Here is a 57,671-nt window from a genome sequence, read left to right as displayed (position 1 = left end):
CATCCATTCCCCACAGTGTTAACGTATCCCATTGTACATAGGCAATTTCGCCGAACAATACACAATCCAGATCCAGATCGATATGCTGTGCATTCAGACTGATCAGGATCACCCCCACAGCAAAGAGCGCCGTAAATACAATACCGATGGATGCATCCGAAGACAATCCTCCCGCTTGGAAAGTCTGAATGAAAAATACCGTCAACAACCCGAACACGGTTGCACCCAGCAACATCCACAGGGAGTCTCTGGAGCCGCTCCACAGAAACGCAATCGCAATCCCCGGAAGCACGGCGTGACTGATTGCATCTCCGACCAGAGCCATACGTCGCAGAATCAGGAAGCAACCGAGAATGGCGCAAGCGGAGGAGACGAGTATTGCGGTTAGAATAATCCAAAATGTAGCCATCTACATCTCCCCCTGCTTCTGTGTTTGAGGCTGTGCAACATGTACCTGCAGCGCGGCCTGCTCTTCACGCATATAAGTCGATTTCGCCTGGATGCTCCGTAACTTGCGGGCAAGCAACCCTCGCCTTGGTGCGAACAGCGCAGATCCAACAAACAGCACCGTAGCCGCAAGCACAGTTACCGGTCCGGTAGGCAGATTAGGGACAAGCGTGCTGAAGAGTGTTCCTACGGCACCGCTTAATGCGCCGAACAATCCAGCCAGCAACACCATCAGTGCAAGCGAATTGGTCCAGCACCTCGCCGCTGCTGCTGGAGTCACCAGCAGTGCCGCTACAAGCACTACACCTACCGCCTGGATTCCGGCGACAACAGCTATAACCGTCAGTAGCAGAATGAATTGCTCCAGTACTCCGACCGGCAATCCCATACCTCTTGCAAAACCCGGATCAAAGCTCACGAGCTTGAATTCCTTGAACCAGACAAGGCAAGCGATGAGTAATACAAGACTTACCCCACCCATCACATAGACATCCGTAAGCACCATCGATGCCGCTTGCCCGAACAGGTACTTGTCAAGCCCGCTTTGGCTTCCACTTGCACTGTGCTGAATACGTGTCAGCATCACGACACCAATACCGAAAAATACCGTCAGTACGATGCCCATTGCCGCATCCTGCTTAATCCGTGAAAACCGGGTTATCCATGAAATACCGAAAGTGGCTACTATTCCTGCAATGAGTGCGCCAAACAGAAACAATCCAATCGACTTCGTTTCCGTCAACATAAACGCAATACAGATTCCAGGCAATGCCGCGTGTGCCAATGTATCGCCCATCAGACTTTGACGACGAAGAAAGGTAAATGAGCCGATAATGCCACTGCTGAATCCGAGGAGCAGACAACCGAGCAAAATCCAGCGTGTGTTCGGGTCTGACAATATAGAAACAACCCAATTCCACATCACTACACCTGGCCTTTCTCCGCTCGGCTGCCGATCATCGCAATGCGACCTCCGTAGGTTTCCTGTAATAAATCCGGTACAAATACTTCTCTTGTTGGCCCGGCGGCAACCAAACGTCCGTTGAGCAACAATACATGATCGAAGTACTCTTCTACCGTTGCCAGGTCATGGTGAACAACTAGAACGGTCTTGCCCTGCTTTTTTAATTGCTCTAGCAGGGAGATGATCGCTTTCTCTGTCGTTGCGTCCACTCCTGCAAAAGGTTCATCCATGAAATACAAGTCCGCATCCTGTACCAGTGCTCTGGCCAGGAATACGCGCTGTTGCTGTCCGCCGGACAACTGGCTGATCTGCCGATACATGTAATCCCCCATACCGACTTGCTCCAGGCAATGAGCAGCCAGATCCTTTTCCTTTTTCCCCGGGCGGCGGAACCAGCCCAGATGTCCGTATCGTCCCATCATAACCACATCCAGCGCATGTGTCGGAAAGTCCCAATCTACGGACTCTCGCTGTGGCACATAACCGATACGCCGCCTTGTTTCACGATAAGATCGTCCAAAGATCTCAATGTCACCGTGCATTTTCGGAACAAGCCCCAGAACCGCTTTGATCAACGTTGACTTGCCTGCACCGTTCGGTCCAAGAATGCCGATGAGCTGCCCCTCAGGTACATCAAAAGAAACATTGCTGAGCACCGGCTTTTTGTGATAAGCCACGGCCAGGTTTCTTACACGAAGAGGCGAAGAGACCGTTGCTTCTCCTTGTCCGAGCTGGCTATTATCTATAGTTTCTAATGCTTGTTTTGTTGTATTGGTATTTTTCATCATCATAGCTCTCCTCTCTTCAGATGATCTATTACTTCAAAGCCGCCGCGATCGTTTCGACATTGTGCCGCACCATTCCAATGTAGGTGCCTTCAGCCGTTCCTTCGGCTCCCATCGCATCAGAGAAAAGTTCACCGCCAATACTCACCGTATGTCCCTTCTCAGCTGCTCCGGCTATGATGGCCTCCATCGCTTTCGCAGGTACACTCGATTCGATAAATACGGCTTTGATTTGATTCTCCACAAGGAAATCTCTTAGTTCACTTACATCTTTGGCGCCATATTCTGCGGCCGTGCTGATACCTTGGAGACCCATCACTTTAATGCCATAGGCTTGGCCAAAGTAACCAAATGCATCATGTGCTGTGACCAGCACTCGGCTTTCCTCAGGGATCTGCCCGATTTTCTCCCGGACTTCCGCATCCAACGCTTCCAGCTTCTCCAGATATGCTGTTGCCTGCGTCTTATACTGTTCCGCATGATCCGGATCTGCTTCCACCAGCGTGTCACGAACGGCTTCGGTTGCACGCATCCAGTGCTTGACGTTAAACCATACATGCGGATCATACTCCGTTCCACCTGTTGCTTGACCGGAATGCAGTTCCTCTACCGGGATTTTTTCGGCAACTGCGGTAACAAGTTTGCTTTTGGACATTTTCTCCAGAATACTGGTCATTTTTCCTTCCAAATGCAAGCCGTTATAGAAGATAACCTTGGCTTGCTCCAGTTTGCGAATATCGCCTTGGGATGCCTTATACAGATGTGGGTCTACTCCCGGTCCCATCAATCCGGTAACCTCAACATATGCCCCGCCCACCTCTCGTGCTACATCCGCAATCATGCCTGTGGTTGCCGTAACCTGCACTTTGCCGTTGGCGTCTGTTCCCGGAGTACCAGAGCAAGCGGTAAGCACAATAATAAGTACAACACAAGCCATCGTCATGACTCCACGTTGAATACTCCTCATCTTCACCATTAACAAACCAACCTTCCCCTTTCCCTGTCCTAAAATATTTGTCCATAACTAATTAAGTTGTACAAGGTACCAAATTTTAAACTCGTCTAATAATGTTTCCCTTGTGCAAATTTTATCCGATGGAAAAACAAAAGGCAAGGGATATTTTCCCTTGCCTGTCCTATTACTTATGAAGTTCAATATAAAGCCGTTTATCCAACATTTTTACGAGCATGCCGTTATTCTCTGAATTTTATGCCCTTAATCATCAATCTTGTTCTTTATTCTGGTCCTTCTTCCCCTTGGGGATGCCATCCAGGCCATACACTTCATCGTATGCATCAAAAATTTTGCGTGCGATCGGGGAAGCACTGACCGATCCAAAACCGCCTTCCGGCACGATAACCGCTACAGCCAGTTTCGGTTTGTCTCTTGGCGCAAAGGCGATAAAGACACCGTTCTCCTTTTTATTCGGTCCGGTTCCTTGCTCGGATGTTCCTGTCTTTCTGGCAAAATCATAAGGGAACCCGTCGAAGGAGCTTACTTTGGTGACCATTCCTTTATGCACTTCGTTCCAGTGTGCATCCGCAAACTGCACCTCATTAAGAACCTTTGGCTCAAACTTCTTCACCACATTGCCATCCGCATCACGGATTTCCTTCACCAGGTGTGGCTCCATTCGTTTGCCCTTATTCGCAAGCATAGTGGTGTATTGTGCCAGCTGCATCGTCGTATATTTGGCTTGCTGACCGAATGACGCAAACGCAAGACGTGTCAGTGCAGACTCATCATTGTCTGCTTTATACTCCAACTGACCAAGAAATTCTTTGGGCAAATCAATCCCTGTCGATACACCTAAACCAAAATCCTTCATGTATTCGTCCCACTTATCAATGGCCTTGTCTCCACCATATTTACTCAGCAAACGTTTGCCCACCATATCAATCATGAATGCATTGGACGACTTTTCAATGGCTCTGCGTGCCGTAATGTTCCCGTTATACGCCGAATGTGAGTTTCTCACTTGCCGACCATCTTTACCTAATACAGCGTAACCTTTATCAGGATAAGTACTCCCCGCAGTGAACAGTCCCTCTTTCAAACCGATGAGCACACTCAGCGGTTTAATGACCGACCCAAGCAGCACAACGGACTCTGCCCGTTTTCTAGAATCATCAGGAGGAAAAGATTCCGTCGTCCCGTTTCGGAAAACATACTTGATTTTGTCGTAATCCCAATCATTTGGGTCATAGTCCGGCATACTCGCCATGGCTACCACATTACCTGTGTCCACTTCCATAGCTACGGCGTATCCCGTAATAGCCTTCGGCAGCTTTCGTAATTCATCCGTAATGGCCTTTTGCGCGGCAAGCTGGACCTCCTTGTTGATGGTGGAGATCAGACTGTATCCCTTCTCTGGTGGAGTCAACTCCATTGCGCCTGTAGGCAAATTCCGAGAGTCAATATCAATGGATTGATATCCACTTCGTCCGCGAAGTTCCTGCTGATACTGCAACTCCAACCCATCGAATCCAACCCGCTCATCCTGAGTGTAGACCAGTCCAGGATCACGCTGAGAAGTGGATTGCTCTATGATCGATTTGTACTGCTTGAGTGTTGTGGGTACTCGCTTGAATTCCCGTGTATAACCAATAACCTGGACAGCAACACGATCAGGGTCATATCTCCGTACATTCTCTTCCAGCACCATAACGCCGGGATACTCCGTTTTTTTCTCCAGAAAAAAAGCAATTTCCTGAGTCGTCAGATCGGACTTGACCAGTCTCGGCACATAACCGAATGTCTTCTGATGATCCAGATCCAGCCGTTTAATAATCTCCTCTGCATCTGGTTGCTTCTCGTCTCCTGGGTTAAATCGTTTGAATATATCCGCAAGTTCACGAGCCAATCCTTCGGCTTCCTGCCTGCGATCATCATTACGATAATCTTCATACAACAGCACATACAGTGACTGTACTGGCTCCGAATAAGCAAGCGCCACTTTCCCGGTAGCATCATAGATCGGGCCGCGCACCGGGGCTAAAGGAATATCTTTTGTATTACGCGTAGATTCCATATACGTCAGTTCAGGCCCTTCGACAAACTGCACAAATGCCAGTCGGAAGATCAGAATGCTGAATATGACAAATGCCACGAAAAAAAACACATTCAGCCTCGCGCTGGAAGGTTTATTTACCGCTCTCTCATCTTCATTCGGCGGTTTATTTTTAAGTCGATTAAACATATGCTCCCCTCTCCGTTCTATGTACAAGTGTAAAAATTACGCTATCTATTCATACCAAAACTTCATAACAGACCCAAACAGACAACAGAGCCAAATGGAATGGCAAACACTCACCTCTTAAGTGTAGCAAATGCCGACTGTAACGTCTTTCTATTTTTGGTTACATTTCCGTAATACGAATCATTCATAAAATAATACAACAGTGCGTCCTACTCTAGATTTTGGCTAACGCCCTGCCCTATGTATATAACGTAAGAAGACTGTCTGGGTTCCATAAAAATAGAAACAAAAAAAGGCCCCGTTCTGGGGGCCTTTTAACCTATGGAGAACACGACCTCCATCACCGCATCACTGCGTACTCGTTTCTGTTTCTTTATCTTTATTTTTTTTCGGAACACCATCCAGGCCGAATTCCTGGTCGTAAGCATCGAAAATCGCACGTGCAACCGGAGCCGCACTGTTGGAACCGAAGCCCCCTTCAGGGATCATGACAGCAACAGCCAGTTTTGGATTGTTACGGGGTGCATAAGCGATAAATACCCCGTTATCCACCAGCTTCCCTCCGATATTCTGTGTCGACGTACCTGTTTTTCTGGCAAAATCATAAGGGAAGCCGCCAAAGGCAGAAACCTCGGTGGCCATACCACGCTGTACCTCATTCCAATATGCATCACTGAAGTCTGCTGTGCTGAGTACCTTCGGTTTCACCTTCTCCACCACATTGCCTTCGGAATCCCGGAACTCTTTAACAAGCTGTGGTTCCATGCGTTTTCCTTTGTTGGCAAGCATCACAGTATACTGCGCGAGCTGCATGGTTGTGTATTTTCCTTGTTGTCCAAAAGATGCATATGCTAGTTTGGTCAAGGAACTTTCCGTTTCATTTTCATATTCTTTACGCCCAGCCCATTCATTCGGCAAGTCCACTCCTGTTTTTACACCAAGACCAAACTGCTCCATGTACTTGTCCCAGACGCCAACGCCATTAGCACCATATCGTGAGTACAGCTTCTTACCAATCTCGTCAATCATAAATACGTTAGAGGAATGACGAATGGCGTCACGAGGGTACATGGCACCGTAAACGTGGCCTGATGAGTTCTGTACGCGGCGGTTATCTCCACCAAATGTGGTCGAACCTCGGTCGATATACACCGAGTTCGTGGTAAAGAAACCTTCCTTCAAACCGATCAACACACTCAGTGGCTTAATTGTTGAGCCGAGCAACACGACAGATTCAGCCCTTTTTCTGGACTCACCAGGCAGGAATCCCCTAATTGTACCGTTCTGGTAAATATATTTGATTTTATCGTACTCTTCTGTGCTAATGCTGCCTGTTCTCCACACATTCGTATCATAATCAGGCATACTGGCAACCGCTACAACCTTCCCTGTATCCACTTCCATTGCTACAGCAAAGCCTGTTTTGGCATTGGGATGCAGTCTGCCGGATACCGGATTACGGTGCAGCCAGCTTAGCTGATCCATGATCGCTTGCTCAGTTTTCACCTGCACATTTTTGTTAATGCTGGAGATCAGATCATACCCTTTTTGCGGCGGGGTTGTACCCGCTACCCCTTCAGGCAAGTTACGCAGGTCAATGTCTACCGATGTATATCCACTTTTCCCCCGCAGCTTATCCTGATACTGTAACTCCAGTCCATCGAATCCGACAAACTCATTCTCCGTGTAGACCAGACCTGGATCAGTCTGCGTTTTGTTCGCTTCATCTACCTCTTGATACTTCTTCAATGATTTCGAGCTTTTGAATTTTTTCAAATAACCAATGGATTGAACGGCCACCGTATCCGGATCGTAGTAACGTACACTTTCCTCTACGATCTGAATGCCTTTGAATTCATCCTTATGCTGGAGGAAATAAGCAACCTCTCCTTCAGACAAATCACTCTTGATCAGACGTGGCATAAACCCGTTGGCCTTGCGAGAATTCAGATCCATTTCCTCCATGATCTGATCCACGGTCAAGGATTCGGAATTCGGGGTTTTATATTTCTCAAAGACATCATGCAGACGCGTAGCCATCTCTTGCACTTCACCAATTTTCGGATTCGGCTGTCCATCCACATCCCCGTAGTTTTTGTACAATGTAAGATACAGTGACTGAATCGGCTTGGAATACGCCAGTTTTACCGTACCCGTGGAGTCGTAGATGGTTCCTCTCACCGGCGCAAGCGGCACATCTTTCGTAATGTTACTTGCTTCTTCCTGACTGAGCTCAGGTCCTTCGACAAACTGTAAAAAGGCCAAACGTACAATAATTACACTAAAAATAACAAAGGAAGCGAAGAAAAATACGTTCATCCGGTAGCTGAAACGCCGTTTGTCCGCAAGTTCATCCTTCTCATTGGAATGCTTTTTCATTCATCCTACCTCTTTCATGACTTGATGCATACCGCAGAACCCTAACTTCCCGGCATGATAACCTGGCAACGTCGTCATATTCCGAACCTTATCCGTGTCCGGTGTACTATCAGGCTGACTGATCTTTCAGATGCGTGTCGGCAAAGTTAGGCGGGTTAAACCAATCTCCGCTGATGGCCCACGTTGGATCAAGCGGAACCCAGCGATGAGAATCACTCAAATAGACTTCATTCCATGCATGAGGGCCGTAGCCTCCCTGACCGTTATATCCCAGACCTGTAACAACCTTCACATCAAGCCCTTGGGAACGAGCCATCACCGCATATAAGCGGGCATAATCGATACATACCCCTTTGCGTGTATCAAAGGTATTCTGAGGGGTCTGTTCATGCCATATTCCCCTCTGCTCATAATCGTCCACTTTCCCGTAGTCGTATTGAACCCGGGTGCCAACCCAGTCATACAGAGCCCTGGCTTTTGCCTCATCCGTAGATTTTCCTTTGACAATCTCCTGTGCAGCTTGCTCAATATCGGCCGGAATATTGTGGTCAATCACTTCATACTTTCGTTGTAAAATGCCCCCAAGTTCCTTCTGCACAGCCTGCGTGAATACCGGAAGCTTGTCCTTGATAAACGTACCCGACAAAGGCTCAATCACCGATTTAGCACCCTGCATATAGATTGGAGATGCCTCCACATAACGGCTGAACATACTACCCGGATAGAGACTTACAATCATAAACAATACGGCAATCACCATGATCCCTCGGACCGAACCGATGACTGTTCCAATCACTGCGCCTGTCAGTCGGCTAATAATCCCTTTTGGTGCAGCTTGCTCATCTCCTGCATGTCTTCTGCGAAATATGAAGGAAGTTAAAAATCCAAGAATCATGCGAATCAAGCCGTAACTTAGGACAAATAATACGGCAAATCTCATTAGCGGGAAATCTGCGATCGCTGTAACCAACGTATAATACAACTGCTCCCACCGGTTCAACTCACGATTAGGCATATCCGCGGCATGTACAGACAACCATTGCTGTACATAAGGCGCAAGCCATAACGTCAGACCGATGGATAACAAAATACCAATGACCGCCATAATACCGTCCATCAGGAAACCAAAGAGTCTCCCCGCAGAACGTGAAGCCCCTCTGGACCATCCCTGTAATAAGGATGCTGCTACGATTAGTACCAGCAAAATGGTAATCCCATTAAACTCCTTCAGGCTGTCCAGCCAAGTTTGCAACACGTCTTCATTCCTCCTTTAATAACTATGAAGCAGGTGCTGTTTTGTTGTTTTGTGCCTGTTCGACAAATGTACGGATCGTTTCGTTGTCCATCTTCCATTCTCCAAGCGAAATGCCGCGGAACGTCACATCGACTGTATCCGACTTCGTGCTACCCTTAATTTCAACATTAGGACTGGTAATCGTAAATTCACCATTTTGCCCCGCCGTATAAGTTGCCTTGGAAGCTTCCTTCAGCATGATGCTTGTTGCTTCTTTCTTGAGTGTGTCCATCGTGCTGGATTGCACGTCTGTGACGGTTTGTTTGATCTGTTCAATGGAGATGCCGCTGTATATCAGCAGAGCCGCAATAATGATGATGGCAATCGCCCATTTCAACATCGTTTTGACCACATTCAGAACAAAGAACAAAATGATCAGCGCAACGACGATCACCAGCCAGTTCTGCATCACAAACTCTTTGATTACTTCTATGTTCATGATTACACCTTCCGAATTAGAATTGATTCATGACTACCCGAATATTATACATGATTTCCGAACCCGCTGTCAGCTAAGCCCTCTCCGGCAAAAATAAACGGTCTAAGTTCGTCCTGCGGGGCGTACAAGTAGTACCATGAGGATTCGTTCCGACGAACGTGGACACGTTCAAGACCTGTGTACAAACAGGCATCGCCTAACAAGGAGGGGCTCTAGTGAAAACGGCTATCTGGCTATACCTGTTTTTGTTTCTAGCTGTGTTTGATCTGCATGCCCAGTATCCCATTCTTACACCGTTTGCGATATCGCTCGGTGCGGCTCCAACCTTTATCGGCTGGATGATGGGCATCTATTCCTTAACCCACCTGCCTGGCAATCTGATTGCTGGAACACAGATTGATAAACACGGGAGCCGTCGATATATTGTGTTCAGTCTGGTAGGTGCGGGTATTATCCTACTTCTGCAGGCTCATATTCATACCCCTTGGCAACTGCTCGCGCTACGTTCTATCAGCGGCTTTGTATTAGCCTTTCTGTCTCCGGCATGTCTGGCCCTGCTCGCTCAGCTCTCCAATGACCCGGTGAAACAAGGAAAATACATGTCGGGTCACGGTGTCGTACACACCCTGGCTTCTGTGGTGTCACCAGCCGCAGGTGCCGTGATCGTCGGTGCCATGGGCTTCTCTGCCACCTTCTCCAGTCTAGGCTATCTGCTCATCCTGACAGGTGCCATCGCACTGTTCACGATGCCGCGTAGCCTTGTACGCCAGCCGCAACCATTGACGGAACCCGCAAAACCTGGTCTTGCGTCTTCCGGCTCGGCTAAAGCTAACTCTGATCATACGCCAGCAGAAGCGCCAAAAGCATTCCTGCCTGTTTCCTGGCGTTATTTCATGCTTCCCTTGGTCATTGCCTGCGCTCAAGGTATTCTATTTTTCGAATTACCGCTACGAGGAGGTGGGCATTCTTCCATGATGTCGACGGGTTTACTGTTTTCAATCATTAGCATCGGTGCGCTATTTACACTCAGCATGCTGTTTCTTAACCGTTATTCGCCCAAACTGCGCTTAGTTGCTGGTGTGCTACTGATGTCATTGAGCTTTTTTGTGATGGCAGCCGTTCCGCAAATTTCGTTATCTATCGTGTTATTTGTGCTTGGGATGTCCAAAGGCATCATTTTCCCCGCAATGGCTACACTTTTTATTCACTTAAGCGGTGGTAGCAAGCTTGGGCGTATTTTCTCTCTGCAATCGATTGCCACCTCTATTGGTTCGTTTATTGGTCCGATTACGGCTGGCCAGCTGAGGCTGGGAGTATCTCCTTATTTTATTGCTTTTATTTTGTTGATGGTCGGCATCTTGCTACTCCCCTATTATACGTCAAGACATACTGCCCCGCTCTCATCTTCCGATGCGAAAAGCATCCTGGGGTGAAGTATCTAAGCTTGTTCTGACCAACTTATGCGTTAGAGCCTTCTGCAGAACAATTTAAACTTTGCATCATTCCCCCATTTCCAGATACACTATAAGTACATTCAGTCGATTTTCGCTGTAACATTTCCCGGGGAATGTCGACAACAGCTCTCGAATCAGGGGTGAATAAGATGCCTATTCATGTCATTGTGGAAGGTAAGAATGATCGCAGTAAACTCAAACGTTTAGTGGGTCCAGAGATCAATATTTTGTGCACATTCGGAACGCTGAACTCCCTTAAGCTGGAGACGCTGCGCAAGCAAGTCGGATATGATGAAGTTTATTTATTCATGGACAATGACAGCTCAGGCAAAAAAATAAGAGGTGTACTGCGCGATGCTTTTCCCGATGCGGTACAAATGTATACAAGACGTGGGTACGCAGGGGTTGAAGGCACACCTGATGAATACATCATCTCGCAATTAGAGAAGGCAGGACTGGAGGAATATATCCAGTATCCTGACGAACCTTCGTATTGAAAGAACAACGACAAAAAGGCTGTTTCTGGTTATAGCAACCAGAGACGGCCTTTTCTAAAGACTTCGTGCTTAACGTTCTACGTTGTTATTTTTTAATCAGCCTGCGAATATCCTCTGCGATGGCTTCTGGCTGCACGTCTTCCGTATTAAAAGCGTTATACACCTTGCGAAGCTGGTTATTCTCATCCACCAGACCAATCATGTTCATATGGGCAAAATCATCCTTATTCTCGCCTTCGATCAGAATCTGGAACGATTCTTTGGCGAACTGCTTGGTTTTATCCATATCCCCACGCAGGAAATACCAGCCAGAATAATCCGCGTGGAAACGGTCGGCAAAGGTTTTGATCTTCTCTCTCGTATCCACTTTTGGGTCGAAGGAAATCGATACAAAGGATGCCTTATCTCCGAAAGTTCCATCTTCTTTCAACAAGTCCTGCACCTGAGACAGTGTAAATGTCGTAATCGGGCAAACATCAGGGCAACTGGTGAAATAAAAGTAGAACAATCGCACTTTGCCTTGCGTATCCGCCAGCGATACGTTACGACCATCCACATTTTCCATGGAAAACGATTGGATCTCCCGAATCTCGGGTAATTTCTCCTGGCTGGCAAATGCCGTATTCCACATTAAATACACCGCCATAATCAATGCAATACCGAGCAAAATCCATGTCCATTTGTATTTCTTAATGACCTGCATCCTCTTCTCTTCCCCCTGACAATGTACTAGTGAATGCGCATACATATTTGATCCATAAAAACCCTCTGTTAAGCTTCCCTGGCTTTCTGATACAAAATGATTTCGGTTAACTCGCTCAATTAAATTCTACGTTATCATTTCGGCCAAGGGATACATATGTATAATACAGTGCCTTCATTACGGGACATATCTTGGTTTATGACAAGGTCGTTGTTCACAAAATATGTCTCATCGCGACATGTTTATTAATCCACGCGACTTCCGATATAAATTTTATCACAAGAATCCAGAAAATAGTTTGACAATGTTCGTACATTTGTTGGGAAATGGACAGAATGTTCCCAGCGCTCCGCATGTTTTGCATACAGGCAGGTGGATAATATACACTAGAATTGGGTATCACCTAGATAGAGAAGGTTAATTTTGATGAGCATACACTGACGATACACCTTATAAAGGAGAGATTTATGGATACCTCTACACATTTTGTTATGGGCATTGGTCTGGCGGGTCTCGCCTATGTTGATCCTGTCGTTGCAACCGACCCCATGCTGGCAGCTGCCGTCATGGTAGGCACGATCGCTGGCTCCCAAGCCCCTGACATTGATACTGCACTGCGTTTTAAAAGCAATTCGCTCTATATTCGAAATCATCGGGGACTGTCCCACTCGTTGCCGTTTCTATTGTTATGGGTGCTGCTACTTACGGGTGTGATCGGATTGATTTTTTCAGGAGTTTCACTTGGTCATGTCGCCCTCTGGACTGCTGTAGCTGTAGGTGTACATGTCTTTACCGACTTGTTCAATACGTATGGAACACAGGCAGCCCGTCCTTTTACAGAACGCTGGATTGCCTGGAACATCATTCATATCTTTGATCCGTTCCTGTTTACTACACATGTGATTGCGATTCTGTTATGGGCTTTCGACCTTATTGCACCTGCTCCACTCTTTACCACACTGTATATCCTGATTGGAATATATTATGTATGGCGTACAATCGCGCGGGCATTGGTGGTTCGAAAAGTGAGACGTATGGATAACAGTCCGGAACCAGCCAAATATATTGTCATTCCAACGATTTCCTGGAGCCGCTGGCATGTTGTCAAAACGAATACGGATGGGAGTTATGAGCTTGGTAAGATCGATGGTTCCGAGCTGACCTGGAGCCTGCATGCCACCTCGTCCACTCATGCGGCCGTTGTAGCCTCACGCAAGGCACCAGAGGTTAGTGCATTCCTCTATTTCACTTCTTATGCTGTAGCCGAGGTGGAGGAACTCCCTGCCGGATATAAAGTTCGCTGGGCTGATGTTCGGTATCGACACCGGAAACAGTATCCCTTTGTCGCCGTAGTGGTCATGGATCGCAACTTCAAAACAATCGATACCTACGTAGGCTGGCTAAGTGATGAAAAAATGGATAAAAAACTTTTATCTGCCCGCCCTTGACGCAGACCTTGGTTGCAGGGCACAATCGTTATAGGAACGATTGCGCGGGAAAAGCCCGGAGCGCTTATCCGCTCCGGGCTTTTACTGCTTTGGTATATAAATTATTTGCCAGACAGAGACTGCTCAGCGATTTGAACCAGACGTTTGGTGATATATCCACCCAAAGATCCAGTCTCACGGGAAGTGTAGTTACCATAGTATCCGTCTTGCGGGATAGTTACACCCAGTTCTTGTGCAGCCTCCATTTTCAATTGTTGCAGAGCTGCTGTCGCTTGAGGCACCACCAAGTTGTTAGAAGAGCGAGATCCTTGAGCCATATTTAAAATCTCCTTTCAATCTGTGTCTGTAATGTATTGCAAGCTTGCAAGATTATTATGGCTCGCACGCTTCAGGTTATACGAAAATTCAATAAATTTGTACATGGAGGTTTTTCCCAATGAGCAAAGGCTTATCCTTATGGTTTGCATTTTCTTCGATTGTTTTGTTAACGGTTACAGCAATCACGATTTCTTACAACGGCTGGCTTGCAGCCCTGCTGTTTGTTCTATCCATGGCTAATATCGTTTGGGGATTTGTCATCCGGGCGAAAAAAGAACGTCAGGAAGCCCGCTCGGCTTCCGAATCGGCTTCATAGCCTATTGCTATCCTATGAAGTTAATAAGTCAAAAAAGAGGAGGCGGATACATTCATCCGTCTCCTCTTCTATGTTCACATGGTTAATCGTTCATGGTCTTTATTCTAATTGACTTTGCTGAAACCGTGTTCCCGATTACAGCTTACGTCTAGGAACGAAACCCATCCGCTCTTTCACCGCATCCAGCGTCTTCGCAGCATCCTCTTCAGCACGACGTGCCGAAGTCTCTAATACATCAGCAAGCTCACCAGACTCACGAATTTCGTTATATCTTGCTTGTAACGGTTCGATAACAGAAACAACGACTTCCGCCAGTTCCTTTTTGAATGGACCGTACATTTTACCTTCGTAACGCTCCGCCACCTCATTCAGTGTCATTCCCGCACATTCCGCATAGATGCTCATCAAGTTGCTGACTTCCGGCTTATTGGCCGGATCATAGACAACTTCACGACCAGAATCCGTGGTGGCACGGCTAATTTTTTTGCGAATGACGTCCGGGGGATCTAACAGCGCGATGTAACTGCCGGCATTGGGGTTACTTTTGCTCATCTTAGAAGAGGCATCGTCCAGTGACATGACGCGAGCACCGACCTGAGGAATATAAGGCTCAGGAATCGTGAAATATTCTCCGTAGCGATGGTTAAAGCGTCCTGCCAGATCACGAGTCAGCTCCAGATGCTGCTTCTGATCTTCCCCAACAGGCACGAGATCTGCGTTATATAGCAAAATATCTGCAGCCATCAGGGATGGATAAACGAACAAACCGGCACCAACCGAATCTTTACCGGAGGATTTGTCCTTAAACTGTGTCATGCGTTCCAGCTCACCCATGGAGGTCAGCGTTGTCATCAACCATCCAAGCTCCGCGTGATGTGGTACATGCGATTGCAAAAATACATTCGACTTGCTTGGATCAATTCCTGCCGCGATGAACAATGCGGCTACAGCCTCAGACTGCTCACGCAGTGCTGCTGGCTCTTGTGGTACTGTGATAGCATGCAGGTCTACAACCATAAAATTACATTTGTAGTCATGTTGTAATTTCACAAAATTTTTAATCGCGCCAATGTAATTACCCAGTGTAAGCTTACCGCTCGGCTGAATGCCTGATAATACGGTTTTCATATCCCAATACGCCTCCCTGATTCACGTAGATTCTAAATAAGTTGAACTAAAGATTTTACACAACCCACTTCGATGACAGAATAACCTTCCAATCGCTGTTATCCCCAGATTTTTTTGATTCCTTATTCCAAAAGGAAAAATCCGGTGATACAGGCGAACGCTTCGCTTTTTCAGGTTTTTTCTATCCTCTCCGTTATCGTGTAAATGAATCGTCCAACTTAACTAGAAATTAGAATTCAAAACTTTGAACTTCTTGACTATCAACGCTTGGACACGAGCATATTCGCTCGCTGCGAACGCAAAAAAGCCCCACATCCGCAAGGGACGTGAGACCGTGGTGCCACCCTTATTCGCTCTCTACTCCTGTACCCCTCAATATGCAAGGGTATAGCAGGAAGAAAAAGCCTTCATTGTTCCGTAACGTGGAATAACCGGCATAACCTACTGAGATCTCTCTGCATGAGCTCGATCTGTTCAGCCATACACTCAAGGGTCCATTCAAAAAAGAGTTCACACCAGTTCACATCAACCACTGGCTTTCTGAAGAGAATACTCCTTGCCTACTTGTCCCCGTCATCGCTTTGATATCATTCAGTTCATAAAAACCTTTAGAACTCCATCTTAATGCGCATAAGCCTGAATGTCAAAATAGAATGAGTTTTTTTTCGCGAAGCTTAAAAATCTGTTATGATGGTATTGCTTATCCTGTGAAGGCTATGAAGCTGATTGCAGGATGTCTCAAAAGTTGGAATGATCACAATGACACGCCTGCAGCAGTCCAGCAAGCACAACTGCACGCAGACAGATTTTAAGTGGGAAAAGGAGCATCGATATGAAACAAGTGACCAAAGGTCAATGGAATGGTTACGACACGTATATCCTACATAGCCGTGAATTGGAAATCACCCTGTTGCCTCGTCTGGGAAATAACATCATCTCGATTCGCGATTTGGTGCAGAATCGGGATATCGTTCGTCGCCCGGACGAAAACGATCTGGCTTTCTATTTACAGAAGCCCTATCATTTTGGAGTCCCGTTGCTCATACCACCAGGACGTATTCACCAGGGACAATTCGAGTATGAAGGTGTACGTTATCAGTTCGATCAGAATACGGCAAATGGCAACCATATTCACGGTCTCCATCGTAGCCAGTCCTGGTGTGTCAGTGATATTGAAGAAGATGAAGACGGCTGTGCAATCACAACCGAATTATTAACCGAAAACGAAAAGCATTGGATGGAACAATTCCCCATTCCACTGAAACTTGAAATGACATTCAGTTTGAAAAATGCCGTACTGACCCAGAGACTGCGTGTCACCAATTTGAGTTCAACGCCTGCTCCCTTTGGGATGGGATATCATACATGGTTTTTGTTAGACGGTAAGCCTGCTGACTGGACATTGCAGCTACCTGTTTCCGGATTGTATGCTCAAAATGAAGAACAGCTGCCTACAGGCGAAATAGAAACGTTGCAAGAAGAATGGTCCTCTATCGGGGAAGGAATCAGCATGCAGGGACGAGACTGGGATACGTTGCTGCGTGCGGCGGAAGGTCAACCTGCGGTGGCTCATTTGCGGAGAAAAGATGGATATACACTGAAATATTCAGTGGATGAAGCTTATTTTAAACACTGGGTTTTGTATACCAAAGGGGTATCCGATCAATTCTTGTGTATTGAACCTTACACCTGGTTGCCGGATGCGCCGAATCTGCCACTGACTGAGGATGTAACTGGACTGATCCGGCTCGAACCAGAGCAACCTGTGGAGTTGCTTAGCCATATTGAGGTTGTTTCACCGATTGACTAAGCAATACTTCTTTTTACAATAGATGAACTACCTCGACTTTTGCTATTCTCGCAATGATTCAAAACAAGCCGATCCGCACTGGATCGGCTTTTTGAGTTGACATGCCTTCGTTTGATTATCCATATATTCCCTTACGCCATATCATGTATATTTCCTCATTCTCGATCCATACTAACATCACTAACCCACAAGGAGGTGAGACATATGTACGGAAGTCAAAACCAAGGTGGCGGAAGCCGCTCTAACAATCTGGTTGTGCCTCAAGCGAACGCAGCATTGCAACAATTGAAAATCGAAGCTGCGCAAGAGCTGGGTGTAACAATTCCTCAAGATGGTTACTACGGTAACTATACTTCCCGTGAGACTGGATCTCTGGGAGGATATATCACAAAACGTCTGGTACAAATCGCTGAGCAGCAATTATCGGGTCGTTCGTAAGCTCGTAATTATTGCTTGAGTGTTGCTGAAAATGAATGGCGGCCTTCTTCGGAAGTGCCGCTTTATTTCTATTTGTACTGAACATGTGTAACAAACTTAACGATATCATTCTCTCGGTTTGCAACATTATGAGCCAGATCCCGTACCCGAATCCAGATATGTATTCGTTCTAGGGTAGCGAATCATCAAGTTCGCCATGTTGTAATTGGATTCCATCGTCGCATCGATCATAATCATGCCTTGTCTGACAGTAAAATCATAGCTAATTTCACCATGTGTCCAATTCCGCTTGAATTTCAGTGTCTCCAATGCCATAGCGCGAAAGGCAGTACGTTGCCCTTGATTAAGTCCCTCACCCTCTATCTCCATCCGTCCATCTTTACCCGTTATCGGATTATGTCGAATTCCAAATTTCCCAATAACGTTATTTCGTATTTGCACAAAAACTACCCCTGAATCTAATCCTGACAGCTCCTGATCAAGCTCTTTAAACACCAAATCTAACTGTCTTGCTAATGAAAGTTGCTCCGTTTTCACGTTAACACTCCTCCTATTGTGCTTTTAGTCCTATAATACAAGGACTTACGACTCATTATATGACATCATATACGCTTCCTCAACAAATATAAACAAATTTGGGTAATTATCCCTATAATTTGCGCAATTAATTGCCATTCCCCCTCCTTAAAACGAGTTTTTTCATTTATTTACGACAAAAAATACATTCAACTTAAAAAAGAAATTACAAATAAAAGAAGCCATGATAGATGTCTGTCAGACGATCCATTATGGCTCTCTTTTTATTGAAATGAGTTTGCTTCTCTATTATTTTATATTTGACGTCATCTCTAAAAATTGCTCAATATCGGCAATAACTAAATTCGCAGCATTTTGCCAGAAGTCCGGTTGTGTCAGATCTGTACCCAGATGTTTCAGAGCCAGTTCCTCCACAGTCATTCGTCCGGTATCACGCAGCAAATCATCATATTTCCCCGCAAAAGCCGTACCTTCCTGTTGTGCCCGAGCATAGATTCCCGCACTAAACATGTACCCGAAGGTATATGGGAAATTATAGAAAGGTACGCCTGTCAGATAGAAATGCAGCTTCGAAGCCCAGAAATGAGGATGATTTGATGCAAGAACGCCGCAGTAAGCCTCTTCTTGAGCCTCTACCATTAATCTGCTCAACTCGTCGGCACTTACCAGGCCCTTCTTACGTTGCTCATAAAAACGATTCTCAAACAGGAAACGGGCATGAATGTTCATAAAGAACGCAACACTACGCTGAATTTTATCTTCAAGCAACGCCAGCTTCTCCTGCTCATCACTTGCAGTTTGCACCAATGCATCGGCAACGATCATCTCTGCGAATGTAGAAGCCGTTTCAGCTACGTTCATCGCGTAACGCTGATTCAATGCCGGCAGCTCTTCCATGATATGCTGGTGGTATCCATGACCAAGTTCATGCGCGAGTGTGGATACATTCGACGCCGTTCCAGAGAAGGTCATAAAGATGCGAGTCGCTTTGCTTAGTGGCAGTGAGGTACAGAATCCCCCTGGACGTTTGCCCGGACGATCTTCGGCTTCAATCCATCGTTTCTCAAAAGCCATCTCTGCAAAGCTGGACAGTTTGGGACTGAACTTGGCAAATTGCTCCACGATTGTCTGAGCTGCCCCGTCATACGTCACTTTTCCAACAGACTTGCCTACCGGTGCTTCTACATCACTCCAGCTCAGCTTATCGACACCCAGCAATTGGGTTTTTCGCTCCAGATACTGTACAAGTACCGGTTTGGCTCCGTTGATGACCTCCCACATCGTATCCAGCGTTTGGCGTGACATCCGGTTGATGGAAAGAGGTTCCCTCAAGATATCTTGCCAGCCACGCTTCTCATACAATTTCAGACGAAAACCCGCGAGATGATTCAACGTGTCAGCGCAGAAATCCTCCACATCTGTCCAAGCCTGCTCCCATGAGGCAAATACCTGCTCACGCACTGCACGGTCACTGTCACTAAGCTTGTTAGCAGCCTGCCCTGCCGACAGCATAATCGTCTCTCCATCCTGTTCGAACGGAATATTTACTTTACTTACAATTGTATTATAAAATTTGCCCCAACCATGATAACCATCCACAGCCAGATCCAGAGCAAGCCCCTCTAGCTCCGGTGACAATTTTTCTTTTGCTTGTGCCCGACTCTCGTTTAATACAAAGGACAATGGTTGGATTTCCGGGCGTTCAAGCCACTCCGTCCATACATCCTCTGGCATCTGGCTAAGCGTATTGTCGAATTTGGATTTACTGCTGTTCAGCATCGCTGCAATGGAACTGACAGTCCCTTGAAGCTGAGCCGCTTTTTTATCTTGCTGATTTTGAGCAGACAGACAGGATACAAACGCAGATCCTTCAGAGATTCGAACATAACAACTTTGCAACAGTTCAAGAATAGGGTTAAGAACCTCTGTGTTTTTCAATGTTGCTGGAGCCGCCGTTTGATTCAATGTTTCTTGCAACTTTCGCACATCCGCTTCCAGTTCATTCAGATATGCGGCGAATGCTTCGGAAGAAGAACCTCCACTAAAGATGGACTCCAGATCCCATACAGGATGTAATGGCATTTTCATCTAATAAGGCACCTCTTTCTATAGATTCGGGTGAATAAAATTAAATTAAAAACTGGTTTTATACGCAACGTATCTCTATACTAGAGAAATAATGAGCAACTTTTTCAGGAGGTAAGTGTATGAAACCTTTACAAGTATCGGCTGAAACAGCCGTCAAATTAGCAGCATCTCTGGGCGTGCCTCTGGAACATTTAATGCATATGCCTCAACATATTCTCATGCAGAAGATTGCAGAACTGGCCAAGGAAGAGGCCGCTAAACCTTCAGATCAGGAAGATAAATCCGAATGATTCCTTTTGAGAACAGTTGGCCCTATGATGTCATTATGGGGGATATCTATGTACAGCAATGCCCTTTTTGCGGTGCAAACAATGTGTTACTTCCCCTCAAACCCAAGGAACTCATCCGTATCCGTGAAGGAAAAAAGAAATTGCTTGTCTTTCCCTGCTGCAATAGCAGCATGACCGTCATTGATACCGATAACGATTACCTGTTGTCCAGTCGTCCTATTCGGTAAATACGCCTGCAATCAACTTAGAGGGGGCTGCGCTTCGCAGCCTCTTTGTCTGCTTCCAGCATCTCTTGAGGCAGCTCCATTTTTCCTGATATCATCTGTTCACGCAACAACGCCCATTGTTCTCTGGACGCACGAATCATCGCTGCATCTGTAATGCGCTTGTCATGAATGACTCTGCCGAACCATTGAACCGCTTCATGGAACCTTCCTACTCTGCGATTCAGTTCCCCAAGCAGATACAGCAACTTGGCCTCATTACCGCCTGTTCCTTCCCGTTCAAACACCTTGATATAAGCTTCCAGGCTGAATTCGAGAAAACGATGCTCCTGTGCATGATCTTCCATATACCGATACAACCAGGCAATATGATGTAGCAGGCCAGCAACGACACGATCCTTTTCCTGAATAACCTGAGCACATAGCAGACCCAATTTGTACGTAGCAAGTGCCTGCTCCAGATTTCTTGCTCCACTATAATCTCGCTTAACCCAGCGGTTTCCGATCTGCTCAATGAACGCCTTGCGCTGCATCTCGTTCAGATTACCTGAAGAATTTTCGGTAGAGGCGAATCCACACGAAGGACAGATTCGGACAACATAAAAATCTGGATTTTCCTGCTTGTAATAAGCACAAAAATCCGAATCTGTCCGGTAAGGCCGTTTCAAGCTAGGTCTAACTCGTGATGTTTCAAATTCATTCTCGCAATAATGACATGTCACCTTCACCTTATACAGCGGCTCTAATTCCACTTGTTCCATCCCTCTCCCGTAAGGCTTGTCGTAAATCCGGAATTACGGCGTATTCACAAAATGGTGGGCTGGCCCAGATAAACGTTGCAAAATAAACGAATGCAACGGCTCTTCCACGCCAATTTGTGTTAACGCTTGATTCATACATGCAAGCCATGCCTCTGCTCGCTCTACCGTCACCTCAAAGTGCATATGACGAGCACGCATCATCGGATGCCCGTAGGCCTCAGAGAACAATGCAGGACCACCAAAAAATTGAGACAGGAACATGTATTGCTTGTCCATTACCGGAGTGATATCTTCCGGGAAGAGAGGTGCTAGCTGCTCATTCTGCAATACGATTGGATAAAAAGCCTCCACCAGCGACCGAACACCTTGTTCACCGCCAAGATTGTCATAAATACTTAAACTGGAATTCATACTTCTGCCCCCCTTCGATATGTCGAATTTTGTAATATAACACATGCTACAGGAACATGATAAACAACAGATCAACAAGCTGGCCCTAAAAGCCAGCATCTTCATTCTATCAAAAAAAACCAAAAAGTCCTATATCACATGAAAGATCAGATTTGACCAGAGCCTTACGTACCAAGGAGTTTCGGGCCAAAATGACAAAAAAAGCGCCAACCTTCAAGGCTGGCGCATCACATATTTCATTAATAACTTCGCCAATCTTCCTCTTCAGTACGAACCAGCGAGGCACGTATCACATACACAAATGCACAGACCAGGACTCCGGCGACAAGACTCATGATCATCACTCCATCCTTATTGATTCCACCTTTATGACAATTAGGTGACGTTCAGGCGTTTTTACCATTTTAGCATACATCTTTCAAAAACACAGCCACTTATGCAAGCGCTTTCCCATTATTATTTGTACTGTTTGTCCGATCTTTTTCATATATTTATGGCAAAAGCTCCGTCATGGACTGCGATTCCTGCATCTTAACCCTAAAAGGAGAGAAATTCATGAACGTTCCAAAGCGCATCATGCAAACCCTGATTATCCTTGCTCTCCTTTTCTTTTGTGTTCTGATGGCTTTGTATCCATCCGAAACCTGGCATGCCAGTGTGAGGGGACTATCGATCTGGTGGGATGTTCTATTTCCTTCCCTGTTTCCATTTCTGGTATTATCCGAGTTGCTACTCGGTTTTGGTATTGTGCATTTCCTGGGCACATTGCTTAATCCACTTATGCGGCCGATATTCCGCGTTCCTGGAAGCGGCGGGTTTGTCTTTGCTGTAAGCTGTGCTTCCGGTTACCCTACAGGAGCTAAACTGACCGCACAATTATGGGAACAGAAACTGGTTACAAGAGAGGAAGGTGAGCGTCTGGTTGCTTTCACCACCTCATCTGATCCGATCTTTATGATTGGGGCTGTGTCTGTCGGTTTTTTCCACAATACCTCCATCGCTCCAATTCTTGTAGCCTCCCATTACTCTGCGGCTATTCTTGTAGGTGTGCTCATGCGTTTTCATGGTCGTCCCACTGCAATTCTACCGTCCGAATCTCCTTCCGCTCACGGAGAGCATCGCAACCGTTTCCTGAGTGCGATCTATGCGATGCACGAAGCGAGACAAGCCGATGGACGGACCTTCGGGGAATTGCTTCGGCATGCTATTTCCTCTTCCCTCCGGCTTATTATTATCGTAGGCGGGCTCGTTGTATTCTTCTCCGTCATTATGGAATTATTGGTTCAGACCGGCTGGCTAGGCATACTATATGCTCTAACGGAACAAGGACTTCAACTTGCCGGTTTACCACCATCCCTGTCCCATAGTCTCGTCGGCGGATTATTTGAGGTGACACTTGGAGCCAAAGAAGCTGGAACTGCATCCACCTCCATTCCTCTTGTCTTTAAAGTTGCCGCCGCTGCATTTGTACTTTCCTGGGGCGGATTATCCGTGCATGCGCAAATTATGAGCGTGTTAAGCAATACGCCAATGCGATACGGGCCTTTTTTACTGGCTCGAGCAATTCATGCGGCAATTGCCCCTCTACTCGTCATTTTGTTATGGCCGCTATTCATGAACACATCGGCCTCACCTGCATTTTTGGAGAACACGCTGAACCCTTCTGCCCTCGAATACACACCCGGATGGAATGTCATTGGAATAACAGGAATAAAGATGTTCGTCGGTATGCTCGCTATCCTTTTATGTCTTGCCTGGATTCGTTCGTTCCTGTTGCCCAAACATAGCGGAAAATAATGCTTTGTCCAAATAGTTTGCCCAGAAGTTGAATCGGACGTTGTGTTCTGGCGCGGAATTGATTATCATCGGTAGTATAATGACCACAAAGGAGCTTTCATCTTGAGATACTATGTTCAAGACCGCGGAGACCAGTTATCGATTGATCTCAGTCAGCAGTTTCATGCGCTGGCGAAGGAAGAAGGATTCAAGCTCGATGCAGAATCGCCAGAGATAGTCATCTCCATCGGAGGCGATGGAACGATGCTTCAAGCTTTTCACAATTTCATCGACCGCATTCCGGATATCGCTTTTGTTGGGGTTCATACGGGCCATCTCGGCTTCTATGCCGATTGGAAGAAGGAAGAATTAAGGGAATTGGTTCGGCTTATGAGCGGTAAGGGTGATTCTGATCTCCTGAAACCTCGTATTGTGAAATATCCACTGCTCGAACTGGAAATTCGTAAAAAGTCCGGCAATGCCTCGTACATCGCCCTGAATGAATTCACGTTAAAAGGGGTAGATGGTACCGTTGTCGCGCAAGTGGACATCAATGATGTTACATTTGAGATGTTCCGGGGGGACGGGATCTGCGTTTCCACTCCTTCAGGTAGTACGGCGTATAACAAAGCACTCGGCGGAGCCATGGTGCATCCAACCATTGATGCAATTCAAATTGCCGAAATTGCTTCCATTAACAACCGTGTCTACCGGACGCTCGGTTCACCTGTCATTTTGCCCAAGCATCACCATTGTGACATTTTCTCACGCAAAGATCAGCGTCTGTTGCTAACCATTGATCATGTCAATGTAATGGTGGAGGATTTGATCTCCGTTCGTTGCCAGGTCTCGGAGCAAAAGGTCAGTTTTGCGCGTTTTCGCCCATATCCGTTCTGGAACCGGGTTCGCACTGCCTTTCTTGATTAGGCAACCTACATGTCTGACTAGAAAAACCTTATGTACACGCACCAAAAAAGCGGTCCTTCTCAGGAACCGCTTTTTGCTTTGGCTTGTGGCTGCTCTTTGCACTTCTGAAGCACGAAGTATGCACAGCCAAAGTTACAGTACTCGTTAATATAATCCACAAGATAAGAGATAGTTGAATCCTTCGTTGCTTTGGGGTGATTGTCTCGATAAAAGCCTTTGAGTCTAAGCTGGCTATAACCCCAGTCACCAATAATATAGTCGTAACGCTCCAGCACTTCGCTGTACCGGTCACGGAACACTTCAGGGTTCCAACCCTGCTTGTGGTTCTGTACAATTTCATAATTTTTGCCGCCGACTTGCACAATGACGGGTGCCTTAGGCTTTTCCTGTTCCTGTACAGACTCCTGTTCCGTTTCCTGCAGCTGTTGCTTGTTATGCTGCTCATTCTCCAGCTGCTCTTCCGTGTTTTTATTCTGTTCCAATCCGGATTCCTCCATCACGCGTGTGTTGCCGCCTGCTCCGTATGCTGATTCGCTGATTTTACCTGTTCGTGGGCATGATAAGAACTGCGTACCATCGGACCGGATTCGACGTGACTGAATCCACGCTTCAATCCTTCTTGTTTCAATGCCGCAAATTCTTCAGGCGGATAATACTTCTCAACAAACAGATGTTTCTCGGATGGCTGTAAATACTGACCAATCGTCATAATGTCACAGTTCACCGCACGAAGATCATCCATCGTTGCTAAAATTTCGTTATATTCTTCACCTACACCGAGCATAATACTCGATTTCGTCGGAATGTTAGGTTGCATTTCTTTGGCACGAGCGAGCAATTCCAGTGAACGTTTATACTTGGCTTTGGCACGCACCTTGTCTGACAACCGTTCAACGGTTTCGATGTTATGGTTCAAAATGTCCGGTTTGGCATCCATAACGATCTGCAGTGAATCCCGATCACCCATAAAATCCGGAATAAGCACTTCCACACTGCATAGTGGCAAGCGCTTGCGTACAGCTTTTACCGTTTCAGCAAAAATGGTTGCTCCCCCATCCTTCAGATCATCCCGGGCCACACTTGTAATGACACAATGTTGCAGATTCATTTGTTCAGCTGCTTCGGCTACACGTTCCGGTTCCTGTAAATCGAGTTCCGTAGGCAAACCGGTATTGACCGCGCAAAATCGGCATGCTCTTGTGCAAATATCGCCCAAAATCATAAACGTCGCTGTTCGATTCGCCCAGCATTCATAAATATTCGGACACCGTGCTTCCTCACATACGGTATGCAATGTTTTGGAACGCATCATGTTTTTAATTTCCTGATAGTTATCTCCGGTTGTCAATTTGATCCGAATCCAGTCCGGTTTCGGTTCTTTAACACGTTTAGCCAATGCATAAACCTTCTTTCTACTGAAGTTAGGCTGTTGCTCGGAACATATTATACCATGAAAGGCTTGGAAAAACCCCCATTTGTCACATCTTGTGCTTACACAACGAAATGGATAAAAACAGAACGTTTGAAGAACGCTAAGATATAGCTTGATTTATCGGGCATAAGTGCATCATCTCAACGGAAAGGGGCTGCTTCCCTGTGCAGCATCAGTGGATACTCCGAAATACGTACAGCTTTTGCCTCAAAACGTTACTCGCAGGCGCGATGCTTCTCCCATTCCTGCCTGCTGATGTTTACGGTGAGTCTGTCCATACAACAATGACCCAAACCCAAGCTGCAGAGCCCAAAGCAACCGACATTTTCGCCGCACGTCGACATCTGTATGAAAGTATTGGCCAGATGACCCAAATTCCATGGTACAGGCTGGCCGCCATTGATCAGTATGAACGAACGATTACGCGAGCACATCCCAAAGATCGCAAACACCCTGAACGTTTGACTGGTATTTTCTTGACCTCTCCTGCTTGGAGAGGCTGGCTGAACCCGGATGAGACAGACCAGCATCCCCAATCGATTCTTTTTTTCAACGGAAAAGGCAGAGACGGTTCAGGAGACGGGATTGCGGACCCGAACAATGATCTCGATGTACTCTACAGCATGGCGTCAATCATGCAACAATACGGAAACAAACAGGAGGACTTTGGCATAGGCCTGTGGGAGTACTATCACAATTCAAGAGCCGTGCAGCGAATTCAGCAATTTGCGAAATTATATGAGCATTTTGACAATCTGGATCTATTCGGGCATGCTTTTCCCGTTCCTTTGGGTACCAATTATTCCTATCGTAGCACATGGGGAACCAAACGCAGCTGGGGTGGATACCGCATTCATGAAGGTACTGATATTTTTGCTCCACATGGTCTGCCTGTTCGCAGTACATGTTACGGCATTGTGGAGATTAAAGGTTGGAATCCATTCGGTGGATGGCGGATTGGTATCCGGGATTTGAACAATCATTATCATTATTACGCTCACTTGTCCGGCTTTGATAAAGGGGTCCGGATCGGTGATGTGGTCACTCCAGGTCAGGTTGTAGGCTGGGTTGGCAGCTCTGGCTACGGCAAGCCGGGAACTCAAGGCAAGTTTCCTCCGCATCTTCATTACGGGATTTACCGGGACAGCGGTCTGCATGAATGGTCTTTCGATCCCTATCCGTTACTCAGACACTGGGAACAGGAAGAACGAAGCCTGAGAAACAAGAAGAGCAAGTAAAAGGTAAACCGCACACGCAGCCAAATGGTTAAAAACAGCTGGATTATGTGTCATTAAACATGATTCTGAAAAAAGACTACACTTGGGGTTAATTATTGTTTTAAAACTCACTTAGCTAAATACCTGCTCAAAAAAGGGGGAACCTCTGCAATTGACGAGAGGTTCCCCTTTCTCTTTCTACGGTTGAGCTTGATAGCACATGAAAACAATTCAACGGTTTAATGCCTATTTTGCCCGGACTGGAAACTCCCGTTCAGATCAGGCGGGTCCAGTTCAAGTTCCAGCCCGTTTGACTGTGTATTGTTTCCCGGCGTTTGCTGCGGACTTGGAATCTGTGGCTGATTACCTGGTGTCTCGCCACTATTGTGCGTGCCGTTTCCATTCCCATTAACGTTACCACTGTTCGTACCACTTCCACTTCCATTTCCACTTCCCGTGTGACCGTTGCCGCCGCTAGATACACCTGCTTGCCCTGAAGGCAATGCAATTGCGGGAGCATTACTACCGTTGCTTCCGACAGGCCTACCCTGATTATCGTAATAATACATCGGTACATCACCCACAACGAGTAAATAGGAGATCGGGATTTCGGTATCTACGGTCTCGGGTTCCATGTCAAAAGGCACTACAACGGCAACCTCGGCAATGATGTGGATGTATACCTCGACCAGAATCATGTTAATGCCTGCATTCTGCTGACGGGTGTTCAGGTCAACCTTCACCGCCCCCTGAGGTTCAATACGAACGGGGATGCTTGGGCCAAACGAAGCCATAACCGGGCTACCCAGCGCCTGACCCAACGGTATTTTTTCCTTTAACATATGCACGTTCTGAAGAGTAGACTGCACGACATTCATCGTACTTGCCGTGATGCGCATATGCTCGTTATAGTTCAGCATGAAACCTGAAACCTTGCCCGCCGTATCGGTTTTCCAATCAATCAAACCTTCCGTTGTCTTGCCTTCAGCAACCTGGGCCGTAATTGCTTTATTAATCGCTTCAGTTGCAATCTGCTTCACCCTGATCTTGGCCAAATGCATAATGGGCGGTTTCATTTTTTTGTCCACGTATGCAAAGCCCTGCATCAAACAAAATATCGCTACGAGCAAAATAATCAGCCACATTTTGCGCTTGCCACTAGGCGGTTTCGGCGGCCGCCGTCTTCGGCTTCGCCATCTCTTTCGCATCATTGGAGCGTCCCTCCCCTGCGGGATGAGCCATAGGCTTATATGTTATCCATATGCGATGTTGTCGCGAAAAAGAAGGACAGCGCCCTGTAATGTAATCCACGTTGGAGTGGCCTGGTCGGCAAATCCGCAGGATGTGCACATCAGGATACTCCAGACGCAAAAAAACCTTCCGCCCGTAGCAGATATGCCATCTGCTCAGGCGAAAGGTTTACTTTTTACGAATAAGTTATCTTTAGGTTTGTTCCAATGAACAGATTAGTTTTTTTCCACCGCATGTCCGCCGAATTCGTTACGCAATGCTGCAACGACTTTACCCGTGAACGTATCGGTTTCCAGGGAACGGTAACGCATCAGCAAGGACAGGGCGATAACCGGTGTAGCCGTTTGAAGGTCAAATGCCGTTTCAACGGTCCAGCGGCCTTCGCCGGAGGAGTGCATAACCCCTTTGATTTCATCCAGGTTCGCATCTTTGGAGAACGCACGCTCTGTCAATTCCATCAGCCAGGAACGGATAACGGAACCGTTGTTCCATACACGCGCAACTTGTTCGAAGTCGAAGTCAAATCCGCTTTTCTCCAATACGTCGAAGCCTTCACCGATGGAAGCCATCATACCGTACTCGATTCCGTTGTGCACCATTTTGAGGAAGTGACCGCTACCTGCTTTACCTGCATACAGATAACCGTTTTCTACGGAAGTGTCTTTGAAAGCCGGCTCAACGATCGCCCAAGCTTCCGGATCTCCACCGATCATGTAACATGCACCGTTACGCGCACCTTCCATGCCGCCTGAAGTTCCTGCATCCATGTAGTGAATGCCTTGTGGTTTCAGCTGTTCGTAACGACGGATGGACTCTTTGTAGTGGGAGTTCCCTGCTTCGATGATGATATCACCTTTGGACAGCAACGGGCTCACTTCAGCCAGTACAGCGTCTACAACGTTGTGAGGAACCATAATCCACAGCACGCGCGGAGATTCCAGGGATTCCACCATTTCTTTGTATGAGGACACGCCTTGAGCGCCGTATTCTTTCATTTCATTAACCGCTTCTGCGTTCAGGTCAAAGGCAACCACTTCGTGTTTGTGATCAATCAGGTTTCTGCCCAGGTTCAAGCCCATTTTTCCGAGTCCGATAAGTCCAAGTTTCATGATAAATTCCTCCTGTTTTGCGATTGTTTAGTGTTGAGTCAGGATACAGAACACAGCTCGCTTTCCCCAACAACCGTTCCGGTTACGGATCGTTCTTTCGATCGCTGTTGTATTCCAATTTTATAATTTCCTAGCTGTACGGGTAAAATTGGACTACAAAGGCGAACACTTCGTTTCTACAGAATCGATTCCGTCCCCTCCACTACGTGGTCAATGGTCATGTGTGCTTGAGCCGTGATGCATCTGCCATCTATATATAAAATGTTTGCGGCCTTCTGGCTGAATGAGTCAGAAGGTCTTATGCAAAATTGGAACGGTATAATTTAAAGCAATGAAATATTTAGAAAATAGTTGAGGAATGTTTCCTCTCTTACCACCAACGGAATCCATTCTCCGCAGTCAGGCGATCGGCTGATTCAGGTCCATTCGAACCTGCACTATACGTATCCAGTGGAATAGTACCTGCCGCAAAGGCTTCCTGAATCGGTTGTACCCACTGCCATGCCAGTTCAACTTCGTTCCAGTGCGCAAAGAAAGTGGAGTCTCCACGCATTGCGTCAAAGATCAAGTTCTCGTACGCTTCAGGAACGTTACGTTCTCCTGAGTTAAAGGTCATATGCATCGGTTCTACCTCTCCGTGGTTCAGTGGGTTCTTCGCATTTAATTGAAGAGAGATACTTTCGCCAGGACCAATTTCAAGCGTCAACAGGTTTGGAGCCATCGTGTTTTCAGACTCATGTCCTGTTTTGAGCGGCGCCTTGAATTCCACGACGATTCGGGTTGATTTCTCAGCCATGCGTTTCCCTGTACGGATATAAAATGGAACCTCGTCCCAGAACGGATCATCCAGCCACAGTCTTGCGGCTACGTATGTTTCATTATGTGAGTTTGCAGGGATACCAGGCTCGTCCAGATAACCCACAACTGCGGAACCTTGAAGCTCGCCTGTACCATATTGGGCACGAACCACTTCAGAAGTCACATTTTCTTTGGTCAAAGGACGCAAAGACTCAGCAATTTTTTTCTTTTTATACTGTATCTCTTGCGGTGTGCAGCGTTTTGGCAGATGCAGTGCAATCATCATCAGCAGTTGAAGCATATGGTTCTGGAACATGTCGCGGAGCGCACCACTTTGGTCATAATACGCAGCACGTTCCTCAACACCTACGGTTTCACTGGCTGTGATCTGTACGTTCGCAATGTAACGGTTAGACCAAAGTGCTTGGATCACCGGGTTGGCATACGTCAGTGTTTCGATGTTCTGCACCATTGGTTTTCCTAGGAAGTGGTCGATCCGATAAATTTCTTCTTCCGCAAAGGTATTGCTCAGCTTCTCATTCAGCTCACGAGCAGATTGCAAATCATGTCCAAATGGTTTTTCGATAATCAGTTTCTTCCAGCCTTTCGTGTTACCCAGACCGCTTTCTTGGATATTCAGTGCGATTGGCTCGAAAAATTCAGGTGCAACCGACATATAGAACATGCGGTTTTCCGGAATATTCAATTCTTGTTCACGCTTTTGCACCAGTTGAAGCAACCGGGTGTAATCTTCAAGCTTATTATTGTTCAGCGAGCAGTAACGGAAAGCTCCGATGAAATCACGTACCTGTGATGCCTCCTCCGGCTTTTGACGGGAGAATTCCTGCAGTGACTTTTCTACATTCGCCTGAAAGTCTGCATCCGACAGTTCACGACGGCCCAAACCGATGACGGAGAATGCCTTCGGCATTTTCTGATCTACGTACAGATTGTATAATGCAGGGTAAATTTTACGTTTGGCTAAATCGCCTGTTGCCCCGAACAGGACAAATGTCATTGCATCCATTGGAGTGCCTCCTATGATCTGTGCAGTATAGTATATGATGTTGCAAAATGGTCAAATCCAAGCATGACAAAAGACGGAATAAGTGGGCACCTCGCCCGCCTTGCCTCCGTTTATTACCGTTGCCTCAATCCAACCATGGGAACATTCCTTCTCTCCACAACCTTAATCAACTTAGATCAGGTTATAAATTGTAACCTTTAGAATTAACGTTACCCATATTACACCTGTCGTCACAATTCGTCAACATTCGTGTCGAACCTGTGAACTCCAATGTTTACAGGGGTTATGTTGAATGTTAACGCTTTATGTGGTAAGTTTAATAGCAATTGGATTGTGACATTTTATACATATCCCTTGTGGACAAGAAGGTTACAATAAGTATACTAAGTATATTACAAGGCATACTAAACCAAAGGAGTACAGTTATGAACGATGATGAGAATGCCAAGCAAATGTGCTCAAAAGTGGAACAATCTTATCAGATCATTGGCCGAAAATGGGTAGCTTTAATTATCCATGCGTTGATGGAAGAACCCAAACGCTTCAGTGAAATTCATGCTTATATTCCCGATCTGAGCAAACGTGTATTGAATGAGCGTATGAAGGAATTGGAAGAAGAAGGATTGGTCGTGCGGCATGTCGTTACTGAACGTCCCGTTCGGACTGAATATATGTTGTCTCGCAAAGGAAGCGAACTCGGGCGCGCGTTAAGCGCTGTCGAGCGATGGGCGGAGAAGTGGCTGTAAATTTCATTGCACCAACTCACCAATATAAAGGCAGACTGAATCTGTAATTCAAGAGCAGTACACCTGTGACGGATGAGGATTTTAATTTGGTCATTCAGGGCAATAATTCAGAACTCAAATTTGGAGACTCGAAAACATCCATCGATGCACAATTTGGTAAATCTCAGGGAAGAGTATTTTTGATGACGATATGTATCCGTTATTCAATGCTCACTTTGACCAAAACGGAGAATTAGATGGCTGGAAAACATACTTATATAAAGAAGATTCCATTCAACCAGATGTCTTACGACTTACAAAAAAAGGAATCGTATTGGGTGAAAGCACCATAACCGATGTCATAAGCCGATATGGATCATCTGGAATAAGAGGAAATGGGATCATCGATTATCACTATAAAAAGATGGAAGATGGTACTTTTCAGGATATTTCAATCTATGATCGTATATCAAATATGGAAGATGTAAGTATGATCGCATTTCTAGTTGATGATAAAACACAGGTAGTCTACGATATCATCGTAAAATCATCATTAAGGGATGCCTTTTAGCTTATTTCTAAAGTAACATCTTTAAGAAAAAGATCCCCTTTCGGTTACTCGAAAGGGGATTTGATTTACATAAGACGATTACTCTTCATCCAATCTGCGTCCAAGCGTAATACCTATATCCTCAAAATTTTCAATAGACGACTTTTTCTCATAAAAGTGAACCACATGCCTCATCATACTCTCTCTGGAATAAAATGTATCATCCGACGGTATAGGAAAAACCACCTTCTCCCCCGTACTCGCAGACTTATAGATCCCAACAATTAGCTCCAGCGTATCCCGTCCGCTCTCTCCATCAACAACTAACGATGTGCCCTTCTCTATAGCATCCAGCACATTCTCAACCTGTCCGGCGTGACCTGAATGAATAACTTCCGGCAATGCATCATACTGCTGTTGAAGCTGCCGTTCGAGATCCGGATTAGGTTCGGGGAATCCATTACTTTGCGAAGTGGATGCGACTACTTTCCAGGGAACAGACACGCGGGCTTCTTTTCCTTGAAAAATCAACTGTTGCTCCTCTCCGTGATGTACCACGGAACTTGTAATCATGCCCACTGCTCCTTGGCTGAAGCGTAGCATCGCCATAGATATGTCCTCCACCTCGGCATTATCATGCGCCGTATTGGCCATCATAGCCTGCACTTCGATGGGCGCCCCCATCATCCAGAGCATGGCATCTATATGATGTACCGCATGGTTAAGCGTACAGCCGCCGCCTTCTTTTTCCCAGGTCCCGCGCCACCACAGATCATAATAGGAATGTCCCCGCCACCAGTAGGAGTCCACTTGAACATGGAGAATTTGCCCCATATGCGGGCTATCCAGTACACTTTTAAGCTTCATCATGGGAGTGGTAAATCGATTCTGGGCAATAACCGACAGCAGTGTGCCTCTATCCTGCGCTGCTTTCAGCATCTGGTCCGCTTCCTCCAATGAAGAAGCCATCGGTTTTTCAGCTAATACATGCTTGCCTGCCTTCATGAAATCACACGCGATAGAAGCATGAGTATATGGAGGTGTACAGATCGATACAAGATCAATATCGTTTTGAAGTAGTTCATGATAATCCGCTACTGCCACAGCATTGTGTAGTCCGTATTCTTCGATTCGTTTTTGCGCTTTTTCCATATACACATCGACTACTGCCACAATCCGGCACCGCTCTGGAAACTTCATATACGCAGAGATATGCGCACTACTAATCGCACCCGCACCAATAATAGCTACATTAATCATCACTTTATCCCCCTCCCTTAGTTTCTTCACAATACCTCAGAATAGAGCGCTTTTATGCATGTATTCTGTGATAAAATATAACTATCTTGCGATGGTAAGGGAGGTCATCTGATTTCTATGCCACATATAAGTGATAGACAATTCAGCCTGGTATGTCGCCGTACATCCCGTGCAACCTTTCGTGAGGTTTTTCATGCTCATTCACAACTGGAATTAACTTATATTCATGACGGTTACGGGCAGTTGATTACCGAGGGAAAGGTATTTCCACTTGAACCGGGTACACTTATGATTTTCCGCCCCTTTCAGATGCACCATGTGCAAATTCAGGTATCTGAAGCACACCCATTTGTACGCACGGTGCTTATGGTGGAGTTAGAGTTACTACACGCATATTGGCCACACTTTATAACCACGCATCATTTTACCGAGCACCTTCTCAACGAGCAGCATTCTATTCAACCGATCTTTCTCTTATCCAATTCACTACTCATTCAGCGAATGGAACATTTCGGCGAACAATACCCTGAGTTATTACCTCATGAGCTTGCTGAAGATGCTTGTCTTTTTGTACTGGATGTACTGACGCAACTACGTCACATCTGGAACACAACAGCCCGTCTCCCGGATCAGTATTTGTCAAACCAACCAACAGGTCATTTAGAAATCATCGATCCCCACGCCCAAGCAACCATGCAATGGATTGAGCAACACTACGCGGAATCTTTTCGTTTAGAACACATTGCGAGTGAGTTGCATCTCTCTGCCTATCACCTGTCCCATGTGTTTAAAAAGGCGACCGGCACCAGCATTATTGCATATGCTCAGGCCACCCGTATTCGTCAAGCCTGCGTACTGCTCGGTCGTACATCTTTATCCGTTCCAGAGATCGGCCACCGTGTCGGCATGTCTAGCCCCTCTTATTTTTGCAAAGTATTTCGTAAAGCCACCGGCACCACACCGCACCAATATCGGTTGAGGATGAGAAGTCGACGTTAGATGGGAATATAACAAAAAGGTGAAGAAATTAATCTCCACCTTTAAACTTCCATTATTTAGCGGTTAAATGAACAGATAGGATGTAAGCATCCATCACACGTATTACATAGTCTCCCGGTAGAAAATCTGCTGTATCAAACTCATACGTCTGATCAGCGCCATCTTCAGGAATGCTCAATTTTAATCCTGTTCCAGCAGCAACCGATTCTTCAAAATCCTCAACGTTTGCTAAGTTTTCTTTAACGAAATAAGCATCCTCTCCACCATAATTCACATTGAATTTAATGACACTGCCAACGGGTAGTGTAATAAATTCTTCATTAGGTTTATCCGCAAATGTAGCACGTGTAAGAGATCTGATGTTGTCCCAGGTTATAGTTTCATTGGTATAATCATTATCCGTTGTAGTAACAGCACCTTCAAAAATACGTAGATTCTTGCCGCGCATTGGAATTTTCGTTTTAATCACAAGTGCATTATCTCTGATCTCAACCTGATCGCCCTCAGCGAGTGGAGTAAAGTCTTCGTCATTGGAGCCTTTTGAAACACGTATATAATCTTTCAAGTTCTCCACACCATTAGCTTTAATAAAACGGTTGAAGTGAACCTCATATAGTTCAAAGTTCTCTTTCCATATTAGTCCAATTAAAGCATCTTTTCTAACTAATTTTTCTCCAGATCCATCCAAGGCACGAAGATAGGTTCTAAACGTTGAATTTCCTTTTTCATCAATAACCAATACCCCAAATTGATCATACCCTTTCACCAAAGAGATTGGGATTGATGTTCTAATATTCGCTTTAATCGGAAACTTCATAGCTTGACCTGTACGGACTGCATCTTGTAATTCCATAGGATCTTGACTCGTAACTTCCAGTGTAGATATATAAACATTTCCGGACCTAGGGCTATATACATGAATTGATTCTCCTGCTGTGACTGTGGTCGATTCTATTCCTGGCCAAAACATATCCCCATCGTCCTTCGCACCATATTCCTCACCTACAATTTCCACAGGAGATGGTGTCACCGTATCAACCGGGGGCGTTGTTGAGGATGATTGTCCACCACCACTACTAGACGTATCTACAGTCGGACTACCTGTATTGATAGCCGGTGGCAACACTGTTGAAATTCCCATCGAACTAACACTTCGATTCAAACCACCAACTTGCAGTGTTGTATCTTTGGTAATATCTTTTCCCAATTTTACTTGATTCGGTGCTTGATCCAGACTCACACCTGAGGAATTAATTGTAGCCTCGAGGATCTTCCCTTTACCTTGAATCTTAATCGCAGTATTCAGGACAGCGGACAAAATTTTACTATCCTGATCCTGATTTACTGAGGTCCCTTTTGAAGATTGAGTGAATTCAAAATCTTTAATTGTCCCCTCTGAAATTTGAATAAATATGTTTGAGGCATGGACTGTAACCTTCTCAAAGTCTCCCTTCAATAAAACATTTTGATTTGCTTCAAGTTTATCTGAAATGGTGGTATTTTTAATAACTACGCCTTGCGATGGTTCGATAGTTGCAGCACTTTGAACATTGATATCTTGAATCATTGTCTTTCCACTAACGGCTAACCTTACGCTGCCACCCAGTTTATGTACAATAACTTTGATTAATTTGCTGTTCTCAACGTGGATGCTGTGCTCCCCCCCGCCGTATACATATGTGTTCCCTTTTACTTCTACATTCTTTAAATAGACATCACCACGACCTACATTTTTCCCTATTATCAGATCACCATCAATAGTCATATTGTTTAGTGTAATACCTGGACCATTAATGATTACATTTTTCTCAACACTTTTGTGCTTTGGGTCCGATTGACCATATTCTCCAGCTTGTTCATACCATGTTCCATAACCTTCAAAAGCACGACTCAAGATAGAGATCGCTTCAGCTCTTGTTACTGCCTTCTCAGGGAGGAAGGTTCCATTTTCATAACCTAGTATAATCTTTCTTTGAGCCGCTGCCGATACTGCTTCTTTACTCCACTGTTTAATATCCATATCATCATGAAACGTAGTAGTAGGTGAACCTTTCCAATTAAAAATACGCGAAAGAGTAACAGCTGCCTCTGCCCTAGTGACGATCCCATCAGGTTTAAAAGTTCCATCTTCATACCCCGTGATGTAACCATTAGCATTAGCCGCTACAATATCTTCATAATACCACTTTGATAACGATACATCCGAAAAGCTGGTCTCACTGTTCTTCTGATATTGAAAAATCCGGTTAATCATCGATACCCACTCTGCCCGTGAAATTTGTTGATTTGGAGCAAATACATGATTTTCTTTTCCTTGAATCACACCTCGATCCATCCATCGAGTTATCGATTCTTTAGCCCAATGATTTTCGATATCTTGCAGAACCGTTTTTACTGCACCTGAATGATTATTGTCCTGCTCTTTTAGCCCTGGCTCGGCATGAACTCCCATGCCTAAGGAATTACTAAATATGAGGCCTGCTACTAACAAACTGCTCCATTTTCTCAAATAAATCTTCCCTTCGCAACAAAGTCGCAAAATTTTTAGTGGGATTTTTTTCAATCCCACTGCAACAGATTATCACAGCATTCTTGTACTTACAATATTTTCATTTCAACTAGTTTAGCCAGGCTCTACCTATGCAAACTTCACTTCATTCCCTCATGAACGAATTGAACAGTCTGTTCAGCGCACATCCAGCCCGATCTCATCCAAATACACACTCATACGTTCTGTTAATTGATCTAGCTCAGCCCGCTGTTCCTTAGATAACCGATCCATGTGATAGCTTCCGTCCGTGTCTTCTAATGCCGTTTTTTACGTCTTCATTTGTTCATATAGGTGGAATAGGTCATTCAATGTTTCACATCATCACCAAAAAGACTGGAATTTGCTCAGGGAAAACCCTTTTCCAGTCTCCATTCAATTGGTAGAGGTAATGGGGGAGGAATAATAAGGATAGGTATTATTTCAACCCATCCTTTGCCGCATCGCTTCAAACAACAGAATCGTTGCCGCCATCGCGGCATTAAGCGACTCGGCTTGTCCCTGCATCGGAATCGTAATTGCGTCATCTACAAGCTGTGCCGTGGTGTCTGAGATGCCCTTGCCCTCATTGCCAATGACAAGCCACACCGGCTGAGTAAAATCATAACTGTAGCACGAATGCTCTGCCTGCAAAGAGGTGCTAACCAGCCTCACACCCGCCGCTTTTGCTTCAGGAAGCAACGACTGTAGTTCTCCCTCCACAATGGGCAAATGGAACAAAGAGCCCATCGTTGATCGAATCGTCTTGGGATTATACACATCCGCACAACCAGCGCCAAGAACGACACCTGCCGCTCCGGCAGCATCCGCACTGCGAATGATCGTGCCCACATTTCCGGGATCTTGCACATTGTCCAGCACAACCACCAGCCCTTGCGGCTCTGCAATCAGACTTTGCAGTGGCTCTTTGCTTTTTCGTACAATGGCAAATACCGGCTGAGGGGTCATCGTATCCGTACATTTGGCGATCACGGCAGGAGACACACTGACCCACTCGACTCGCTTCAATGGATTCTCCAGTCCAGCCAGCTCTACAGGCACTCCCTGCTCACCGTCGTACACGATACACTCCAGATCAGCTCCGGCGCGTAATGCTTCCTGTACGAGATGAATGCCCTCAATTATATATTTATGTTGACGGGTTCGATGCTTTTTCTCCAGCAACTGAGCCCACTCTTTTACACGTGTATTTTGCGGTGATACAATATCCATCGTTCCATCCTTCCCATTTTCAGGCTCACTATTATTCCTTAATCACTTCGGATAGGCCAGCTCCAGCTTGGTCAGATGATCCTTGTGCCCGACAATAACCAGCACATCTCCATCTGCGATCCGATCCTCGGCATAAGGAGAAATGTTCATCGAACCCCCGCTTTTAATCGCCATGACGTTACAGCCAAATCGTGCCCGAATGTTCAGCTCCAGCAGGTTTTTGCCAATCATCTGCTCAGACGCCTTCATCTCCAAAATGCTGTAATCCTCGGATAATTCAATATAGTCCAGAATGTTAGGGGACGTTAAGTGATGCGCTACACGCAGACCCATATCCCGTTCCGGGTAAATCACTTTGTCCGCACCAATCTTCTGCAGCACCTTGCCATGTAATTCATTCTGAGCTTTTACAATCAGTACGGGCACACCCATATCCTTCAATATCAAAGTAGTCAAAATACTCGCCTGTATATCTTCGCCAATCGCTACAACGACAACGTCAAAATTACGTATCCCCAGCGCTCGTAGCGCTTCTTCATCCGTTGAGTCTGCCGATACCGCATGGGTTACCACATTGGACATTTCCTGCGTCCGCTGCTCGTTCGCATCAATCGCCAGCACGTCAAATCCCATGCCGCTCAGTGCATTCGCTATACTTGATCCGAATCGCCCCATACCGATTACAGCATATTGTTTCTTCGCCATCAGGGTATTTAACCTCCCGCTGCATTACGGCAAGACGTACCCGTTCTGGTACGATGCCAACGTAAATAATCCTTCGTAGTATACCACAAAGACGGAAAAACTTGAATGCGCTCACCCTCCACAGGGAACAGTAATACAGCAGCCGAATAAACCGAGGAGGAAATTGCGATGCCCATTACATTAAGCCTGCGTGAAGCGATTGTTCATAAGGTTCATGACAAAAGTGATGACCAGCTCCGGGAGATGATCGAAGGTTCAGTAGACGGACCCGAAGCAGCGTTGCCTGGACTTGGCGCCATTTTCGAAATGATCTGGAAGAACACAGAGCCTGCCAAGCAGGAGGAACTGATTCAGATCGCGCAGGAGCATCTGCACACCATTCCCGTTCAACCGCTTCGATAATCGAAGCACTGACGGGTGAAGGGAACCATCAAACCGTTTGTTCTGTCTGCAAAAAAAAAGCTCCCCTAACCCGGCAGGATAAATGCTGCCTATAGGTAAGGGTAAAACAAGAAATCCCTCCACCAATCGGCGGAGGGATTTCATTATATCAGGAACATTAAGGCGCAGTTTCAAGGAACTTCGCTGTCGGATTTTTATCGATCGCCGTTCTCATCGCATACTCATTCTCGAAGAGTACAACATAGTTTCCTTTTTTATCTTTTACCAGGGCAGAGTTAATCCGGAATTTACTCGGGTCTAAGTTCTCGTCCACGATCCAGCGGGCAAACTGATACTGCATCCGTTGCAACTGCACATCTACCCCGTATTCACCCTTCATCCGGTATTCGAATACCTCGAACTGGAGCTGACCGACTACGCCCAGAATGGTCTCATCAAAGCTTACCGTGTTAAATACCTGAATCGTACCTTCCTCCGTAAGCTGATCGATCCCTTTTTGATACTGCTTGTGTTTCAGGGCATTTTTAACCGTTACTTTGGCAAAAATCTCTGGCGAGAACGTTGGCAATTCATCAAATACCACTTCACTGCCCTGACTCAGCGAATCTCCAATCCGGAAGATGCCCGGATCGAACAGACCGATGATGTCGCCTGCATAAGCCTCTTCGACAATATCCCGATCCTGTGCCAGGAATTGCTGCGGCTGGGACAGCTTGATTTCTTTGCCCACACGATTATGCTTCACGCTCATGCCGCGCTCGAATTTACCTGATACAATCCGCAAGAAAGCGATCCGGTCGCGGTGCGCAGGGTTCATGTTCGCCTGAATTTTGAATACATAACCAGTGAACTTCTCATTCGTTGGTTCAATCTCGCCTGCGGTACTGCGGCGCGGTTCCGGCTTCGGAGCCAGTTCCAGGAAGTTCTCCAGGAACGTCTGCACACCAAAATTGTTGATCGCACTACCGAAGAAAATCGGAGTAAGTTCACCCTTCTGTACCTTTTCCATATCAAAAGGGTCACCTGCTACATCCAAAAGCTCTAGCTCCTGACATAGCTGATCATGCAGGTACTCACCCGCCATCTCGCGGATAATCGGATCTTTATATCCATCGACTTTTTGCACTTTGATCGTCGAATGATCGTCGCCTTGGAACAGCTCCACCTGATTTTTCATCCGGTCGTACACACCGCACAGATCACGGCCCGTACCGATCGGCCAGTTCATAGGCACGGAGCGAATACCCAATACGTTTTCCAGTTCTTCCATCAGGTCAAACGGACTTTGTCCCTCACGGTCGAGCTTGTTGATAAACGTAAAGATCGGAATGCCACGCTTCGCACACACCTGGAACAATTTAATCGTCTGTGCCTCCACACCTTTTGCCACGTCAATCAACATTACCGCGCTGTCGGCAGCGGTCAGTGTACGATATGTGTCTTCACTGAAATCTTGGTGACCTGGTGTATCCAAAATGTTAACCCGATGATCCAGATAATCGAACTGCATGACAGAGGACGTAACCGAGATCCCCCGCTGTTTCTCGATTTCCATCCAGTCACTTGTCGCGTGTTTGCTTGCTTTCCGGGCTTTAACCGTTCCCGCAAGACGAATCGCGCCTCCGAACAACAGCAGCTTCTCGGTCAATGTCGTTTTACCCGCATCGGGGTGAGAGATAATGGCAAACGTGCGACGTTTGTCCACTTCCTTTTGAAGAATGTTATTTGCAGCTTTGCTCATAGCGTCTATCCCTTTCATCCGTTCATTCACGTTAATCCGGCCAGCGCCGGTCATCCATAGATTCTCTTTGTAAACTTTCAAACTTAATTGTAAAATCTCAAACTTTATGCCACCCGGCTAAGCCGCTGGATTATAAACTCGCATGTCATCCTCATCAACAGAGGTACACGATAAATTCATTTTACACATTTACAATGGAGTTCATCCTTTCAGATCAGTGCTTCCATTCATGCTTTTTCCCTCGTTCTCAATTCAACTCTCCTATTGTACCATAATCTGTGCCGAAAATAACCGATTACGTTCCACCAATTCAACACTTTTCTTCGCAAAAAAAGAACCCTTCCGCCATGTAACTGGCATCCAGGTCCTCTCATGTCTTACAGATCATTCGATTTTAGAAAATCAGTGCATCCAGCGCATATTGCCCGCCGCCTGTCAGAGCCAGAGCTACACCCACCACAAGGATGGCTAGGTTATACTCGAATCCGTTCTGTGTAGACCAGTAACCGTTAGCACCGTGTACTTTAACGATGGCAATCACCATGGTCAGTGCGATCAGGATTCCGCCTACCGGTGTCAGCAGACCCAATGCCAGCAGCAAGCCCCCGCCGAATTCAGCAAGTCCTGCCAGCAGAGCAAGCAGTGCGCCCGGCTTCATGCCGATCGATTCAAACCAGCCGCCAGTACCTTTGATTCCGTAACCCCCGAACCATCCAAACAGCTTCTGTGCCCCGTGCGCCATAAACGACAAACCAATCACCAAACGAATCAACAACAACCCTACATCCAACATCATTTTCTTTTCCTCCATTCGATATATACAAAATAGTATTCTTAGATTAAAGATATTATGCGAAAATTTTTTCATGATACTGTCTGCCCGCAAACCCCTTCAACTGGTTTACCTTTTATCTCATGAATGTTCCTCTGTGTCGGATTTATATATCAATTTTTTGACCGAACGCAGCAGGTCTTTTGCTTAACTCTTTAACTCATGTGTTGAGTATAAGTTATTCACTTACTTTTTGTCAACAACTTAATTTAAATTATTTATTTCCTTTTGGTGAAATCTCTTAGGATCTACTTCTTTGCCCGTGATTTCGATTCACTATCAACGAAAAAAAGCCCGAAAAACCGCATCTACCATACGATCTTCCAAGGCCCTTTTCTGACATATATAGTTGAACTAATCTAATTTTTGAATTCCCTCGTGGTCAACTCCCTCATGAGCTTAACCATTTACATGCCAAATGACGCTATCCTCATCCTGCCCGTTCACCGGCCACCAGTGGAAACCATCCTGCTCCAGCAGTTTGGCTGTCGCCTCCGGGCCCCACGTTCCTGCCGGATACGTGTGCAGTTCACCCTGATTACGCCCCCAAGCGGCCGCGATCCGATCGACAAAAGACCAAGCGGTCGCCACTTCATCCCAGCGGGTGAAGTACGTGGAGTCGCCTTCTGCTGCATCATGCAACAGGCGCTCATAAGCCTCGGGCGAGTTGATTCCGATCATGCAGCTCTGGCAGAAGTCCATCGCCAGGGGCTGAATCTCGGAATCCGAGCCCGGCTTTTTGGCATTGATTTTGATATAAATGCCTTCCATCGGATTTACCCGAATCACGAGCAGATTCGGCTCCAGCTTATATTTTTTGCCGAGGTATACGTTATTCGGCATCGATTTGAACTCAACCACAATTTCCGTTGTTTTCACCGGTAGACGTTTGCCTGTCCGAATGTAGAACGGCACACCGGCCCAGCGAAAGTTATCAACGAATACACGTGCTGCAAAGTACGTCTCCGTATTGGACTCCGGATCAACCTTGTCCTCCTGACGGTAGCCCGGAAGCTGTTTGCCGCGGGACTCTCCTTCCGTATACTGGGCACGTACAACGTTGCTACGCACATCTTCATCCGACGTAAATTCGCGAAGGGATCGAAGCACCTTCACCTTCTCATCCCGGATATCCTCCGGGAACAGACGGCTTGGCGGTTCCATCGCAATCATCGTCAGCATCTGCAACATATGATTCTGACCCATATCACGCAAGGCGCCGGAATGATCATAATATCCACCGCGCTCTTCAACGCCCACCGTTTCCCCCAGTGTAATCTGAACGTTTGCGATGTGTTTATTGTTCCAGAGCGGTTCGAAGAAGGCGTTCCCGAAGCGAATCACCTCGATATTTTGCACCATTTCCTTACCCAGATAGTGGTCAATCCGATAGATTTCCTCTTCCTTAAACACCTCGCGGATCTGTTCATTCAGCTTCTCCGCCGAAGGCAGATCATATCCAAACGGCTTCTCAATCACCAGACGATTCCATCCGCTGCTCTCCAGCATGCCGCCATCTCTCAAACTGTACGACACGCTGCCAAACAACTCAGGCGCCAGTGCCAGATAGAACAGCCGATTTCCCGGTGTTTTGAATTTAGCTTCCAGTCGTTCTGTCTGCTCCCTCAGTTCCCGGAACCCGTCCACGTTGTTGATGTCCAGTGATTTATATTCGAAATGCTCGGCAAAAGCGTTCCACTCCTGCTTATCCCCTGCCGGGTAACGGCAGAACTCCTGAATAGATTCAAGCAGATCGTCCCGGAACTGTTCCTGTGACCTCGGACGGCGCGCTACGCCAATAACCGCAAAGTCATCAGCAAGCTTGCCTTCACGGTATAAACTGTAGATGGCCGGAAACAACTTCCGGCGGGCCAGATCGCCCGTTGCTCCAAAAATGAAAAACACTGCACCTGGTGTCTGTACTTCACTTTGCATCTGTTTATTGTCCATAGGCTCCTCTTTCCTCCGGGAAGATCTTCTAATCTGCTTCCCGAGCTATGTAATAGTGTTCAGTTCAGCCGATCTCATTAAACTAAATGACAATTACCAGCAAGTCCCAACTTGGATGTGATGCTATTTTAGCATATCGCCTGCCGGGATTCAGCTACAATATCATTACCTCCGTCACTTAATACTCAATCGTGATCACCGGAAAACCGACAGTAACACGCGCATCATCCTGCCCACTGACTTGATGTACCGCAAGCTGCATATTTAATAGGTGTGCACCGCTTTGAATCTCCAGCGGTAACTCTGACGCCTGGTAGGAAACACTGGCTGTAGCTCCATCCTCATAACGCTCAATTGCTACCATTTCCAGTTCACCAGAGAGCTTGCCCTCCAGCGCCGCTAACTGTTCACCGGCCTTTCTCTCCACACCAGCCTGAGCCATATTGGATATATCTATTGTGGATGGATTGCCATTCCCCTTGCTCATCTTACTTAACTTGCCCTGCACGGACATATTCCAGCTTGCTCGCAAGCCAAGTTTATTCATTACCTCTCCCACCTGTTCATGTGAAGCAAGCAATGCCTGACGATCCAATTCTGCTCCTCCTGCCAACTGTACGATCACATAATATTCATCCTGTTCTGTACTCGCCACATTAAGCAGCAACCCTATTGGAGATTCAGACACGCCAACATTCCCTTCGCTTCGATATACAATATGTCCGGTTTGAACATCCTGAACGGGTGCTTCAAGTCCCAGATCCGCGGCCAGCTTATCAGCTTGTGTACGAGCATCTCCTTGGCCTGCGACTTGCCATTTGATCACCCATTGATCTGCATGTTTGATAACTGCATCTGCTGTATGTAACAGTTGCTCCAGTCCTGCCACTTCGGTACCAGAAGCTTTCTTTTCTACTTCTACATTCGTTGCATATACCTGTGTAACTCCGATTAAAATTATCATGGCTATGGCAATGACCCCTATATTCATCCAACGTTTCACCAAGTGAATTCCTCCGTTCGCTCTGCCAATCTATGAATCTATCAACAGCATGCCCCCTTCCGGCTTGACCTATACCCTTTTACGAAACTCACTATGGATGCACAAAAAAAAGCCCCTCCACCACCTTAGGGCAGAACGAGCTTTCTGTTATATTCAACCTTGATTCTTTCAACTGAAATTTTTCGAAATTTTGTTTATTTCCATTCCAGACCCATACCTTGCGGCTACCTGGCTATCGTATCAACTTACTCGGCTAATCCATTCTTATAGGCGTAGATCGCAGCCTGTGTCCGGTCATCCACATCCAGCTTCGCCAGCAGGTTGGTTACATGGAACTTAACCGTCTTAATACCGATGATTAGTTCGTCCGCAATATCCTGATTGGACTTGCCCTGCGCCAGCAAACGCAGAACATCCATCTCCCGATCGGTTAACTCTTCATGTAAAGGTGCCGCCGCTTGCGGCTGTCTGAACCGATTCATCATCTTGGATGCTACCTGTGACTCCAGAACAGATTGCCCACGGGCAGCAGCACGAATCGCATCAGCTACCTCATTGGCTCTGGACGTTTTCAGCAGATAGCTGAAAGCTCCTGCTTCTATGACTGGATACATTTTCTCATCGTCCAGATAACTGGTCAGCACAATGACTTTGCATTCCGGGTTCATTTTGAGCACCTGACGTGTCGCTTCGATGCCATCCATGCCTTCCATGACAAGATCCATCAGCACAACGTCCGGCTTATACTCCTGTGCAAGCCTGATGCCTTCCTCTCCGCTTCCGGCTTCACCGATGACTTCAATGCCATCTTCCGTATCCAGAACCGCGGCAAGACCTATACGCACCATCTCATGATCATCCACGAGCAACACTCTGATCGACGCTTCCGTCTCCGTTTCGACTTCCGGTTCCATTGACATGTTCTACCTCGCTTTCATCGTTCATCAAAGGGATGGTAATCTCAATCCGTGTCCCTTTGCCAGGTGCCGTCACAAATTGGATGGCTCCCCCAATCTCCGTAACCCGTTCACGCATATTCGCCAAACCATATGAGGCCTGCTTCTGTTCATCCAGATCGAAGCCCTGCCCGTCGTCCCGAATCAGTACACGAACCGCATCCATTCGGCGCTGTAACCTGATCTCCATTTTCTCCGCTTTTGCGTGACGCAACGTATTCGACATCGCTTCTTGCACGATCCGGAATAAATGGTTCTCAATCCCTTTGACCAGATGAATATCTTTGTCCATCTCCAGCACGATCTCCATCGGTACTTTGGTTTTGAGTTCCATCACCAGATCACGCAATCCCTGCTCCAGCTGTTTTCCCTCCAGATAGACTGGCCGAAGATGCAACAACAAAGCCCTCATCTCGGACTGAGCCACGGAAGCCATTTCTTCAATCAAGGCAACCTGCCGCTGTGCCCGTTCAAAATCCTTCTCCATCTTCCGGCCTACCGCCGTTGCTGTCATCGAGATCGCGAATAGCTGCTGTGATACCGCGTCATGCAATTCCCGAGCAAGCCGCTGTCTTTCCTCTACAATAGCTGTAATTCTGGCCTGTTCGGCAAGCTGTGCATTGTTCGTGGACAACCGCTGGAGGGATGACACCTGATCCTCCCACTTTTTGCCGATGCGACCCAGTTGTTCACTAAGCCGGCCGACATCATCCTGCCCGAGGTCGGGTACGGTGCGGGAGAGCGATCCCTTTTCCCATTGCAGCAACGTTTCCGTTAACAATTCTAGCCGCCTTTTCACCCTGTAACTCTGATAAAATCCAAATACCGCCCCGATTCCGATCAGAAGCAGCAACAGAGCCAGCCCGGATTGAATAAGATGACGCCAGCCTGCAAACGGAGCCAGATAACCATATGTATACAATACATATAAAATAACAGCAAACACAATGAAAACAAGGAGGATCCCTTCACGCATACTTCGGGTAACCATATCGGTATGTTTTCTGTCCTTCATCCGGGACTCCTCCTTTTCCTCATCCATTTCTTAGTACTACGGATTATGAATATTTAAGTCGCCAACAATATACGAAATAATAAATTTCACTTTATATTCACTGGATTCATATCCAGGAGTTCTCCATACCAATCGATTCATCATGCCACTATCCTGCTCGCCTAACAGATTAATTCGGCCAAATAGCACCGACGCCTCAATCTCGACTCCGTAATCCTCAGGCAGCGTTAGACGTACATTGCCCATAACGCCTTGCAACAGCACAATCGTTTGCTTCTCCTCAGGAATAGAGAGGGACAGATCCGCATTGACCTCGCCGATGGCATGCCATAGGCTCATACTGCGCAGCCTCCAGGAGGACTGATCCCAGTAATAACGGGCCATAAAATTTTGTTTTTTCATGACATCATCATGCAGATGAATCTTTTTGTTCTTGGAATAAAAATAAGCTAATGAAGCGAGTACAATTATAAAGACAATCATCAAGTTATCTAGCAGCAGCAGAGCTGCACCAACACCAAGATAACGATACCCTTTTTTGGTTTCTCCTTTTCGAATCTGAAGCATTCCAACCGTTAACAGAATAAGTGCGGCAGCCGTCAGCAGGTTCATATTCCGGTTAAAGAGCATGAGAAAACCAACCACAATAATAATGACTGCAATCCAGTGACTTTTTTTACTCATTTCTGCCGCACCTCCTCTGTAAGTTCATCTACGATCTGGATTTTCTTCATTCGACGGAAAAGCCATAGCAGGCAATGAAGTCCTGTATGGCTTAACTTTTGTTCTACGAATCGTATAGGCTACACGATCTATAGAATATCATATTGTCCAGCAAGCGAACAGTTATTCTTTAGAAGTATCGATCGCTTCGTTCTTGGAACCATTGCCCATTTTGTTTTTCAGAGCCTGCAATTGTTGATCTACTTTGAATTGTTTCTCCAGATCAACCGGATTGGTGTAGGATGCTCCAGTATTGCGGTATGGTGCACGGGCTACATCTGCTTCAGCTTCAAGTTGCATGATTTTCTCTTCCATGCGGTGGAATCCAAGGGATGCGCTTCCGCTCTCAATGGAATGCAAGCTGTTGATCGAAGACATTTGTTTCTTAGCTTTAGCCATCTGTGCACGGGATACAAGCTCATTACGTTTGTTGCGCATTTTGTAGAATTCATCTTTCATATCATGCAACTGTTGCAACAGATCTTTCGCTTGTGCTTCAGATTGAGCGTGCAGTTCGCGGTATTCCTCAATTTTTTGATCAAAATAAATTTTCTCTTCCAGCAATTTGCGGGCTACTTCTTCCTGACCATTCGACAGAGCAGCTTCAGCTTGGGACTCACGTTGTACCGAAGTACGTTCTGCTTCATCCAGACGTTGCTTCATACGGCGCTCGTTAGCCATTTGTTTAGCAACAGTCACCTCAGCCTCATGAATTTCGGCCTCCATATCACGCAAGTACTGGTTCAACATTACAATCGGATCTTCCACTTTATCCAACATATCATTTACAGATGCCTTCGTCATATCCTTAATCCGTTTAAATACTCCCATTTTACTTTTCTCCCTTCTCGTAACGAGATAATTTTTGGCGAAGCTCTTCAACTTCTTTTTTCAGTGCTTTCTTCTCAATATCTTTCATCATGGAATCCAGTTCACTTTCGTGCTGGCTTCCTGCGCCATAAGTGTTGTTGTCATAAGAACGCGGGCCGGAATGCGGTCTGCTGTTGTATCCTGGACCAGGACCAAAGCCGGGACCCGGTTGATTAGGGTTGCTGTTAAAAGGATCTCTTGGAGACTGATGGTCATAACCACCATACCCTCTGCCAGCACCCGGGCCGTAACCATATGGATCATATGGCGGGAAAGGCTCTTTTGGTACGACGAGAGCGGCGATGAAGTAGATTAACAACGTCGTGCCCCCGGTTGCGAAGATACTGATGACGAAGATGATCCGTAGCAGCGTAGAATCCATTCCAATTGCCTCGGATATGCCGCCGATTAGACCGGTCATCATTCGGTCACGCGTTGAGCGGTATAGTTTGCTCATGTGCTTGCTCCTTTCGTTTACTTGTAACCTCTACTGTGATCGGGACCATATACGTACGGATCTGCGTAGTTAGGTTCCTTAGGTACAACCAATGCTGCGATGAAGTAGATGAATAGAGATGTACCACCCGTTGCGAAGATACTGATGAAGAAAATGATCCGTAGCAGCGTGGTACTTAATCCTAGATTTTCAGATATGCCGCCGATCAAACCTGTCAGCATACGGTTACGCGTTGAGCGGTATAATTTATTCATTTTACTACTCCTTTTTATCGTTATTGAGCTTTTGCTTCAAGCGCTCCAGCTCTTTGTCCAGTGCAGAGGATGACATGTTACCGGATAAGCCGGAACCATCCTGACCCATTCGCCGGATTTCCCGAAGACTCTGTGCCTCATATTCGAGATCGGAGACTTGGTCATCAAGCTTGTTAAACATACCGGGTACGTTTTGACCACTGTAGTTTCCACGTTGATTCATTCGTTGTTGCAACTGAATGGTTTGCATTCGAGCGTAGTAATATTGGCGTTTGCTATACACATTCTGATACTCTGCCTTCAACTGATTGATCTGTTCATCGAGTTCCTGCAGTGCAGCAGCGCTTTGTGTGTACAATTCAGTGTATTGATCCATTTTTTCCTCATGGAGAATTTTCTCCTGCAAAGCCAGCTTGGCGAGATGTTCCTCTCCGGCTTTCAAAGCCATAGATGCCTGTTCCTCTCGTTTGTTAACCATAGCGGCGGCTTGATCTGCCTGCTGTTTCATTTGTCTTGTATGACTCGCATACTGGTGTCGAAGCTTCTCGGCTTCTCCAATGTCTTGGCGGGTCGAGACCAGGAACTGATCAATCAGTTTAACCGGGTCCTGACTTTGCTCCAGATGTTCGTTCAGACTAGCTACGGTGATATCCCGCATTCGACGAAATACACTCATTATGTTCTGTCCCTCCTTTTACTTTATCGTGAAAATTTTTAATAACGGCGACGTGAATTGCGATTGTTGCTCAGCATCGAGATACCGAAGATAATCAATCCGATTGCGATAATCGGCCCGATCAGCCAAGCCAGTTTGCCCATCAGAGATACGATACCGATGATCAGAACGATCCATCCGAGCGTTACATTTCCTCTTTTAATTCCGTAGTACCCTAGTGCAATCATCAAGACCGGAATCAGGTAACCCATCAGATGTCCAAGCAATGGTGTTAACTTTCCGAAGAGAATCAGAGCACCTAGTACAATCAATACAATCGCCCAGCCATTTCCCTTGTTCATTCTCATAATTGTTGTTCACCGCCCTTCCCGATTTTACTTTTTTTGTTCTGAACTTTAACCTAATCGCTGTTAGCCTAATCCCTGCATTTGTTCAATGACTCGTTTAATCCGTTTGTTGAGAACTTGCTTGTTTTTGTTTCCGTGTTTCTTGTTTAACCTTATGTCCTTATTCTAGGGGATTCAGCAACTTTTCAAAACAGACTGCGGACGGTTTTTGATCCTAGACTCAGGTCGGGGATCTGCTTGGACCTTGGACTGTCTGCGGGCAGGACTCGGGGCATTCTCACCAAAACACCGCACTCCGGATACCTGTTATTACCCTTATAACGGAAACATCTCACGGAAGTCCCACCTTCTGATATGAAAAAGCCGTTATCTCTATACGTACGTGAATTATACGTTTTCGTTCCCGAAATTACTTTTTTATCCAAATAAACAAAAATTAGATTGTTCTAATTGAAAGCGTTTACTAAAATAAAGAAGTAATGAAATATATTTTCCATCAAGGGGTGGACACGTGCGATCACTAAGCTATCTCCATAAAATGATTATCTTCGGACTTATGTTAAGTACAGTGCCAATTCTGCTCACGGGAATTGCTGCTTTTATTTATTCTTCTAACCAGACAGAACTGCACCGGACACAAGCGAATCAACAGCTTCTCGAACAGATCCAGTCCAATGTAGAGCACAAACTCGCTACGGTCAGTTACATGCTGGACCAAGCGGTGCGCTCTCCGATTACACTTCGTTCTCTTACGGGCTCTAATTCACTGGGGCGAGTCAGCAAGTTACAAGCGGGCGACCTGCAGACAGAGTTCCAGCATATGAAGTCATGGGAACCTCTGCTAGATATTATCTTGGTCAACCAATCCAAGGATTGGCTTATTAATCATGCTGGCTTTTATGCCAACACTCGCTTCCCGTTATCACTGCCCATGAAAGATCTAATTGCGTATACACTGACCTCGGGATGGCAACTCGCGCCCTCAACCATATTTAGTAACGAAGATGATGACGGGCAGAGAATCTCAGGCCAACGTCTTACAGGTAAAGGCTGCATTTATCACATTACGCTCGCAAGAACGATTCCCGATGCAAGTGCATCGTCCAATGCAGCATTGATTGCTGGAATTCCGGCATGTTATATGCAGAATCCGCTGGCGCAATCTCCGACAACTGAAGCCTCAACCGCCGGGTTAATCATTATAAATCGGGAACAACAGGTCATTGCCCATCCGAATGAATCCTATATTGGACAACCTTTGTCTGCGATAGGCCTGCTTGATCGGGATAACGGAGAACTCATTCAGACATTACCACCTGTAATGTACTCTGACGCCTATGCTGAGCGTGAAGTGCAACTTGCCAATGCAGATTATTCGTTAACTTATAGTCCTTCTACATTAAAAGGGTGGACATATATTCTCATTTCTCCCGAGAATACATTAACTCAAGACTATATTAAAATCGGATTCCATACGTTATATATCAGTATGGCCATACTCTTGCTTTCGCTGCTGCTCGCGTGGCTGGGCTCTCAACGAATGCTCGCGCCCATCAGACGAATTCTTACTCAATTAGGCGATAATATCATTCACAAAGGGCATTCCGTGGTACCACATCAGTCTGTGAATAAGCCCGATGAACTGGAACAAATTCGATTGGGCGTTTCTCAGTTATCTGACGCACACTCTCAACTGGAATCCACTTTAAATCAGCATCAGAACCAAATACGCACCTACGCTATGATGCAGTTACTTCAAGGCAAAACCAGCTTTAAAACATTACACAGCACATTACGAGAACAGGGATATGCTAAACATCCTTCTACGTGGCAACAAATTGCCGTAGTAGCACTACAGCCTGAACTAATAAACCACTCTAAATATAGAATGGAGGATCGCGCTCTGCTCTTGTTTGCCATCCAGAACATGCTTGAAGAGACGCTTCAGCCTGATCAGCAACTACTTCCTATCGTGTTGGAACAACATGTTGTAACCGTGATTGGCAGTACAGAGGGAAATCTATTGCTGTTCTCGGAGCATATTTCAAGATTAACAGAACGATTACAGCAACAGATCGGTGAGGTTTTGGATTTGAAGGTCAGTATCGGTCTAAGTCAGCCACATCCATTCATGAGTCATATTCCACAGGCATACAACGAAGCTATAGATGCGCTTAAACATCGGATGCGTCTTGGGACAGGCATTATCGTACAATATAAGCAACATGATTTGGCTTCAGCTGCATGGGCCATGACCTATCCAGAGGCAATAGAGTATTCGTTGCTTCAATCTATTCAGCAAGCAGACGAGACTGTTGCTACCCAACAGCTGACTGAACTGCTAGAGGCTCTATTTTCACTGGAGTGCACTCCAGAAGAGTATCAATACGCCCTCATGCGGCTGTTAACACATATCTTGAAGCTCGCACAAGACAATGGCATTCGACTTGCACAGATCAGTCAGAGCCACCGTTCTCTTTTTCAAGAATTGCATATTTTAAATTCCGCTACTGAGGTGGAGCATTGGTTCAGCCATCAGGTGATCCTGCCTGTCATCCACATTTTTAAAGAAAGACAGGTGGCACAATCTCAGCACATTTCAGAGAAAGTGATCGCCATAATCCAGCAAGATTACGACAAAGATCTAACCCTGGACGAATGTGCAATGCGGCTTCATTACAATGCTAACTATTTAAGCAGCGTTTTCCGTAAAGAAACTGGCGCTTCATTTAGTGAGTATTTGACGAGGTACCGGCTGAATATCGCCAAAAGATGGCTAGACGAGAGGGATTGGACGGTAAAAGAAATCGCTGAACGTCTTCGCTATACCAATCCGCAAAATTTTATCCGTTCTTTTCGAAAATGGGAGGGGTTGACTCCCGGTAGATACCGGGAGCGTAAAAGACACCCCGAGCGGGCTGTCAAAGGATAGATTAGAACTCCATCAGAAAGAGGGGGCATTTGTTAAACCTTGAAGATGCATTCAAGTTTGTTTTCATGTCTACTTTTGGGCTGCAGACACTGTTTTCATATGTGCTTGTTCTAGCTGAATCAGCATTTTACCAAATCTTGCTCCGCGAGAAAAGGGAATTACGCCGTTCGTATAAGTGTCACGAATATATGTTTCAGCTTTACTTAACGCTACCGCATCGGTGGGCATTTCATAGGTGTGAAGCCACTCAGGGAGCTTTTGAATCAATTCTTCTACCTGAATCTCAAAATCATTCACTTCTCTTGTAATAATCATTGTATATGAATATCCTTTAAGGTAAAGCAACTGCTGGATATATGCCATGTCCCCTGCCTTGTAAGGAGCATCCACGCCAAGCACTGTTCTGAGCTCATCCATCAGTGTATGCTCCTTGGCACCGGCAATCGTACTGACATAGACATACTTTCGGGCACAGTGAATGGCCTGCTCAACCGTTTCCCAATCAGACATCGCGGGGCACATCGAGGCAAAGACGATATCATATTGTTTCTCCCAGCCTTTATCCTGTATAGAGATTTCTTCGAATCGCTCGGGTACAATCGTGATGTTATTTTCCAGTTCAGCAGGAATGGTTTCCTGCATTAACGAGACAAGCAACGCAGAAGGCTCAACTGCAATGACTGTAGCTCCCTTTTCTGCAAAAGGAATCGTAAATATACCAGAGGCCGCACCCACATCCAGCACCGAGGCTCCTTCAAATGTTACACCCTGATTTTCAATCCAGCCTATAATGCGTGCCGAGCGGTTCTTGCCTTCCTCGGTAAACGACTGAGCATGATAATTCCGGGCCCAACGTTCGAATGCTTCCTCTGTATCAAAAGGGGCACTTTTTTGCTTATATCTTGAACTTCTCGGGCGGTTCTTCCACGCTTCTTCCCACACACCAAGGTCAAATAATAGTTCTGCAATCGCTGTACTCGGTTGAGTCGTCAGCTTCTTCACGTCCTTCCACATTATAGACTTAATATATCTACAATATACTGAATAAAATTACACGTCAACCTTTATGTTACTTATGTTCAAACGTGAAAACAACACAGAAGGGGGTGAAGCCCTCTTCTGTGTTGTTTTTTAACACTATGGCACTCATTGAGTACGCAGAATTACAACAATCTCTTCTCTCCGGCTTGTCTGAGCTATGGATGAGTGTTGTCCAGCCATGTATGCAAAAAGAAAGCCGTGTCATGCTGTCACCTCTTAACTTGAGCGAAATATCTGTGGACCACGCGGAGCAAGTCCCGTAGAATCAGGCTCCAACGTAATTACAATGGAATCATAGCTCCATGCCTGGTTGCCCATAGGAATTGCGAGCACAGCAAGCCCCATCTGATTTTCTACTTTTAGCTTGCCTGCGTTATGGTACGCCTGATCCTTATTCAACCATACCTGATAAACCTCGTTCTTCTCCGTCTGTGGAGGATTGAACAGGTAGACGACAAACTGCTGATCTTTGCCGGTGCCTACAATACAAGCTACTCCATAACTCGTTCCAGAGGTGAGCGATTCCAACTTCATAACCTTTTGTATTTCAGAGGTCGGCAAATCCCTCGAATTCATCAACGTTACAGGTTGTTCGATGCGCTCTTGAATTAAAACTACATTTCCTATCAAACTGGCACCAAGAAGGATAAGTACAGATGCTGCTACAAGATTCACTTTTGGATTATAGCGCTTCGTAAGCCACTTGAATCTGCTACTGCTTTTATGTTGTACAACATCTGGCGCAGAGATTTCGTTGCTTTTCCCCCATGCCGCTTCCATCACCTGTTGTTTTAAATCAGATGGCAACTCCACCTGCTTCATATGCGTTGGAATCGCCTCCCAACCTAGACGTAATTGCTCTAATTCAAGCTTGCATGACGCACAGTCAGCAAGATGTCTTTCGAAAGCTTTGCCCTCCTCTGAGCAAGGAGCCGATAGATATTCCAGCATGTATGAGCAGACGGTTATTGACGACGACATTACCACTCTTCCCCTCCCGCAAGCAAATGCTTACGCAGTATTTTCAGTGTCTGGTGCAGTCGGCTTTTAACTGTGCCCAAAGGCTCCTGATAGTGCGCAGCTAACTCACTCAAGCTGTATCCTTGCCAATAAAAATGTTCGAGCAATTGAAGCTGCTGCTGAGACAAGAATGCACGCATTCCTTTAATTTGCTCCTTCAACATTTGTTTTTCAACTTGGCTTTCGACCGATAGTTCTGCAAGCTCTGCCACTCTCTCCAGCTTCTCAGATGTATAATAAGACACCACCTGGCTCGACAGACTTCGTTGCTTACGTAGCCAATCGATAGCTATATGACGTGTGATCGTGATGATCCAGTTCCTGCAATGACCCTTGTTGGGGTCAAATTCAGCCTCTGTTGTCCATATCCTGACAAAAACGGACTGCACCACTTCCCGGGCACCGTCCTCCTGTTGAAGAGCCTTCCAGGCGAATGAGTATATGAGAGAAGCATAACGATCATATAGTTCTGATAATGCTTCTTGCTTTTTTTGTTTAATCAGCAGAATTAGCTGGTAATCGGAATACTCCTGCATTCAAAAGTCTTCCCCTCTCCTGTCAGATCGAGCAATTTCAATCACAGGATTACTTGGAGAGGACTTTAATGACCCCTTTCATACTTGGATGAGGCCCACAGTGATAATTGATCTCGCCCGCCTTTTTAAACGTAACCACTGACTTCTCTCCCTCGCCCAGTAGTCCTGTATCGAAAGAATCGTCTTCTGCAACAACGGAGTGCTCAACTTGATCCTTATTCACAAATTCAACACGATCACCGACCTTGATCTTCAATTCTGCAGTTTGAAATGCAAAATCAGAAATTTCAATTACATACGTTTTGCTTTTCTCTACTTGGGTAACCGCAGGTTTTTTAGTATCTTTAGAAGATTTCGACGTATCCTTCTTCTTCTTTGTAGACTTTTTCTTATCTGCAGTCGCAGGCGCTGATTTCTTCGGTTTCGTTGGTTGGGTTGGCTTAGTTGGCTTGGTCGCTTTGTTAGCTGTAGAACCCGTCGTTTGTTTGGACGATGGCTTTGAGTCCTTTTTGTCTGTTGATCCCGTCATGTGATGGTGAGCCGATGCTTCTGCACCCGCCAACTGTGGCAATGTTAAACATAGTCCCAGTACCAAAAGCAAGGATACATATTTTGCTGATTTGTTCATTATTGCTTTCCTCCCTAAAAATAAAAATTTGTCGCATAAATGTATTCAATGATAAGAAACGAATGATATCCTTAATCGGTTTGATATCCCTGAATTTTTATTTTAAAGAGCCATCATGCAACTTAATAACGAGTAGAGTATTGTAGAGTATTAAAACGCAATACAAAAAGAGTTCACTAGAGATAAACCCTAATGAACTCTTTAAATAAATACCGGCGAGAGGACTCGAACCTCCACGGTTTCCCACTCGATTTTGAGTCGAGCGCGTCTGCCATTCCGCCACGCCGGCTTATTTGGTTATAGCATATACTAAAAATATGCTGGAGGCGCCACCCAGATTCGAACTGGGGATAAAGCTTTTGCAGAGCTGTGCCTTACCACTTGGCTATGGCGCCTTATTATGGAGCGGACGACGGGAATCGAACCCGCGACCCTCGCCTTGGCAAGGCGATGCTCTACCGCTGAGCCACGTCCGCATAATGGCTGGGGATATAGGATTTGAACCTATGCATGACGGAGTCAAAGTCCGTTGCCTTACCGCTTGGCTAATCCCCATTAGAAAACAAAGGGGCGATCGAGGGGAATTGAACCCCCGAATGCCGGATCCACAAACCGGTGCGTTAACCACTTCGCCACGATCGCCATATAGAAACTACTATTAAAATTAATTGGCAGGGGCAGCAGGAATTGAACCCACACCAACGGTTTTGGAGACCGTTGTTCTACCTTTAAACTATGCCCCTAAAAACTGGTGGAGGATGATGGATTCGAACCACCGAACCCGTACGGGAGCAGATTTACAGTCTGATGCGTTTGGCCAC

Annotated in this window: 56 protein-coding genes, 6 tRNA genes and 1 other annotated feature (1 of these 63 running past the window's edge); of the genes, 16 read left to right on the top strand and 46 right to left on the bottom strand. The window is 46.1% G+C overall.

From position 1 onward, the window contains the following. The 8 genes from FS818_RS26705 to FS818_RS26670 all read right to left on the bottom strand — a co-directional run. Positions 1-409, bottom strand: the 5' end (the start) of a protein-coding gene (locus FS818_RS26705; RefSeq protein ID WP_145336309.1) for a metal ABC transporter permease. The gene continues 464 nt to the left of window position 1, outside the view; 409 of the gene's 873 nt are visible here — the first part of the coding sequence; the start codon lies at positions 407-409; its stop codon lies off the left edge, out of view. Then, complete coding sequence (locus tag FS818_RS26700) at positions 410-1,369, bottom strand: metal ABC transporter permease (protein ID WP_145336352.1); 960 nt, start codon at positions 1,367-1,369, stop codon at positions 410-412. Between the two features lie 2 nt (positions 1,370-1,371). Continuing rightward, positions 1,372-2,196: a metal ABC transporter ATP-binding protein gene (locus FS818_RS26695; protein ID WP_145336307.1), complete on the bottom strand. Its 825-nt coding sequence runs from the start codon at positions 2,194-2,196 to the stop codon at positions 1,372-1,374. A 31-nt stretch (positions 2,197-2,227) separates the two neighbouring features. Further along, complete coding sequence (locus FS818_RS26690) at positions 2,228-3,172, bottom strand: metal ABC transporter solute-binding protein, Zn/Mn family (protein WP_145336305.1); 945 nt, start codon at positions 3,170-3,172, stop codon at positions 2,228-2,230. A gap of 247 nt (positions 3,173-3,419) precedes the next feature. After that, positions 3,420-5,396, bottom strand: coding sequence for a peptidoglycan D,D-transpeptidase FtsI family protein (locus FS818_RS26685; protein ID WP_145336304.1), 1,977 nt, complete (start codon positions 5,394-5,396; stop codon positions 3,420-3,422). Between the two features lie 348 nt (positions 5,397-5,744). Continuing rightward, positions 5,745-7,775, bottom strand: coding sequence for a peptidoglycan D,D-transpeptidase FtsI family protein (locus tag FS818_RS26680; protein ID WP_145336302.1), 2,031 nt, complete (start codon positions 7,773-7,775; stop codon positions 5,745-5,747). Between the two features lie 109 nt (positions 7,776-7,884). After that, positions 7,885-9,030, bottom strand: coding sequence for a transglutaminase family protein (locus FS818_RS26675; protein WP_145336300.1), 1,146 nt, complete (start codon positions 9,028-9,030; stop codon positions 7,885-7,887). 22 nt (positions 9,031-9,052) lie between these two features. Beyond that, positions 9,053-9,508 (bottom strand): ATPase, encoded by a 456-nt coding sequence (locus FS818_RS26670; RefSeq protein ID WP_145336298.1) that lies wholly within the window; start codon positions 9,506-9,508, stop codon positions 9,053-9,055. Positions 9,509-9,723: 215 nt separating this feature from the next. Between FS818_RS26670 and FS818_RS26665 the strand changes: the two genes are divergently transcribed. Then, entirely contained in the window at positions 9,724-10,941 is a 1,218-nt protein-coding gene (locus FS818_RS26665) for an MFS transporter (protein WP_145336296.1), read from the top strand. 170 nt (positions 10,942-11,111) lie between these two features. After that, positions 11,112-11,459, top strand: a complete 348-nt coding sequence (locus FS818_RS26660) for a toprim domain-containing protein (protein WP_090919605.1) — start codon at positions 11,112-11,114, stop codon at positions 11,457-11,459. Between the two features lie 85 nt (positions 11,460-11,544). Here the strand turns inward: FS818_RS26660 and FS818_RS26655 are convergent, their stop codons facing one another. Next, complete coding sequence (locus tag FS818_RS26655; protein ID WP_145336294.1) at positions 11,545-12,162, bottom strand: SCO family protein; 618 nt, start codon at positions 12,160-12,162, stop codon at positions 11,545-11,547. A 467-nt stretch (positions 12,163-12,629) separates the two neighbouring features. On the opposite strand from FS818_RS26655, the gene FS818_RS26650 reads away from it, so the two are divergent. Next, complete coding sequence (locus FS818_RS26650) at positions 12,630-13,610, top strand: metal-dependent hydrolase (RefSeq protein ID WP_145336292.1); 981 nt, start codon at positions 12,630-12,632, stop codon at positions 13,608-13,610. A 101-nt stretch (positions 13,611-13,711) separates the two neighbouring features. Here the strand turns inward: FS818_RS26650 and FS818_RS26645 are convergent, their stop codons facing one another. Then, positions 13,712-13,927 (bottom strand): alpha/beta-type small acid-soluble spore protein, encoded by a 216-nt coding sequence (locus tag FS818_RS26645; protein WP_090919614.1) that lies wholly within the window; start codon positions 13,925-13,927, stop codon positions 13,712-13,714. A gap of 119 nt (positions 13,928-14,046) precedes the next feature. On the opposite strand from FS818_RS26645, the gene FS818_RS26640 reads away from it, so the two are divergent. Then, the gene (locus FS818_RS26640; protein ID WP_123064719.1) at positions 14,047-14,244 is read left to right on the top strand and encodes a hypothetical protein; all 198 of its coding nucleotides are present in this window, start codon (positions 14,047-14,049) and stop codon (positions 14,242-14,244) included. A 135-nt stretch (positions 14,245-14,379) separates the two neighbouring features. On the opposite strand, the gene trpS is transcribed toward FS818_RS26640, so the two are convergent. After that, positions 14,380-15,372, bottom strand: a complete 993-nt coding sequence (trpS, locus tag FS818_RS26635) for a tryptophan--tRNA ligase (RefSeq protein WP_145336291.1) — start codon at positions 15,370-15,372, stop codon at positions 14,380-14,382. A 317-nt stretch (positions 15,373-15,689) separates the two neighbouring features. After that, positions 15,690-15,958, bottom strand: a binding site (T-box leader). 246 nt (positions 15,959-16,204) lie between these two features. Here trpS and FS818_RS26630 point away from each other — a divergent pair. Then, on the top strand, positions 16,205-17,182 hold the full coding sequence (locus tag FS818_RS26630; protein ID WP_145336290.1) for an aldose 1-epimerase: 978 nt from the start codon (positions 16,205-16,207) through the stop codon (positions 17,180-17,182). A gap of 204 nt (positions 17,183-17,386) precedes the next feature. After that, positions 17,387-17,620 (top strand): alpha/beta-type small acid-soluble spore protein, encoded by a 234-nt coding sequence (locus tag FS818_RS26625; protein WP_145336288.1) that lies wholly within the window; start codon positions 17,387-17,389, stop codon positions 17,618-17,620. A 126-nt stretch (positions 17,621-17,746) separates the two neighbouring features. Here the strand turns inward: FS818_RS26625 and FS818_RS26620 are convergent, their stop codons facing one another. Then, positions 17,747-18,157, bottom strand: a complete 411-nt coding sequence (locus FS818_RS26620; protein ID WP_145336286.1) for an O-methyltransferase — start codon at positions 18,155-18,157, stop codon at positions 17,747-17,749. 288 nt (positions 18,158-18,445) lie between these two features. Further along, positions 18,446-20,245: a M3 family oligoendopeptidase gene (locus FS818_RS26615; protein ID WP_145336284.1), complete on the bottom strand. Its 1,800-nt coding sequence runs from the start codon at positions 20,243-20,245 to the stop codon at positions 18,446-18,448. Positions 20,246-20,364: 119 nt separating this feature from the next. Between FS818_RS26615 and FS818_RS26610 the strand changes: the two genes are divergently transcribed. Both FS818_RS26610 and FS818_RS26605 read left to right on the top strand, forming a co-directional pair. Beyond that, the gene (locus FS818_RS26610) at positions 20,365-20,535 is read left to right on the top strand and encodes a YycC family protein (protein WP_090919636.1); all 171 of its coding nucleotides are present in this window, start codon (positions 20,365-20,367) and stop codon (positions 20,533-20,535) included. Further along, entirely contained in the window at positions 20,532-20,762 is a 231-nt protein-coding gene (locus FS818_RS26605; protein ID WP_145336282.1) for a hypothetical protein, read from the top strand. Before FS818_RS26610 ends, FS818_RS26605 begins: the two co-directional genes overlap by 4 nt. 17 nt (positions 20,763-20,779) lie before the next feature. Here FS818_RS26605 and FS818_RS26600 read toward each other — a convergent pair whose 3' ends face one another. Both FS818_RS26600 and FS818_RS26595 read right to left on the bottom strand, forming a co-directional pair. After that, positions 20,780-21,511 (bottom strand): DUF2225 domain-containing protein, encoded by a 732-nt coding sequence (locus tag FS818_RS26600; protein ID WP_145336350.1) that lies wholly within the window; start codon positions 21,509-21,511, stop codon positions 20,780-20,782. A gap of 42 nt (positions 21,512-21,553) precedes the next feature. Beyond that, positions 21,554-21,931: a globin domain-containing protein gene (locus FS818_RS26595; RefSeq protein ID WP_145336280.1), complete on the bottom strand. Its 378-nt coding sequence runs from the start codon at positions 21,929-21,931 to the stop codon at positions 21,554-21,556. Between the two features lie 555 nt (positions 21,932-22,486). Here FS818_RS26595 and ylbJ point away from each other — a divergent pair. After that, a complete protein-coding gene (ylbJ, locus tag FS818_RS26590; RefSeq protein ID WP_145336278.1) occupies positions 22,487-23,728 on the top strand; it encodes a sporulation integral membrane protein YlbJ in 1,242 nt (413 codons plus the stop codon). A gap of 102 nt (positions 23,729-23,830) precedes the next feature. Next, entirely contained in the window at positions 23,831-24,634 is an 804-nt protein-coding gene (locus tag FS818_RS26585; RefSeq protein ID WP_145336276.1) for an NAD kinase, read from the top strand. Between the two features lie 59 nt (positions 24,635-24,693). Here FS818_RS26585 and FS818_RS26580 read toward each other — a convergent pair whose 3' ends face one another. Together FS818_RS26580 and lipA are read right to left on the bottom strand one after the other, a co-directional pair. Continuing rightward, complete coding sequence (locus FS818_RS26580) at positions 24,694-25,116, bottom strand: YutD family protein (protein ID WP_260989980.1); 423 nt, start codon at positions 25,114-25,116, stop codon at positions 24,694-24,696. A 14-nt stretch (positions 25,117-25,130) separates the two neighbouring features. Then, entirely contained in the window at positions 25,131-26,030 is a 900-nt protein-coding gene (lipA, locus tag FS818_RS26575) for a lipoyl synthase (protein ID WP_123064726.1), read from the bottom strand. 266 nt (positions 26,031-26,296) lie between these two features. Between lipA and FS818_RS26570 the strand changes: the two genes are divergently transcribed. Continuing rightward, positions 26,297-27,304 carry a M23 family metallopeptidase gene (locus FS818_RS26570; protein WP_145336348.1) on the top strand — a complete coding sequence of 336 codons (1,008 nt, stop codon included), beginning with the start codon at positions 26,297-26,299 and terminating at the stop codon, positions 27,302-27,304. Positions 27,305-27,522: 218 nt separating this feature from the next. Here the strand turns inward: FS818_RS26570 and yunB are convergent, their stop codons facing one another. The 3 genes from yunB to zwf (FS818_RS26555) all read right to left on the bottom strand — a co-directional run bounded on the left by yunB (position 27,523) and on the right by zwf (FS818_RS26555) (position 31,468). Beyond that, a complete protein-coding gene (gene yunB / locus FS818_RS26565; protein ID WP_260984848.1) occupies positions 27,523-28,494 on the bottom strand; it encodes a sporulation protein YunB in 972 nt (323 codons plus the stop codon). A gap of 255 nt (positions 28,495-28,749) precedes the next feature. Then, positions 28,750-29,643: a phosphogluconate dehydrogenase (NAD(+)-dependent, decarboxylating) gene (gnd, locus tag FS818_RS26560; protein ID WP_090919660.1), complete on the bottom strand. Its 894-nt coding sequence runs from the start codon at positions 29,641-29,643 to the stop codon at positions 28,750-28,752. Positions 29,644-30,013: 370 nt separating this feature from the next. After that, positions 30,014-31,468 (bottom strand): glucose-6-phosphate dehydrogenase, encoded by a 1,455-nt coding sequence (gene zwf, locus FS818_RS26555; protein WP_145336274.1) that lies wholly within the window; start codon positions 31,466-31,468, stop codon positions 30,014-30,016. A 425-nt stretch (positions 31,469-31,893) separates the two neighbouring features. On the opposite strand from zwf (FS818_RS26555), the gene FS818_RS26550 reads away from it, so the two are divergent. Beyond that, positions 31,894-32,214 carry a winged helix-turn-helix transcriptional regulator gene (locus tag FS818_RS26550; RefSeq protein WP_090919666.1) on the top strand — a complete coding sequence of 107 codons (321 nt, stop codon included), beginning with the start codon at positions 31,894-31,896 and terminating at the stop codon, positions 32,212-32,214. Between the two features lie 190 nt (positions 32,215-32,404). After that, entirely contained in the window at positions 32,405-32,764 is a 360-nt protein-coding gene (locus FS818_RS26545) for a hypothetical protein (RefSeq protein WP_145336272.1), read from the top strand. Positions 32,765-32,842: 78 nt separating this feature from the next. Here the strand turns inward: FS818_RS26545 and FS818_RS26540 are convergent, their stop codons facing one another. Then, positions 32,843-34,003 (bottom strand): Gfo/Idh/MocA family protein, encoded by a 1,161-nt coding sequence (locus FS818_RS26540; protein WP_145336270.1) that lies wholly within the window; start codon positions 34,001-34,003, stop codon positions 32,843-32,845. 117 nt (positions 34,004-34,120) lie between these two features. Here FS818_RS26540 and FS818_RS26535 point away from each other — a divergent pair, with 117 nt between their 5' ends. Then, positions 34,121-35,002, top strand: coding sequence for an AraC family transcriptional regulator (locus FS818_RS26535; RefSeq protein WP_145336268.1), 882 nt, complete (start codon positions 34,121-34,123; stop codon positions 35,000-35,002). Between the two features lie 52 nt (positions 35,003-35,054). On the opposite strand, the gene FS818_RS26530 is transcribed toward FS818_RS26535, so the two are convergent. The 3 genes from FS818_RS26530 to FS818_RS26520 form a co-directional block, all read right to left on the bottom strand. Beyond that, the gene (locus FS818_RS26530) at positions 35,055-37,571 is read right to left on the bottom strand and encodes an S-layer homology domain-containing protein (protein ID WP_145336266.1); all 2,517 of its coding nucleotides are present in this window, start codon (positions 37,569-37,571) and stop codon (positions 35,055-35,057) included. A gap of 402 nt (positions 37,572-37,973) precedes the next feature. Beyond that, positions 37,974-38,762: a TrmH family RNA methyltransferase gene (locus tag FS818_RS26525; RefSeq protein WP_145336264.1), complete on the bottom strand. Its 789-nt coding sequence runs from the start codon at positions 38,760-38,762 to the stop codon at positions 37,974-37,976. 42 nt (positions 38,763-38,804) lie between these two features. Beyond that, positions 38,805-39,467, bottom strand: coding sequence for a potassium channel family protein (locus FS818_RS26520; protein ID WP_145336262.1), 663 nt, complete (start codon positions 39,465-39,467; stop codon positions 38,805-38,807). Positions 39,468-39,635: 168 nt separating this feature from the next. Between FS818_RS26520 and sspI the strand changes: the two genes are divergently transcribed. After that, positions 39,636-39,869, top strand: a complete 234-nt coding sequence (gene sspI / locus FS818_RS26515) for a small acid-soluble spore protein SspI (RefSeq protein WP_036673259.1) — start codon at positions 39,636-39,638, stop codon at positions 39,867-39,869. 157 nt (positions 39,870-40,026) lie between these two features. Here sspI and FS818_RS26510 read toward each other — a convergent pair whose 3' ends face one another. The 12 genes from FS818_RS26510 to FS818_RS26455 all read right to left on the bottom strand — a co-directional run bounded on the left by FS818_RS26510 (position 40,027) and on the right by FS818_RS26455 (position 50,693). Then, complete coding sequence (locus FS818_RS26510; RefSeq protein WP_090919682.1) at positions 40,027-41,610, bottom strand: peptide chain release factor 3; 1,584 nt, start codon at positions 41,608-41,610, stop codon at positions 40,027-40,029. Positions 41,611-42,004: 394 nt separating this feature from the next. Beyond that, positions 42,005-42,403, bottom strand: a complete 399-nt coding sequence (locus tag FS818_RS26505; protein ID WP_145336346.1) for a DoxX family protein — start codon at positions 42,401-42,403, stop codon at positions 42,005-42,007. 438 nt (positions 42,404-42,841) lie between these two features. Beyond that, the gene (gene zwf / locus FS818_RS26500; protein WP_145336261.1) at positions 42,842-44,392 is read right to left on the bottom strand and encodes a glucose-6-phosphate dehydrogenase; all 1,551 of its coding nucleotides are present in this window, start codon (positions 44,390-44,392) and stop codon (positions 42,842-42,844) included. Between the two features lie 178 nt (positions 44,393-44,570). Beyond that, positions 44,571-45,395, bottom strand: coding sequence for a YwmB family TATA-box binding protein (locus tag FS818_RS26495; protein WP_260989981.1), 825 nt, complete (start codon positions 45,393-45,395; stop codon positions 44,571-44,573). Positions 45,396-45,640: 245 nt separating this feature from the next. Beyond that, the gene (locus FS818_RS26490) at positions 45,641-46,309 is read right to left on the bottom strand and encodes a response regulator transcription factor (RefSeq protein WP_123064741.1); all 669 of its coding nucleotides are present in this window, start codon (positions 46,307-46,309) and stop codon (positions 45,641-45,643) included. Then, on the bottom strand, positions 46,251-47,366 hold the full coding sequence (locus tag FS818_RS26485) for a sensor histidine kinase (RefSeq protein WP_145336256.1): 1,116 nt from the start codon (positions 47,364-47,366) through the stop codon (positions 46,251-46,253). Before FS818_RS26485 ends, FS818_RS26490 begins: the two co-directional genes overlap by 59 nt. A gap of 36 nt (positions 47,367-47,402) precedes the next feature. Then, positions 47,403-48,050 (bottom strand): cell wall-active antibiotics response protein LiaF, encoded by a 648-nt coding sequence (gene liaF, locus FS818_RS26480; RefSeq protein ID WP_145336254.1) that lies wholly within the window; start codon positions 48,048-48,050, stop codon positions 47,403-47,405. 162 nt (positions 48,051-48,212) lie between these two features. Next, a complete protein-coding gene (locus FS818_RS26475; RefSeq protein WP_090919700.1) occupies positions 48,213-48,920 on the bottom strand; it encodes a PspA/IM30 family protein in 708 nt (235 codons plus the stop codon). Between the two features lies 1 nt (position 48,921). Next, positions 48,922-49,416, bottom strand: a complete 495-nt coding sequence (locus FS818_RS26470) for a PspC domain-containing protein (protein WP_145336252.1) — start codon at positions 49,414-49,416, stop codon at positions 48,922-48,924. 17 nt (positions 49,417-49,433) lie between these two features. Beyond that, the gene (locus FS818_RS26465; RefSeq protein ID WP_090919706.1) at positions 49,434-49,670 is read right to left on the bottom strand and encodes a PspC domain-containing protein; all 237 of its coding nucleotides are present in this window, start codon (positions 49,668-49,670) and stop codon (positions 49,434-49,436) included. 4 nt (positions 49,671-49,674) lie between these two features. Beyond that, complete coding sequence (locus tag FS818_RS26460) at positions 49,675-50,346, bottom strand: PspA/IM30 family protein (protein WP_123064746.1); 672 nt, start codon at positions 50,344-50,346, stop codon at positions 49,675-49,677. 38 nt (positions 50,347-50,384) lie between these two features. Further along, entirely contained in the window at positions 50,385-50,693 is a 309-nt protein-coding gene (locus FS818_RS26455) for a LiaF transmembrane domain-containing protein (RefSeq protein ID WP_090919712.1), read from the bottom strand. 511 nt (positions 50,694-51,204) lie between these two features. Between FS818_RS26455 and FS818_RS26450 the strand changes: the two genes are divergently transcribed. Continuing rightward, entirely contained in the window at positions 51,205-53,625 is a 2,421-nt protein-coding gene (locus tag FS818_RS26450) for a helix-turn-helix domain-containing protein (RefSeq protein ID WP_145336250.1), read from the top strand. A 69-nt stretch (positions 53,626-53,694) separates the two neighbouring features. On the opposite strand, the gene FS818_RS26445 is transcribed toward FS818_RS26450, so the two are convergent. The 10 genes from FS818_RS26445 to FS818_RS26400 form a co-directional block, all read right to left on the bottom strand. Then, complete coding sequence (locus tag FS818_RS26445) at positions 53,695-54,627, bottom strand: class I SAM-dependent methyltransferase (protein ID WP_186331887.1); 933 nt, start codon at positions 54,625-54,627, stop codon at positions 53,695-53,697. A gap of 255 nt (positions 54,628-54,882) precedes the next feature. After that, complete coding sequence (locus FS818_RS26440; protein ID WP_145336246.1) at positions 54,883-55,647, bottom strand: anti-sigma factor; 765 nt, start codon at positions 55,645-55,647, stop codon at positions 54,883-54,885. After that, positions 55,647-56,222 (bottom strand): RNA polymerase sigma factor, encoded by a 576-nt coding sequence (locus FS818_RS26435; RefSeq protein ID WP_145336245.1) that lies wholly within the window; start codon positions 56,220-56,222, stop codon positions 55,647-55,649. Before FS818_RS26435 ends, FS818_RS26440 begins: the two co-directional genes overlap by 1 nt. 49 nt (positions 56,223-56,271) lie before the next feature. Further along, complete coding sequence (locus tag FS818_RS26430) at positions 56,272-56,850, bottom strand: plastocyanin/azurin family copper-binding protein (protein ID WP_145336243.1); 579 nt, start codon at positions 56,848-56,850, stop codon at positions 56,272-56,274. A 210-nt stretch (positions 56,851-57,060) separates the two neighbouring features. Next, positions 57,061-57,139 (bottom strand) — tRNA-Leu (locus FS818_RS26425). Positions 57,140-57,171: 32 nt separating this feature from the next. Next, positions 57,172-57,245, bottom strand: a tRNA-Cys gene (locus FS818_RS26420). Positions 57,246-57,251: 6 nt separating this feature from the next. Beyond that, positions 57,252-57,326 (bottom strand) — tRNA-Gly (locus tag FS818_RS26415). Positions 57,327-57,330: 4 nt separating this feature from the next. Next, a tRNA-Gln gene (locus FS818_RS26410) sits at positions 57,331-57,405 on the bottom strand. Between the two features lie 14 nt (positions 57,406-57,419). Further along, positions 57,420-57,492 (bottom strand) — tRNA-His (locus tag FS818_RS26405). A 27-nt stretch (positions 57,493-57,519) separates the two neighbouring features. After that, positions 57,520-57,593 (bottom strand) — tRNA-Trp (locus FS818_RS26400). Between the last annotated feature and the right edge of the window lie 78 nt (positions 57,594-57,671).

Source organism: Paenibacillus xylanexedens (assembly GCF_007680605.1).
Taxonomy (GTDB): Bacteria; Bacillota; Bacilli; order Paenibacillales; family Paenibacillaceae; genus Paenibacillus; species Paenibacillus xylanexedens_B.
Note: the sequence above shows the minus strand (reverse complement) of the source record. Positions and strands in the feature narration are given on the sequence as shown.

Coding starts and splice junctions, on each gene's coding strand:
- FS818_RS26670 (WP_145336298.1), bottom strand. CDS start 9,508: ATGAACATAGAAGTAATCAAAGAGTTTGTGATGCAGAACTGGCTGGTG.
- FS818_RS26465 (WP_090919706.1), bottom strand. CDS start 49,670: ATGAATAAATTATACCGCTCAACGCGTAACCGTATGCTGACAGGTTTG.
- FS818_RS26595 (WP_145336280.1), bottom strand. CDS start 21,931: ATGAATTCCAGTTTAAGTATTTATGACAATCTTGGCGGTGAACAAGGT.
- FS818_RS26610 (WP_090919636.1), top strand. CDS start 20,365: ATGAAACCTTTACAAGTATCGGCTGAAACAGCCGTCAAATTAGCAGCA.
- FS818_RS26475 (WP_090919700.1), bottom strand. CDS start 48,920: ATGGGAGTATTTAAACGGATTAAGGATATGACGAAGGCATCTGTAAAT.
- FS818_RS26700 (WP_145336352.1), bottom strand. CDS start 1,369: ATGTGGAATTGGGTTGTTTCTATATTGTCAGACCCGAACACACGCTGG.
- FS818_RS26510 (WP_090919682.1), bottom strand. CDS start 41,610: ATGAGCAAAGCTGCAAATAACATTCTTCAAAAGGAAGTGGACAAACGT.
- FS818_RS26630 (WP_145336290.1), top strand. CDS start 16,205: ATGAAACAAGTGACCAAAGGTCAATGGAATGGTTACGACACGTATATC.
- FS818_RS26470 (WP_145336252.1), bottom strand. CDS start 49,416: ATGAGCAAACTATACCGCTCAACGCGTGACCGAATGATGACCGGTCTA.
- FS818_RS26455 (WP_090919712.1), bottom strand. CDS start 50,693: ATGAGAATGAACAAGGGAAATGGCTGGGCGATTGTATTGATTGTACTA.
- FS818_RS26525 (WP_145336264.1), bottom strand. CDS start 38,762: ATGGATATTGTATCACCGCAAAATACACGTGTAAAAGAGTGGGCTCAG.
- FS818_RS26490 (WP_123064741.1), bottom strand. CDS start 46,309: ATGGAACCGGAAGTCGAAACGGAGACGGAAGCGTCGATCAGAGTGTTG.
- FS818_RS26440 (WP_145336246.1), bottom strand. CDS start 55,647: ATGTCGTCGTCAATAACCGTCTGCTCATACATGCTGGAATATCTATCG.
- FS818_RS26430 (WP_145336243.1), bottom strand. CDS start 56,850: ATGAACAAATCAGCAAAATATGTATCCTTGCTTTTGGTACTGGGACTA.
- FS818_RS26505 (WP_145336346.1), bottom strand. CDS start 42,403: ATGTTGGATGTAGGGTTGTTGTTGATTCGTTTGGTGATTGGTTTGTCG.
- FS818_RS26695 (WP_145336307.1), bottom strand. CDS start 2,196: ATGAAAAATACCAATACAACAAAACAAGCATTAGAAACTATAGATAAT.
- FS818_RS26435 (WP_145336245.1), bottom strand. CDS start 56,222: ATGCAGGAGTATTCCGATTACCAGCTAATTCTGCTGATTAAACAAAAA.
- yunB (WP_260984848.1), bottom strand. CDS start 28,494: ATGATGCGAAAGAGATGGCGAAGCCGAAGACGGCGGCCGCCGAAACCG.
- trpS (WP_145336291.1), bottom strand. CDS start 15,372: ATGAAAACCGTATTATCAGGCATTCAGCCGAGCGGTAAGCTTACACTG.
- zwf (WP_145336261.1), bottom strand. CDS start 44,392: ATGGACAATAAACAGATGCAAAGTGAAGTACAGACACCAGGTGCAGTG.
- FS818_RS26460 (WP_123064746.1), bottom strand. CDS start 50,346: ATGAGTGTATTTCGTCGAATGCGGGATATCACCGTAGCTAGTCTGAAC.
- FS818_RS26655 (WP_145336294.1), bottom strand. CDS start 12,162: ATGCAGGTCATTAAGAAATACAAATGGACATGGATTTTGCTCGGTATT.
- zwf (WP_145336274.1), bottom strand. CDS start 31,468: ATGGATGCAATGACATTTGTCCTGTTCGGGGCAACAGGCGATTTAGCC.
- FS818_RS26545 (WP_145336272.1), top strand. CDS start 32,405: ATGTATCCGTTATTCAATGCTCACTTTGACCAAAACGGAGAATTAGAT.
- gnd (WP_090919660.1), bottom strand. CDS start 29,643: ATGAAACTTGGACTTATCGGACTCGGAAAAATGGGCTTGAACCTGGGC.
- FS818_RS26625 (WP_145336288.1), top strand. CDS start 17,387: ATGTACGGAAGTCAAAACCAAGGTGGCGGAAGCCGCTCTAACAATCTG.
- FS818_RS26680 (WP_145336302.1), bottom strand. CDS start 7,775: ATGAAAAAGCATTCCAATGAGAAGGATGAACTTGCGGACAAACGGCGT.
- FS818_RS26615 (WP_145336284.1), bottom strand. CDS start 20,245: ATGAAAATGCCATTACATCCTGTATGGGATCTGGAGTCCATCTTTAGT.
- FS818_RS26645 (WP_090919614.1), bottom strand. CDS start 13,927: ATGGCTCAAGGATCTCGCTCTTCTAACAACTTGGTGGTGCCTCAAGCG.
- FS818_RS26640 (WP_123064719.1), top strand. CDS start 14,047: ATGAGCAAAGGCTTATCCTTATGGTTTGCATTTTCTTCGATTGTTTTG.
- FS818_RS26540 (WP_145336270.1), bottom strand. CDS start 34,003: ATGATTAATGTAGCTATTATTGGTGCGGGTGCGATTAGTAGTGCGCAT.
- FS818_RS26570 (WP_145336348.1), top strand. CDS start 26,297: ATGCTTCTCCCATTCCTGCCTGCTGATGTTTACGGTGAGTCTGTCCAT.
- sspI (WP_036673259.1), top strand. CDS start 39,636: ATGCCCATTACATTAAGCCTGCGTGAAGCGATTGTTCATAAGGTTCAT.
- FS818_RS26550 (WP_090919666.1), top strand. CDS start 31,894: ATGAACGATGATGAGAATGCCAAGCAAATGTGCTCAAAAGTGGAACAA.
- FS818_RS26690 (WP_145336305.1), bottom strand. CDS start 3,172: ATGGTGAAGATGAGGAGTATTCAACGTGGAGTCATGACGATGGCTTGT.
- FS818_RS26660 (WP_090919605.1), top strand. CDS start 11,112: ATGCCTATTCATGTCATTGTGGAAGGTAAGAATGATCGCAGTAAACTC.
- FS818_RS26485 (WP_145336256.1), bottom strand. CDS start 47,366: ATGAAGGACAGAAAACATACCGATATGGTTACCCGAAGTATGCGTGAA.
- ylbJ (WP_145336278.1), top strand. CDS start 22,487: ATGAACGTTCCAAAGCGCATCATGCAAACCCTGATTATCCTTGCTCTC.
- FS818_RS26605 (WP_145336282.1), top strand. CDS start 20,532: ATGATTCCTTTTGAGAACAGTTGGCCCTATGATGTCATTATGGGGGAT.
- FS818_RS26685 (WP_145336304.1), bottom strand. CDS start 5,396: ATGTTTAATCGACTTAAAAATAAACCGCCGAATGAAGATGAGAGAGCG.
- FS818_RS26520 (WP_145336262.1), bottom strand. CDS start 39,467: ATGGCGAAGAAACAATATGCTGTAATCGGTATGGGGCGATTCGGATCA.
- FS818_RS26650 (WP_145336292.1), top strand. CDS start 12,630: ATGGATACCTCTACACATTTTGTTATGGGCATTGGTCTGGCGGGTCTC.
- liaF (WP_145336254.1), bottom strand. CDS start 48,050: ATGAGTAAAAAAAGTCACTGGATTGCAGTCATTATTATTGTGGTTGGT.
- FS818_RS26535 (WP_145336268.1), top strand. CDS start 34,121: ATGCCACATATAAGTGATAGACAATTCAGCCTGGTATGTCGCCGTACA.